This is a genomic window from Bacillus cereus group sp. Bc031 (assembly GCF_027716265.1).
GTDB lineage: Bacteria > Bacillota > Bacilli > Bacillales > Bacillaceae_G > Bacillus_A > Bacillus_A paranthracis.
In genome coordinates, this window is sequence record NZ_JAQFUL010000022.1 from 1 (window position 1) to 57671 (window position 57671).

Here is a 57671-nt window from a genome sequence, read left to right on the forward strand (position 1 = left end):
TCTAGCTAGCTTTTTAGAAAGAATAACGTTTTTTGTCACTTGGGGGTAGTGAAAATTCTTAAGTTGATGGGCATGGGTTCCACCCACCATTTGGAGCAAAACACACAGTGTCTAGAATGTTCACAAGGCATTGATAAATCTGTACAGTGACCTAAATCCATTTCAACACATTCATTTAAGGGAACTGGAGGAGAAACTGGCATATTGTTTATCTTTTCTCTTATTACGATATCTTCAAAATCTAATCCTTTTATACCATCTTTCGATAGTTTATAAATTTCTGTATCCACATAGAACCCGATATTTTGTTGATAATGATATTGTGCTTTTAATGTTGTATGTCCACCCAGTCTCGCAATTTCTATTGGTGATATACCTTGCAAAAGTAATGAAGTAAACGTAATGTGCCGAGTATCATTTAAATTTACTTTCTTTTCTACTGTTAATTTATATTTTTTGAACACTATATCTTCATAAAATCTTCCTACTAACGTAGATAAAGCTTGCCAATTAAAAATTTCATGGTATATTTTATTTTCTCTGCCTGTTAGTTTAAATTTTTTAGCAGCGAATACAATAGAAGGGTAAGAAATAAGTGTTTTGGTTTTTCCATAGCCTACTGTTAAATTGATATAATTATTAATTAGTTCGTACATTTCCTTATCTATTTCTAACGTATCAGTTACACCTAACGTCTTTTTTTCAAAATTAGGATTTCTTTTTCTACGAGGTAGTCGTAAAAAGAAGCGATTCCCATCACGATTGATACAATCTCTTTTTATATTACAAAACTCTATAGGCCGCATAGGTATAATATTTGTTATTTTCCACCACAACTTCACTGGAAGGAAAAACAAAAGCTCTTCTTTTGATAAATCCTCTTTAAAATATTTTTCTATACAATTAGCCAATTTAAAAACGTCTATTGCTCTAGGAAGTTCCCTGACTCTCGTTTCGGCGGAAAGACTGTTTTTTAAAGAAATAAATAGGTTCTTATATTTCTGTAACTGCTCTATTTCACAGAAGTCAAGAAAAAACAACCAACTTGTCACCTTACTTCTCTTAGTTTTAGAAACTTCAGCTAAATCACGAATTCTTTCTTCCACCACATCAGGTGAGTCTTTAAAATAATTTGTAATTTGTAAAAAAACCAAAATATTAGCATATATACCACGAATGTGTTTAATTGAAAATTGTCTACTCAAATTAAGAATCCAACACTTAACGATAAGTACAAAATCCTCTGAAATATGACTTTGAAATTTAATCATATTCTGTAATCTTTCAAAATTAAAGTGAGCTCTTGCAGCTCTTTCTTCCATCAACCAAATCCATTTCTCGCTTTCAAAATCCCCCTGTAAAACAATACCTTCTTCAACTAAACTTTCATAAATAATTATTGCTTCTTCTATACTTTTCTTCAAATCAAAACTTTCATCTGAGAAACTATCAAAGTCTATTTCATACTCAAAAAAATCAAATTCTATATCTTGCATATGTCTCACTTCCTTTTACTTGATAAGGTCATAAAACGAGAATCTATTTCTTTTGGATATGGTACTTGATTGACAAGTGCACGAAATTCTTCTGCGTTTGGTTTTATAAAATCATAAACTATTTCTTTTCCGAATTCTTTTATCGCTTCTGATAATAGCTTCAATTCCAAATGAATAAGATTCGATTTTTTTAATTTCATCCCTGTTCTTGTTTCATTCACATAATCCTTGATTCTTGCAACAATACTTTCCCCAAGTGAACTTAATGCATAAAAGGTTGGAATAGCATAAGGACAATGAAAGCAGTTTTCTAGATGAGTATTTTTACAACCAGATTTTCCAAACAAACAGTGCACATTCTCATTTCGACTTGGTAATTGTTCTGTATACAATAAATGTAATTCTCTCGTTGCTTCTTCTAATGTTTTCCCTCTAATATAATCGACTACTGATTTTTGCTTCTCATCAAACTCATTCATAAATCCTGCGGTTGATTCAATTTTAAATATGTCACCAAATTTTTGAGTTAATTCTATAATTTCATTTGTTCTTTTTTCTCTATTTGATGATTTCCCCAATACTTTCTCAAGAAAAAGATCAGGAATAAATCCGAATTCTCCTCTTTGAAACAGTTGTTTAGTTAAAAAATGAAATTCTTCTTTCGGAATATGAACATAATGTTTAATTGTTTCTACATCCTTATGTCTTCTCATTAATTTCACCAATGTTGCCGATTTTTCACCTTTCTCTTGTTGTGCAAGGAGAATATAAATAATTGTCATTAGTGTTTCATTCATTTTTCTTGATGAAAAAGAAAAATTATCTTTATGGTTAAAATTAGAAAAAAACACTTTATGATGTCGATCAGTAAACATATTATATTTCGTATTAAAGTTTATTAGAAAAGGATGATTAGAACCTTGTTGTTGATAATAAGATTCCAACAATAAAACAACTGTAGCAAATGCTTCTGCTAAATCGTCAGAACAAATAAAATATCCTTTTACTTGTGTCTTAGAAATAAGTAATTCTTGTTGTCGCACTCGATTTACAATTAAACGTGCCGTTTGGAAATCAACTCTATAATTAATCATGTCCTGGACGCTAGGAATATATATATTCGTCAAATCTATTCGTTTAAATGATGTGACGTCTCCATGCCTCCATGCGTTATTTAAATGAATGATTACATACAACCATGTTGAAGCATATGTACTATCATTTTCTTCAATCAACATACGAACACTTTTTTCCAAATGAATATCAAATTCATTTACATACTCTTTTAAATCCTTATATATATCGTATTTGTATATTTCTTGTTCCCCTTCACTCAAGGGGTCTTTTTTCTTTTGTTTTGGTATGTTGATTTTATTTATATTGAATGATTTTTTCGCATACCCATCTTCAACTACATCATAATTCACCTTTTCTAAAAACTTACACAAGATAGCTCTTCTTGGGGTCGAATCACTCATACTATGATTCATAAATAAATTAATATCATTCGAAGTAAGAGCATAAATTTCTGTCACTTCATTCTCCTTTAGGAGTTTAATAATAAGTTGCGTTACTTTTACGAAATTTTTAATTTTGCTATTCATTGTTTTTTCTGCGGCATGAGAGGAATGTAGTATTTCAAAAACATGTGTAAACCATTTTTCTTTTGTATATTTTGTTTGCTCCCCAAATGATATTTTTAACAGTTTCAGCCTATACTTAAAATTTTCATAGTGGCTTTCTAGCGAAGTATTTTCTAATTGCTGTTCTACTTGACGTTGTTCTCTTCGTTTCTCAACATCTTGTTTTAAAAAGGCATGTTCAATGGTTGATAACCCCTTATAACGAGCATATCTTGGAATTTTATGTCGCTCCAACGAACAGGGGGATTCTAAAGCACTCCTTGAACCAAGAATTTCTAAAGTTTCTGCATTAGTATAGTGTCTATTCCAAAATTCCTCTTGTTTTTGAACATAATACTGTACGTCTTTTTTTAAATAAAAAACAGCTCGATTAGTGGGGTTTATTGAATTAATACGGTATTCTTTTAACATTCTTCTAAATTGCGGTTCTGTCATATTCAACAACTGTAATGTTTTCTCTTTTGTTAAAGTAACTCTTGATCCAGATAATTTCTCTTCTTCCTGTTTTCTTATTATTTCTTCCTTTATTTGATTAAAATCTTCATTCCGATAGAAAAAAACCCTTCCATTAATCTGAATAGGAGTAATATTGCACCTTGCTTCAATATAAAGTAACGCACTCGTACTTATTTTAGGAAATTTTTTCATTAGCTCTAATCTTGTTTTGTGATGTTCTAAAAATTGATGAAGGATTTCTTTTCTTATAAATCTTCTGTGATTTCTAATAGAAGCAATTGTATAATTAATGGTCTTTATGGGTAATCCTAAATTACTAAAAATTGCATCTATTTTATCTCCTTTCGCACTTTTTATCCCTAGCAATTGGGTTGCTTCTTTAAGATTATAATGATTTTGAATAATGTCGTTTTCTTCCTCTATAAATGCTTCTAAACTATTTAATTCTATTTTTCTACCTTTATATTTCACTAAACCTTTTACAACTAAACTTCGAAGTTGATCTCTAGACTTTTTATTTTGAATATGCTTATATTTTGGATTCGTTAGCAATTCTTTTATTTTGATGTAGTCTCTCTCCATTATTCCACTCCTTTTCAATCCTCTACATAGATTTCAACTAGAGACAAATTATTGATTGCGTCTGATAGTTCCTCTTTGATTGTTAATTGATCTACATATGACATTACTGCATCTAATGTGCTATCACCACGGGCCGCAGCTACTTGAGTTGGAGACAATTTTGTTTTTGTAAATAATAAATTAGTAAATACTCCTCTACCTATATGTGTAGACCAACTGGAGTCTTTAAGTAATAGATAATCACCATATCGGCTAGGATTTTGTTTAAGTAATGCTATAAAATGTTTTTTAATGTCATTAAACCATTTTGAATACACTTCACCTGTCATTGGAGCTCCTTCTTTATTAATAAAGAGTGCCTTTTTATGTCTATTCTTTACTTTTAACAATTGTTTCATATGATCTTCAAATAGTAATTCAAATAAAGGATTATAAAATAGTGGTTGTTTACGTTCTTTCTTTACCTGTGAATGTGCAGTATTTACATTCCCAAATAATAAGTCTTGTCTATCAAACACATCCAGTGTCACCGATTTACTTTCTCGATGTACAGCATCAATCGTTAGATTAACTACTTCTCCCCTTCTCAAACCGCCAAACATTTGCATATAGATGCCTAATACCATAGATGGATACATTATTTTAGCTAATTGCAGGAACTCATTTATCAATCTATCATTTAAATGTGTTAAAGTATTACTTGGTTTTTTATTTTTTGGCGGATAAACAGTACTAAATGCAGGATGGCGGAAAGGTGACTCTAATGTTTGCTTATTTGAACCTTTTATGAGTTTTCTCTCTAATTCAAATTCAGGTTCAATTATGCCTTGCTTTATCAGATATTCATAAAAAGCAGTTAAAATAAGTTCTCTCTTTTCCACTGTCTCTCTTCTATTTTTTCTCTCTACAGAAAGACTGGTTATAAATCTACTTCCATGGATATATTTCAATCCATATAATCCCTTATCTCTTAAAGAAAGAAATGTTTTATCCTCCTCTTTTACTTTATCTCCTATAAAATTTAAAAATATACATATAGTAGTTGCTACATCCTTTTGATAGTTAAATGACTTCCCTCTATACTCATACATGGTTTTAATAAAATCTGTTACAGGACTAGGGTATTTTCTTCCTGTTTCTTTACTTTCTATCATTATAGTAATGACTCTTTCATATCCCCCTTCTCCATTAATAGAAGGTATATTATCTTCTTGAACCTTATATCTCATTTTTCTTCCTCCCCCATAAAACGAAAAAAAGCAACTCCTCTTCCATAGGGTTACTTGTTATATCACTAATTCTATTATTCTTTAGGAAATTACAAAACCCTTCATATATCAACAAATCCAGGCAATTAATCTATCAATTTTCTTAATTCCCAAAAAGCTATCCGCATAATCCATTGATGCTTGCACATCTTTCGGCGGATTAATATCGACAACTTCAACACGTTCAATGCGAACGCCCCATTTTTCTGTAGCTTCATCAAGTGCTAAGCGAATTTCTGTTGAAATTTTTTCACGACCAGATAACGTTTCATCCAGTTCCATTTTACCAATGATTTGACGCATTGTTGCTGAAGTAATGTTACGTACACCGTATTCATAGTTCGAAATACCATATGTCGCAAGTTCAGGCTCAACGACTTGATAGAAAATAATCGTATCAATTTCCACTTGTACATTATCTTTCGTAATTACCTTCTGCGGTGGTACATTCGTTTGTTGAATACGCAAGTCGTGATATACGCGAACGCGATCCACAATCGGAATTAATAAATTTAATCCCGGCTGCATAACCCGCTGAAACTTACCAAATCTTTCAACGACTCCAACTTTTTGCTGTGGAATAATTTTAATTGTTAATGCGATAAATGTAACAACAATTAGTGCAAAAATAATCGTTAACGTTAATGCTACCATATTTATTCACTCTCCTTTTTTACTTGTAATATAGTACTATGCCTCTTTATAACAATAACTTTTTCTCCGGCATCAATTGGATCATCTGCAATAGCTGTCCAAGTATCTCCATCCACTTTCACAATGCCGTTCGCCTCATTTGTAATCGCTTGCATAACAATCCCTTTTTTACCTGCAAGCATATCTACTGTATCAGTAAAACCTTTTGCTTCCCGAAAGTTTTTTGATATTCTTTTCGTAAAGAAAGTCAATGTTAAACTTACAATTGCACCAGCAACAACTTGTAACAGTAGTGCTTCAGGAACAAACAAAGCAATAAGACCTCCGACAACAGCTCCAATTCCAAGCCAAAGCATGTAAAATGTAATCGACAGCATTTCCGCAATAAATAAAATACCAGCTATTATAAACCAAATTACCCAAGCAGCCATTTGCAACCCTCACTTTCTTTCTCATTTTCTATATGTATATGAAGAAAAGAATGGTTTATCCGCCCTTTCTCATACGTGGGCGCTTACTACAAGCTATTGTACATTTTCACTGTTACAATGAGTATTATTAAAATACTATATTAATATATTCTTCATTATACATGAAAATCCCTTTCAAAAAGTGACAAAAAATTAAATTCTTTCGAAAATTTAATTTCCAAATTATAATTATTCTAACTACTGAAATATTACTTTTTTGGAAGGTGGTGTTCTTATTGCAACAACGTTCATTGACTTACTATTTAGGATCGAAAATATGCATTACTCTCGCTGACATCGTATACATAATGATTATTACAACTCATATGTATATCACAACGAAATCAGCTACATTAACTGCTCTTTTTCCATTATTACAAGTCATAACTAATCTTATAGCAAATACATCTGCACCACTTATAATGAATCGTTTTTCATCTTATTCATTACTTTTTACACTGCAATGGATAAAAACTGCTCTATTATTTTTATTCATGATATTATTCCCGGTCCTTTCCACAAGCATTGTAACACTATTCATTTTCATCTTTTTCATTTCATTGTGTAGCGGCTGGAGCGCTCCATTACTATACGGTATTCTTCCGCGCCTTACACCGAAAGAAAAATTAGTAAAAGTAAATAGTATTTTTTCCTTTTCCACACAAATTGCACAAGCCGCTGCTTATTCATTTACAAGTATTATTGTTCTTCTCGTCGGCGCTACTACTACACTTATGATGAATAACATATTGATGATTTTTGGATGTGTTGCATTACATATTTCCTTACGATCCATACATACTGAACGAGTAATAGAGCCTTCTTCTTCAAAAGGTGATACTTTATTGGAAGGTTGGAAGCTCTTATTTCAAAACCCTTCTCTCCGTACTGTTACATGTATGGACTTAATTGAAACTTTTGCAGGGACGATATGGATCGGTGCTATTACGATGGCTTATGTAACAACTGTCCTTCATAAAGGAGAAGAATGGTGGGGATTTATTAATACAAGTTATTATGTTGGGACATTAATTGGCGGTCTATTAGCGTGGAAAATGAGTACATACATTCAAAACAATTTAATACGCTCTATGGCGATAGGCTCTCTTCTGTTTAGTATTCTTACATTTTTATATGGTATAACAAGTAGCGGATTCATTGCGCTGTTCCTATGCATTCTAATGGGCCCATGTTACCAAATTAGAGATATTTCTCAAACAACTGTTTTACAATCCAGCGTCGCTCCATCTTTATTATCAAAGATGTATACAGCTCACGGCACTCTTCTCTCAACAGCTTCTGGCCTTTCTATGCTGAGTGTTGGCATTATTACCGATTTGTTCGGTGTTCGTACGATCTATATTCTCGCTTCAATCCTTATATTGTGCTCTGCTTGTTTATCATTTAACTTATTAAAATATGATAAGACAAAGCAAAAAAACATGTCACTTTAATGAACAAAATAAATAGGACAGGATTTCCTGCCCTATTTATTTATGATAAGTTAGGAGATTTCCGATGCTTTGTCGCTTGTTCAAAAGCGTATGGGAGTTTAATTAAAGTCCCCTCATGAAAAGCAGTGCTTGCAAGCGTAATTCCAAATGGTCTCCCGTTATCCATATATCCCGCAGGTATTGCTATAGACGGATAACCTGCTTTCGCACATATAGTGGAGCCTATATAAGAAGGAAACAGAATCGCATCAAGATTATATTTTTCCAGTGCAAAATCAATGCCTTGTTCTTGTGAAAAATATATATCTTCTAATCTTGCATTTAAATATTGTGGATTTCTTAACGTATTAGGAAAATCTTTTCTTCTTTCTAACTTAGTTTGTCCATATCTCAGAGCTCTTTCTGCTATGTTTTCATTAAACTCCATTAACTCTGAAATAGAATGCACTGGTATAGTAGAAGGCAATTTCGAAAGATAGTTATCTAAACTATGCTTTAATTCATAAAGCGATACACCCCAGCTCCATTCTCTATGAAAAGACGGAATATTAATATCCTCTACTACTGTCGCACCCTTACTACGTAATACTTCAATTGTTTCCTTAAACAAATTCTCATCATACTCACCAGATTTATAATAATCTTTTGGTGCGTTGTTATATACACCAATCTTTGTTCCATTTAAACCGTTAACATCCAAATACTTTGTATAATCATGTTCTGCTATCCCTTCACTTTTACGAGTAGCTACATCTTTCTCATCTATCCCTGTTAAACTCCCTAGCAAAATAGCAGCATCTGTTACTGTTCTAGCAAATGGCCCCGCTGTATCTTGCGAATACGTAAATGGAATAATACCTCTACGACTAATTAAACCAACAGTCGGTTTAATACCGACTACAGAGTTTTGAACAGCTGGACTCAAAATAGAACCATCCGTTTCTGTTCCAACCGATATTACTGTAAAGTTAGCATCAACTGCTATGGCAGATCCTGTACTTGAGCCACCAACAAACATATCATCCTCACCCGTACCGTAAGGGTTTATTGTTTGCCCACCTCTTGCACTATATCCAGCCCACATTTCAAATGACATTGCATTTGCTAATTCTGTCATATTTGTTTTCCCTATTATCACTGCTCCTGCTTCTCGCAGCTTCGTAACGAGAAATGCATCTTCACTACTTATATGTTGTTCTAGCGCAATTGTACCTGCACTTGTATGCATAGAGTCATTCGTTTCAATATTATCCTTAAGTAAAAGCGGTATACCGTGTAATGGACCTCTTTTACCTTTAATCTTTCTTTCATAATCTAACGCTTCAGCAATAAAGATGGCGTCTGGATTGATTTCTAAAATAGAATTGATTTTCGGTCCGTCTTGATCATACTTTGCGATTCTATGAAGGTAATACATAACTAATTCTTTTGAAGTTAATTGCCCAGCTTCCATCATTGCTTGTATATCATAAATTGTTAATTCTTTTTGTAATAGTGCATTGAACTGCATCTCCATTTTCATTCTCCTTCTATAAGTCCTTTTATTAATAACATGACTCTATTACTTTTTCATTTTCTCCGCCCCTTGCATATACAACTTCAATTCCTTTAATAGAATTCAACTCACTAATATAAAACCCTTTTATTTCCTGAAAAATAAAAAGAGTCTGAAACGAATGAATTTACGTTTCAGACTCTTTTATTACTGTGCGTATACTTCATCTAACAAATGTAAAAACTCACCTTGTTTCCCTGCTAATTCAGGGTATTTCGCAATATCAATCCATTCGTAGCAAAATACTAAGCCTTCATCTTCCTCACCGGCACTTACAATATGTTCCCAACGATCTTTTACATCTGTTAGTAATGTTACGTGAAAGAAATGGCGTTTTTCATATTCCTTTTTTTCTCTCACATGTATGATGTAATCAGCTAGGAATCGTTCTATGCATAAATGACGTAACCCAGACTCTTCTTGTACTTCACGTAAAATCGCTGCTTCTAGCGTTTCCCCTTCGTCAACTGTTCCCCCTGGCACTTGTATACCAGCTTCAGGTGTATCACGATGTTTAAAAACAAGCAGTTGCATAGCTCCTTCTTTTTCTCTTGTCACATATGCGTGTACTTTCTTCTTATATAACACCGTCATAATCCTTCTCTCCCCTCAATTGTTCACTGCGCTACTTCTTCAAGTGTCAGTTGATTTTCATATAAATATGTAGCTTGTGGATTTCCCACATACCTCACGTGCCATGGTTCAAATCGATAGCCCGTAATCGATTCTTTCTCTTTTGTATATCGAATGACAAAACCAAATTTATGGGCATTTTCAGAAAGCCACTGCCCTTCTTTCGTTTCACCAAAAATTGTCTCTAACTGAAACTTAGCAGATTGTGATGTGATATCCATAGCTAGTCCTGTTTGATGTTCACTCGTTCCAGGAACTGCACTCGACATTGCCGTTTTGGCTTCTCCATCTTGTTTTTTATACATTGTATTTAACGCTTTTTGCCGATCAAAAGATCTAAATCCAGAGACTGCAAATAAGAAAACACGCTCCTTATCCGCTTGCTGAAACATTTCCTCAAGCGCACCGGCCGCCTCTTTCCTCATTTTTTTCTTTTCTTGATCACCTTCACTAGAATAGCGCACTTTCGGAATAACTAAATCTGGCGGTCTATACCCGTCTGGTAAACGCCTACTTTTATTCACAAGCACAAGCATTGAATTCGGATTACTAATTACCGCAATATCTCCATCCATATTCGCAATCGTTTCTTTCGCTTTCGGAAATATGTTATTTACATTCACCTCGCGCGCTTGCTTATCCTTATACATTTTATAATTGATTCCCGCTACTCCAACAATGAGTATCGCCGCTACGATACCAAGTAGTATCCATCTTTTTTTCATATAACGACCTCTTATTTTAATAATTTGGCGATTTCATACTCATCGATGTTCTCTCCATCGATAATAAGAGCAGCTCTTTTGACACCTTCTTTCTCAAATCCAGCTTTTTTATATAGTGCCTGAGCTCTTGTATTGTGGGCCATTACCGTTAATTCTAAACGCCATACATCATGTAATCTTGCCCACTTCTCGACCTCTTTAAACAATCTAGTCCCAATACCTCCCCCGCTATACTCTTGCAAAATCCCAATTACAATACTTGCTACATGTCTCTTTCTTTGAATATGATTTCCATTCACTAAAATAAACCCTACTATTCTCTCTTCTTCAACTGCTACCAATATTGTTGCATATTTATTTTCTACAAAACGCTGAATCATTTGCTCTTGTTGCTCGGCTGTGAATTTCCTTTCTCCTGGTTCATACAACATAAATTTTGTTTCTTCATCTAATTGCTTACTTAATTGCAAAAATGATGCTGCATCTTCTACTTTGATTTCCCTAATCACTTCAATCACCCTACCAATTTCATAATAAAAAGCTTTCCTTGTAAAAAGATTTTCTCTACTTTCCCGAAAATCCCTTTGTAAATCTCCCAGTATAATTTGACAAATTTCGATCTTACTATAACATCGACAAATTATGTCTATTCTGTGACGCATCATTAATTACAAAAAACGCAAGCTTTACATTACACTCACGTTTTTTCAGACTCTCGCATTCATTTCTGTTTCACTTTATCCATTCACTTTTTCTGCCTGCCAGAAATATTCACCAAACGCTTTAGCTAGCGCATCAATCGATCGATTTAGTTCTTCCTCTGTATTATCTACGCCACCAACTTCAATTAATATCGCTTGTCCTGACAAATCTTGATTGTAGACACCATTTCCTGTTTGGAATCCTTTTTGAATGACACCACGACTAACGCCTGGATATTTCTTACTAATCGTCTCATGTAAAGCCGTTGCTAATTGCAAGTTTTTTTCATAGTTTTTGTTACCTTTCCCTACTACAAACGCAAGCTTCGCATATGATTTATCACCGATTATTTTTGTCGTGACATTTTTCCGAGCACTATCACGATGTAAATCAAAGAAGTATTGTAATTCTTTATTGCCGGCCATTGCTTCTTGTACAATTTCCCGTGACATTTTATATGAACTATTACTATTTAACCCTTTACTAATCAACTTTTGACCAACATCAGTCTTGTCGTTAGTTGCTCCGATTCCTTCATTTGCTAATTGTTCACGAAATCGGTCGCCGACTATTGAAATATTCGTTACGGAACTTGTGGCTTTATTCGGATTTGGATCATTTGTTAAATTCAATAATGGCAAATAAGATTCCCAGCTATGCGAATGATAAATAAATGCAACTTGTCGTTTTCCTGTCGTTTGAGCTGGTTGCTTTTTCTCTTTATTCGTATCCGGCTTTTGAGCCTGTCCACCTTCTCCAGTCCGTTCTTTTACTACTTCTTCAAGTGGAACGCTCGACTCTATAGGCAAGTTAGAATAATTTGTTCCTTCACCCGCAATAACAATTTCTGTATCGTACTTACCGAAACCAGGTAGCTCTTTGCCGACAAAACTGCGTACATCGTTAAAACGAATATTCGTAGCCATAGAAAAGAGAAACGAAGATATTGAAAAATCTTGATTTAAATTTCTATATTCCTGTGTAAAATAATGATTCTCTTTCCCAAGAACGTACATGTAACCATTCATTGATAACTCATTTAACCAATTATATAAATACGTTGACTTTGTCTCTTTCATAGAAGTTACCATCATACTAATAAGAAAAAAAGTCGCCAGTACTGTAGCAATAATAAATAATACTAACTTACGTACACTCGTGAATTTCACATAAAAAAAGCCTCGATTCATACTATCACCTCTCTATTTCAAGTTATGTACAAGCTCTAGAGAATAGACCGTCTAAATTCAGGCTATATTGTTAATGAGGTGAAATGAATTGAAACTACTAATAGGAACACTCCCCGTTGTACTATCATTTATTTTTTATTGGCTTGCTAAGCATCCTACCATCCGTGTTGTGTTACATATTTCAGCATATCTAGCACTTTATGTACTCGGTACAATCATTTCTATTCATATATATGATGTTTTAATACAAGACTTAGTTTTTATGACAAGTATTCATGGGATTTTACTAAATCCATTTTTTCTTATATCAGGAGCGTATATAGGGATATACACTTTGTACCTACTTTTGTCCTACATTATTACAAATATAGAAAATGGAGCGCAATGAAATGCAACCACCGTTCATCTGTCATACATGCAAAAAAAGAATTACGCGAAAGAAAGATCTTATTACTACCACATGGTACTTCCGCTTTTATGTATTTCATAGTGATTATTTTAAACGACAGCAAGTTTTTATCTCACGATTTATCCCTGTGAATACACTTATTAATTTCTTTCTTATTATATATGGGCTGATTGTTGGTAGCATTCTTATGACTGTAGAGCCATCTATCATTTGGCTTGATTTCTTACTTCCAATTTTATATCGGTTTCTTTCCTATTATTATGTTGAACGTTTTTTCTCTAAATGAAAGTTAGACTTTCCTCTAGGAATACTTAAACATTCCCACTCATTTTCTTTTAACATTTTACCAATGTAAATCATTTGTCCAATATGCAAAGCATAATGAGAAATTTGTCTTTCAATTGCTTGCATGACAGTATGTGCTTCACCGCGAATATATACCGTCTGCAATAAATGTTCTGACGTTAGTGCATTCATCGTTTTAAAAACATATTCCCAACCTTCATTCCATGCTGCGAATACCTCTTTCTTAGAAGAATAACCACCTTCAAATTCAGCATCTCGGTTACGATCTATTTTTTCACCGTCAGATGTTAAAAAATCCGTCCATCTAGAACGCATATTACCGTGCAGATGCTTAATTATAATTGCTATGCTATTTGTTACTTCATGAGAAGACCATTCAATCTGTTCATATGATAATTGTGAAAGCACCCGTTCCCCTTGTTTCTTTGTTGCTTCAAAATTCGAAATGGCACACTGTACGTATTCGCGTCCAATATCCATGTTCCCCCGCCTTTACATTAACTAATTTTTGTTCCATTTGGTAATTCCATATTAGGCTGCAGTAATACGACATCACCCGCTTCAGGTACTCCTCCTAAAACAAGTACTTCTGATTTAAATCCCGCTACACGCTTTGGCGGAAAATTTACAACAGCAACGATTTGCTGACCGATTAAATCTTCTGGGTTATATCTCTTCGTAATTTGAGCACTTGACTGCTTCATTCCAAGCTCTCCAAAATCAATTTCTAGTTTAATCGCTGGAACTCTCGCTTCTTTAAATTCCTCTGCATGTGTTACAGTCCCAATCCGTAAATCCAAAGTTAAAAAATCTTCAAAATTAGCCATTTTATCACTCCTTTCATTTATTACTTAGACAAAACAAAAAAATCCCCTTTAAAAAAAGAAAGGCGCCTAAGCACCTTTCTTTTGTAATTCACTTGATTCATTTGATTTATAGAAGAAGAAACCGAGGATCCCGCCAATACATGATGGGATTAACCATCCTATTCCTTCTTTATATAATGGTAACATTTGTAGTACGTTAGAAATCGCGTCAATTTTAATATTCGCACTTTCTAAACCGTTAAAGAAACTAATTAACAATGCACCTAAAATAGCTCCAATATAAATGGTATTACGCTTCCCAATCCATTTATGGAAGTAAGAAAGTACGATTAATACGATTGCAACTGGATAAATAATCATTAACACTGGTAAAGTAACTGCGATTAATTGTGTTAAACCTAGGTTAGATACAATTAAACTAAATACACATACCATTGTTACAATCGTTTTATGCGAAAGTTTTGGGAATAAGTTTGTAAAGAAGCCAGCACAGGCTGATGTTAATCCAACAGAAGTTGTTAAACAAGCAAGTACAATAACAAGTCCTAATAAAATTTTACCACTTGTTCCATATAACTCATTTACAACATTCGTTAAAATAAGTCCACCATTCTCTGATACCCCAAGTGATGTACTTGTTGAACCAAGATAAGCAAGTGATAAATAGATTAACGTTAAACCAAGTACAGCGATAATACCTGATACTACTGTTATTTTTGCAATTTGATTACTCTCTTTTATTCCTTTAGAGCGGATAACTTGTACAACTACAATTCCAAATACAAGCGCACTAATTGCGTCCATCGTTAAATATCCTTGAATAAATCCACCAAAGAAAGCATTTTCCTTGTATGCCTCTAGCGGTGCAGCTGGTTCTCCAATCGGATCAACAATTGCCTTTCCGACAATTACAGCAACAATTAATACTAACAATGGTGTAAGAAATTTCCCGAACCAATCCACTAATTTTGATGGATTTAAAGATAAATACCAAGTTATTCCGAAGAAAATTATAGTGAAAAGAAATAGCATGTACCATTCGGAAACTAATGCCTCTGATAAAAATGGCTTCATACCCATTTCAAATGAAACGGCTCCCGTACGCGGAATCGCGAAAAAAGGTCCAATCGCTAAATAACTAATTAATGGGAAAACAAACGCAAATATAGGGTGAACTCTAGAAGATAGCGCTTTCAAGTCCCCCTCTACAAACGCGACAGCTGTTACAGCTAATAGGGGTAATCCGACTCCCGTTACAAGGAATCCAATTGTAGCAACCCAAACATTCTCTCCAGCTTGTTGCCCTAAAACTGGTGGAAAAATTAAATTTCCTGCTCCTAAAAATAGTGCAAATAACATTAAACCAATTGCTACCGTATCACCTGGCCTTAAACGTCCCTTCATGCTTTTCATTTGCATAGCACTTTTTCATTGTTTATCTCTATTTTCACAATATGCTATGCATCCTCCTCTCTGTTCAAGCTGATAAAATATGCCCCTTACAAAGCAGTGTCTTTCTCCATAATTTCTCCAGTCCCCTTATTTTTACTCTAATTATTAATTTTTGATTTTTGATTTTTTTGAATTTTTAAATCATCAGAGTGGTATTGCGCGGAGTATAGTTGTCAGACCTCTTTGTTTTTATCACACATATAGTAACATATTTAGTTGAAAAATAAAAACATATTTTCAAATTGACTTTTTTGAAAATCAAAATTATCTACATTTTTTATTCTTTTGCACAAATATTGTTTCAAACTCACTTATTATCCTATCGTTATTTTCAAATAATTTTATACACGTAACATAACAAAAGCCATCCAACATAATTAGACGGCTTTTGCATATTATTCTATCGTTTCAACTTCACGTGGATTTTTCATCTCTTCCACATACACCACTCTAAATCCGTGATCTTCTAAATCTTTCAATAACGTCTCTAATTCACCATCGTTAAACTCTTCTCCTAATGTAAACATAATTCTACGAACTAATAAGGCGTCATTATCAAAAGTCATTAAACTTTGGATACCTGTATATTTTTTTAATACTGTCGATAATTTTTGAATAGCCCCATTATAATCTTGTGTCCCAATCATGACAGAATATTTACTAGAATGAACGCCCCAAGCATCTTCTAATAGCTCAAAAACTTTTTTATGCGTTAAAATCCCAAGAAAGACTCCTTTTTCATCAACTACTGATAAATAAGGTAATTTTTTTATTGTAAAAAATACTTTAAAGAACGAAGAATCTTCTCTGACATATCCTTCTTTATCGTTTAATAGTTTTAATACACTCTCTTCCAGTGAACCTTTATATTCTAAAATATCTACTTTATATATATTCCCTAAATATTTCTCTTTTTTTTCATCTAAAACTGGTACACAACGATAACCAGTTTTATTTAAATGCTCTAGCGCTTCCCCTACTGTAATTGAACTTGAGCAAAATAAAACTTCCCTTTTCGGCACATAATTCCCTTTAATCCTCATAAACAGCCTCCTTATGTTAAAGTACTTTCTGTGCCATAACTATATTATATTTTCAGAAAAAAATAAATAATTTATTTTATTTTTCTGAAAATTATTCATTTTCTTGTCATAATTTATTCACGTTTCATTCAATTCTATCCACTACAATACTAAACTTCTTTAAGAAAAATATATTGTAACTTACTCCGAAAAAAGCTAAAATAAGAATAAGAATTTTCTGAATATTCAAAGAGTAGGTGATTACATGTCTTTATTGCGCTCACATATATATAAATTTATCGTTGGTGTTCTCATTATATTTATCATTAGTCCTATTCCAACTTTATTCATTACACATAAATACTCATACATCACCGGCTTTATAAGCATTTTCCATAACTTCGCACAACTTTCTTCGATGACAATTCCAAAGATTGATTGGATGCACGAATCTATCTTTTTCTCAGCAAATGAGATGGTACATACTGCTAATCAATCAACACCGTTATTCCCTTACATGTGGGAAATATATTTTTTATCGATTGTTCGTTTTACCTTTACTCTTGCAATCGGATTCTTCATCAGCTTAGGGATTGGCCATTTATTTTTTAAAGCACCTCAATCGGTTAAAAAGTTCGCTTCTTTATTAAGATGGATTCCTTATTCTTTATGTACTGTATTATTACAATGCGCAGTCTTATTACTACTCCTATACATCACAAAATTTATAAAGATTCCTTACTACTCATCTTTTATCATCGTTTGTAGTACTTCCATGATTATCGTTATGCAAGCAATAAAAAAATGGATTCCTTTCTTAAGTTATACAAATGAATATGAAATAAAACAAGCTTCTTTCCTTGTAGATACATTGTTTTTAGCGCTTACTTCGAATCATAAATCTATTTTAGGTTCCATTATTCTTTCATTCGTTTTTATGGAATGCGTTTTTCACGCAAGTGGACTATTGCAATTTATCGTTCAATTCGGCGGAAATGCACCTATTATTGTTACAATTAGCTTATTACTTTTGTATATCCCGTATTGTATACTCTCATTCCTTCAAACGCTATGGACGACAAACCACTTTAAACAACAATCATACGCTTTAACGAGAAGTATTCCAAAACCTTAATTTAAAATAACCCTCTAGAATCTGAAAGTAGAGGGTTATTCCTTTTGTATAGCGGACAAAATAACAGCAAATTCAAAAACCATTGCAGAAACATACCAATATTTACCCTTTTTCTTTGACTATTCTTTTCATTTGGATTTATTATAAAAGTATAACATAATTGCAGGAGGTGACATCTTTATTCCAAACGACGGAATAGAGAATACACTTGGACATATTAAATATTTTTCTCATCTTTGTTCTTATCCTTATTTCCGGCTTTTTCGTTGCATCAGAATTTGCTGTTGTAAAAGTACGAAAAAGTCGAATTGACCAGCTTGCAAACGAAGGCAATAAACAAGCTTTAGCTGCAAGAAGTGTCATTTCTAATTTAGATGTTTATTTATCAGCTTGTCAGCTCGGGATTACAATTACTTCTTTAGGGCTTGGTTGGCTTGGTGAACCGACTGTGGAACATTTACTACGACCGCTCTTTGAAAAGATTAATATTACTGGAACAATGGCAAATACTTTATCATTTATTATTGCTTTTAGTGTGATTACATTTTTCCATGTTGTATTAGGTGAATTAGTTCCAAAGTCATTCGCAATTCAAAAAGCAGAGGCGATTACGCTTAAGTTTGCACGACCACTTATTTTATTTGATAAAATTATGTACCCATTCATTTGGTTACTTAATAGTACTGCTATCTTTTTCACAAAACTACTCGGTTTAGAACCTGCGAAAGAAAATGAACTTGCCCATTCTGAAGAGGAACTACGACTCATTTTAGGTGAAAGTTTCAAAAGCGGCGAAATAAATCAAACCGAATATAAATATGTAAATAATATTTTTGAATTTGACGACCGAGTTGCGAAAGAAATTATGGTCCCTCGTACAGAAATGATTTGCTTATCTACTGAAAATACGTTAGAAGAAAATATGGATATCGTCGCAACTGAAAAGTATACACGCTACCCTATCATCGAAAAAGATAAAGATGATATTATCGGTATGATCAATACGAAAGAAGTATTTCACGATCAAACGAAAGGCATTCATAAGCCACTTGAATCTTACATACATCCAGTACTAACTGTATTTGAAACTGTTCCAATTCGTAAAACACTAGTACATCTACAAAAGAATCGCGTTCAGATGGCAATCGTTATGGATGAATATGGTGGTACTGCTGGACTTTTAACAATGGAAGATATTCTTGAAGAAATCATTGGAGAAATTCAAGATGAGTTTGATGCAGATGAATCACCTATGATTGAAAAACGTACGCCTAAACTTACTGTTCTAGATGGAAAAGTACTTATTTCTGAAGTAAATGATATGTTTGGCTTACATATTGATGAGAGCGACTTAGATACAATTGGAGGCTGGCTATTATCGCAAGCGGTTGACGTAAATATTGAAGCTGGCTACTCCATCGAATATGCCGGTTTTCAATTTAAGGCATTAGAACTTGATGGACATCAAGTCAAAAAAATTGCTGTACATAAATTAGATATACAAAAGGAGTTATAAAGTGACTGTTTTCTTAACAATCTGTATCATTGCCTGTTTCATTATTTCATTTCTAGCTTTTATTTATCCTATTATCCCGGGCATCCTAGCTGTCTGGGCTGGATATTTCATTTACCATTTTGGTATAAATGGCGGAGAACTAACGATTTCTTTTTGGATTATTCAAGCTATTTTCACACTATTCATTTTCGTTGCTGATTTTATTGCAAATGGATATTTCTTGAAGAAATACGGTAGTTCTAAATGGGGCGAACGTGTCGGAATGATTTCGATCATTGCCGGATCTTTCTTCTTCCCACCATTCGGACTTATTATCATACCGTTCTTAGCGGTATTTATAACCGAATTAATGCATAAAAAAACGCCAAAAGACGCTTTTCTAGTAGGAGTTGCTACTGTAGTTGGTTTTTTAAGCAGTACAGTAGCGAAAGCCATTCTCCAAATCATTATGATTATCATATTTGTATGTTATATCGTCTTTTAACCATCCCAATTTCGGGATGGTTTTTTAATATGAAATACCTACTCGACTATTCTCATATTTGTTTTCACTACACAGATTCCATGTAAATTGCGCTGTATCACCAACTGTTATTTTTGCTCCTCCTTCTGGTAATACATCTTTTTCAGTTCGATATATACCTGTCACATCACCGTCAATTAAATGCGTCGGACAAACGACCGTCCAGCATAAATTACTACTACTAAGTATCTTATATGCAGCTAAATGATCTTCTGCTGCTGTTGTCGACTTTCTCTTTGATTCCGTTGATTGAAAACGATATAAATTTAGATTTGTTCTTGCTTGTAAAATACCGGCTGTTCCTATTGTAATGATTTTACGAACTCCTTCTTCTTCCATTTTCTTTATTATTTGTGGCATACTCTTCGCTAACGTCCCATTTTGATCCGTTCCAAGTGCACTAATTACTATATCGCTTCCTTTTATCGCTTTCTTTATATCATTTTCATTTAATACATTACCTTCTATAACTCGTAATCTTTCATGATTTATTTCTACCCTACTTGAATCACGCGCTAATGCAGTCACTTCTGCTGAATCTTTTAATGCTAATTTAATTATGTTTGAACCTACTCGCCCTGTTGCTCCCAATATACATACTTTCATTTGTTTTCCTCCTCTTTCATTCTTTCTCTATTTTTCAATAATCTCAATCAATTTACAACAAAAAAGCTTCCTCACATAAAAGAGGAAGCTCTATTATTACATTATTTCTTTTCTTTAGAATCCGTAGACTTCTCAGTTCCACTTGTTTCTTTATCCTTTTTATCCTCTTGTTGTGTTGTTGTATCGTCTTCTTTCTTCTTGTCCTCACCTTTACTACAACCTACCATTAATAAAGAACTTGCAAGTGCCATAGCAGTTAATGATTTAACCCATTTGTTCATTTGCGTTTCCTCCTTTTGATAGAATATGTACAATCCCATATTACTCTCTATTTTTAAAGGAAAGATTGAAAAATAGTAAATAAACGGTAAATGTTTGTAAATTTTCTGATAATAAATATGTACATATATTCATTTTTCTCTACGAAAAGTAAAAAACTAAGGCGCCTATCTTTCCGCCTTAGTCTCTTATGCAAATTTCTCATTTTCATATACATGTTTAATCTTATACTCTTTCTTCACGACATATTGCCATACACTATAGGCATAACGATTCATTTTCAGGAAGCAGTTTTCTAAAAACGAGCGAAATTCTGGATTTGCAACTTCAACTGCCACTTGAGCAAACTTTAACGCTAACCGTTTCAAATGCGAAATATAACAAGTTGCAATATACATATCACCTGTATATTTACTATCAGTTTCCTTTTCCATTTCATGAAAATGAAATGAAATTGGTTCACAAGTTATATGCTGTACATTCTCTCCTTCTTGAAAGTTCACTTGTTCATTATATGCTTGCAACATATATGGTAAATGATGCTGTAATAGCTCCTTTAATTCTTCGTCTCTTACCTGTCCTGTATACTCCCCAACCTTATATATAAGCATATAACTATACCTCATCAATTCTTTCATACAATCCATGAAAGTGCCTCCCTACTTTTTGTCTATATGCTATAAATATGATGCTATAACATTTGCTATTCTTGCTAAAAACCAATCCCATTTACTAATTTTCTCAAAATCTTCTTCCGAAAATCTTTTTGATTTATGGAAGTCTTCTTTTAGTCGATCCCATACGTCAGCAACAACTGTTTTATCATATACGACACAATTAGATTCACAATTTAAATAAAAACTTCTATTATCAAAATTCGCTGTACCTATATCAACAATTTCTCCATCAATGATTGTTACTTTCCCGTGAAAAAAACCATTCCGATATTGATAGATCTCCGCTCCAGCATGGTTCATCTCTCTCAAATACGGATAGGCAGCTTGTTTTAACAATACTGCATCACTTTTAAATGGTACGAGAATTTTCACATTGACACCGCGGTTTAATGCACCTTTTAACTCTTTCATCATTTCTTTACTTGGTACAAAATATGGTGTAGCAATAATTAAAGACTTTTTAGCCTGCTTTAAAAACGCTCCATATTTTTCCCATAACCCTTTTCCATCTGAAAATAAATATTGATATTTTACATTCCCAATTGCAGGTAGACTTTCATGTACAGGCATTTTTTCTCCCGTATCTTCTTTCCAGTCAGCAGCAAATTTTCTTTCCATATCCGTGGCACCATTCCCCTTAACCCGCACATGATAATCACGCCACTGGCCAAATTTCGGATCTTGTCCAAGGTATTCCTTTCCGATGTTAAAGCCGCCGATATATGATACTTTTCCGTCTATCGTAACAATTCGTCTATGATTTCGCTGATGCAACGAATAGAATAAATGTTTCAATTTAGGGTTTTTACTAAACGTAAACTGGACACCATTGCTTTGTAGTTGACGAATTACCTTTTTCTTCAGCTTATATCCACCTATTCGATCGACTGACAATTTCACTTCTACTCCGCTAGATGCCTTTTTCTCGAGCAACTGCAAAAACTCTTTGCTTATTTCATCTTTACCTACAATATAAAAATGGATATATATGTACTTCTCCGCATTACGTATATCCTCAAATAAATTCGTATATAACTCTTCACCGTTCGTATACAGTTGAAATTCACCTAATCTAACTTGTCCTACTTCATATTCACTAGCCATTTTTTTCCCCATTTCCACATCGATGTTCATCCAAATGAATACACCTATTACACAAAGGATTACAACGAAAAAGTGTTTCATGGATATTTTCCTTTCTCCACTTACTGTTATTTCTATATCTTCCCTTTTTTAATACAATATCATTCAAGAAAATATGTCATTGCATGATATATGTCCATATCAAACGATAGCTCATTTGCATATTGTATGTTGTATCTTAAAATAAAAGGAGGAAATAACAATGGGCTTCGCACATGGTAATGGATTCGCGTTATTAGTCGTATTATTTATCCTCTTAATCATCGTCGGTGCTGCTTGCTTCTGCTAAGTAGTTATTGTCACATGATATGCGGATAGAAAAACTATAAAAGCGGACACCTATTTTTAGGTGTCCGCTTTTCATATGAAGAACATTTCGCTCTGTTATAATACTTTTAACAACTAAATATTCAATTCAAAAAGTTAGTAATGTAGCTACTTTCTTACTCTCTGCCTTACGTATATGACGTTGTTCTGCACGTAACACTGCAATGCGATGTAATTCTTTCTCTTCTTCTGTTTCAGGGATTACTCGCGGCACAGGAACTGGATTATTTTCCTTACTCAGTGCAACAAAAGTAACAAAAGACGTTGCTGCGATACGCTTCTCACCTGAAATTAAATCTTCCGCTACTACCTTCACAAATACTTCCATAGACGTTCTACCCGTCCAAATTACAAAGGATTCATAACTAACACAATCTGAAGAGCGAACTGGATGTAAGAAATCAACCCAATCCATAGAGGCTGTTACACATTCTTTTCTTGCATGCCTCGTTGCTGAAATAGAAGCAACCATATCCATCTCGGCTAATATCTTTCCACCAAATAACGTGTTATGATCATTTAAATCTGTTGGAAATACTCGGCTCGTTTTGAACACCCTTGATTCATTGGCTGTTTTCCCCTTTACTTCTGTCATTGTTATCACCCCTTTAATGATGTATCCTTAATATCTCAATAATCGCTATACTAAATGAACTACACGTTTAATATTAACAACATTCAGAACTTTTAGTCCATAAAAAAGAACCGATGTTATCAATCGGCTCCTCTAAATACATATTGTTCTTTTGGCTGTTCAACTTTATTCCATTTCGTTACTTCTAAAACAGGAATGTTCGCATGGAACGGCTGATAAAATTCAGTAGAAATTTCTCCCTCTATTTGAATCCAATCATCGTTTTTCCATTCTACACCTTCTGGCTTTTTCACTAACATACCATATACACCAGAATCCGCTACACAATGTATAATACCGAAACGGAATAAGAAGTATTGTTCTTTTTTAGAAGAATCATCTTTGAAAACAAAACCTTTAAATGATAATTTTTTCCCAGTAAACTCACCAGGGTAATTGTAAATCGTCTCCATTCCTTTTAGGAAGTTTTCATCATTTAAAGTAACACTATCCTTTGTTACAAACTCTTTCTTCCCTTTCTCCATTACACCACGGTATCCTTCTTTTCCGTAATATATACTCGTATCAGGTCTTAAAAATTGCCTTCTCATAAATGGATCTGTACTTTCTGCTTGTGCAACAGGAAAATGAAACCCTTTTGCCTTAACAATATCTGAATCTAACGTTGCAATCGGGAAAAACAAACCTGAGACTATCGGAAAACAAAACAATGTGTACGAAAATGCTTTTTTCCACCAAGTATTTTCATCTTTCGAATGATCATGCCCGCAATGGCTATGATCACAACCACAATTATGCTGTTCTCTTTCTTTTTGATGTTCTTTTTGGAAAACGATTATAATTTGAACAACAGTTAAAAAACCTAATATAATAGCTGCTGTTTTTGATAAGTAGGCATACTTCATATTAATATACTTCGTAATATTACCTGAAATATGAAGCTGCGCGATTAAGATTGTAAAACCTAATAATATATATGCTCGAAACATAACCTACCACCCCATCGCATAAATGAGTAGTGAGCTTGCATAAACAACAACTGTAACTGTAACTGTAACGACAATTACAAATTTTGTTTTAAATGTCGCAAGCATCATAAACATATTTTTAATATCCACCATCGGTCCATATACGAGGAACGCGACAAGTGATGCTGTTGAAAATGTACTTTGGAATGACGAAGCAATAAATGCATCTGCTTCTGAACAAAGTGATAAAATGTAAGCAAGTCCCATCATAACAGCTGGTGAAGAGAACGGCCCTTGTCCTATAGCAAGAAGTGTTGAAGTTTGTACGAACGTTTGAACTGCAGCTGCAATTAATGCACCTAATACTAAATATTTTCCCATCGAGAAAAATTCCTCAACAGCATGCGTACATACATCCCACATTTTTTTACGTAATGGACGCTTATGATTCACTTCTGGGAAGTGATCATCTCGTAATTGATGTTCTTTAAACATAAATGATAATATAATTCCAACAATGATTGCTACGATAATCGCTACAATAGAACGATACCATACCATGTGCATACTACTTCCAAAGGCAACGTATGTTGCAAATAATACGACCGGATTAATAATTGGACCAGTTAACATAAATGCAATCCCGGCATATGGCGGAACCCCTTTTCCAATTAATCGCCTAACAATCGGAACGATTCCACATTCACAACCTGGAAACATCATCCCTAAAAAAGTAGCCATTAAAACAGACAGAAATCGGTTTTTCGGCATCCATTTTGCTACCATATCTTCTGTCACAAACATTTGAATGAATCCTGAAATAAATACACCAATGAGCACAAAAGGAAGTGCTTCGATCAATATGGAGATAAAGATTGTATTCATTTGCAGGAATGCTTTCGGTAATTGAAACAATTCCATGATGTATTTCCTCCAACTTTTCATTAACAATATGTAATTTTAACCCCATTTTATTGATTGGACAAGACTTATACGGAATTCATCCCTTTCATATACATTACATTTTATAAATTATATTCTATTCAAAATTTGGGATTTCATAGCAAAAAAGCTGCTCTAGCGCAGTTACACAACTATGCTAGAGCAGCTTTCTTATCGTTAAAAGTAACGTTTCTTCCAAAATACAAATGCTAAAGCGCAAGATAATGTTGCACATATTATGAGTACAATTACAAAACCTTGAGCCTCACCTTCAAATGGAACCTTTACGTTCATTCCGAAGAAACTAGAGACCATTGTTGGTAATGATAAAATGATTGTAATAGACGTTAACAGTTTCATAACACTGTTCAAATTATTCGATATAACAGAGCTAAAAGTATTCATCATTCCACTTAGAATATGACTATATATTTCCGCCATTTCAATAGCCTGTTTATTTTCAATTAATACATCTTCTAATAAATCTTGATCGTCTTCATACATTTTTAAAAATGTACTGTTACGCATTAATTTTTGAATTACAATTTTATTCGCCTTCAATGATGTTGTAAAGTAAACTAAACTTTTTTCAAGACCTAGCAATGTGAAAATCTCTTTATTTTTCATCGACTGATTTAATTGATGCTCTAAATCGATTGTCTTTCTGTTAATTTGCTTTAAGTATCTTAAATAGTAAGTAGAAATCGTATATAAGAGCTGAAGTGCAAAGCGTGTCTTTTTAAACGTATAAAATTCTTTAATACGTTGATTAATAAAACGTTCAAAAATTGGATTTTCTTCTAAACAAATTGTCACAAAGCAATCTGGCATTACAATCATACCTATTGGAATCGTGTCATAAATCGAATTTCCTTCTTCATCATGTCTAACTGTTGGAATATCCACGATTATTAAAGTATTATTGTCTTCCTTTTCAATACGAGAGCGTTCTTCATCATCTAAAGGGTCTTTAATGAAATCTAAGTCCACATTTAAAGTTTGTACTAGATATTGAATTTCTTCTTCCGTTGGATGAAGTACATTAATCCAGCAACCCTTTTGCATTTCCTCAACCTCTTGTAGTTTTCCGTTTCGGTCTGTTAAATAAATATTTAACATACTATCACCCCGATTCTTTTTACATGTAGGAATCTACCTCTCTTACATAACAGTTTTTGAACCGCCATTCTCAGCATATGAAACATACGTTTAAATTTCAATAGAAAAATTATTTTGAAAACGTTTTTATAAGAAAAATATTATAAAGTGAAACTTTAATCAGTGGGGGGCTTCATCCCCCCACTGATTTTCAGCCCTCACCAATCGGGCTTTTACGGGCAGCCCGCCCCCAACCAAACTTCTTTTCTTTCGCTGAATTTTGAGGTGAGGATCTTACTGCCCGTTAAAGCGGGATAAACAAAGAAAAAGACAGAGTGCTCTCTGCCTTAAAAAGCATATGTTGCCTTTATAACATATTTAGAAAGCATCCACAAGTTAAAGCCAACTGAAATCGTATAACCAGCGTATGTTGAAATAATAAAACTTACATAATCAAAATACGGAAGCAATACAATATTTAAAACTATCTTCACAATAATGCCAATCACTAACCCTAGCACTGTTTTCTGTTGTTGATTAATTCCTTGCAACATTGCAGCCGTTACTGTAAAAAGCGAAAATAGTATACAAGCAGGAGCGTAATACTGTAAAATAACGCTTCCCATCTCCGGATCATTTCCGGCACCAAATAAAAGAGTATACACTGGTTTTGCTAACACCATCATTCCAATTGCCGCGGGTACCGTAATACCTACTACTAATAGATTCGTCCTCGTAAAATGTTTGTACAGTAACTTCACATTTCCTGCTGTATAAGCTTTTGTCATCTCAGGTACGAGTGACATACTAAAAGCAGTCGCAACGGAAACTGGGATAAGTACAACCATCTGAACAAGTCCAATTATCGCATTAATCTTCTCCGCTTCTCCTTGCATATATCCTATTTGTATAAGTAATTTATTAATTGTAAATGTGTCAATCGTCTGATACAACGGAATTGCTAAACCAACCACAACAAATGGTATTGAATATGTAAAGAGCTCCTTATATAGTGAAAAAAAAGATTTCGTTGTTTGCGGTATACTTGCCATTTCTTTTTTCTTTAAGTGCTTTCTCCTCCTTATGTAATACGCACTTAAAACAGTTAGTCCACCTATCGCTCCCATAAAAGCACCGAACGTTGAAATACCAACAGCTAGTGAGATAGAAGCTTTTAAAACATATAAAACGACAAAGCTTCCTATCAAGATGGTTAAGACTCGAAAAAATTGCTCTACAACTACACTTAGAGCAGAAGGCCCCATCGATTGAAATCCTTGAAAAAAGCCCCTTAATAAACTCATTACTGGTACGAGTATTAACGCAAAACTTACAATTTGAATATTAGTAGTGACCGCCGCTACACTATTCCCCGTTTGATCATTTCCATCGATTACAAGTTTAGCCAAATGCGGAGCTAGCATATATAACGTAAAACACGAAATAACTCCCATTATAAACATAAAAACAATTCCACTTTTCAACACTCTCTTAACCGTATGATAATCATTTAATTGATCATATTTTGATACCATCTTTGAAACTGCAAGTGGTAGTCCCATCGTCGCAATGCTAAGCATAATTGTATATGGACGATAAGCATACGTGTATAAAACGTACCCACTCGTACCGACCATAGCTGTAAATGGTATAACATATATAAACCCTAACATTTTAGATATCATCGTTGCCATTGTTAAAAATATCGTTCCACGTATAAACGGTGACCCTTTCATCACATTCCTCCGCTACGCTTTATTATTACACATTATGGACAACTCCTTTTTTTTAGAACCAAAACAAATAAAAAAGCCAATGAAAAATCATTGACTTTAACGCGCTGCTTTTTTCTTTTTGAAATACTTTAAACCGAAGTATAGAGCAACAAAGAGAACCGCTCCTATAATTATGTAATGTGTGTAGTCAGATGCATACTCTTTAATATGTCGCCAATTTCCACCAAGCTTTTCACCTAAATATATAAATAGTATTGACCACGGAATAATCGCAACTACTGTATACAGTGTGAATAGTTTTAATGGCATCTTAGCTAATCCTGCTGGAATAGAAATTGCATGACGTACGACTGGGATAAAACGTGCCGAAAAGATTACTCCTGCTCCGTAACGCTTAAACCAATTTTCTGCTATGTCTAAATGGTGTTTATTAATAAGCAGATATTTCCCATATTTCTCTACAACTGGACGTCCACCATAGTATCCAAGCCAATATAAAAAGATTTGGGCTAAAGTACCACCGATTGTTCCAGCAATAACTGCACCGACAAAGCTAATTTTACCATCTGCGACTAAAAAGCCAGCATACGAAAGTACAATTTCACTTGGGATAATTTCAATCATTAAAGCTAGCGCTACTCCAAAGTAACCTAAACTTGCAAAAAATTGCAATAACTGATCTATTATGCTTGCTAACATCTTATTTTCTATCTCCTTTTTTCTTCACATACCATCTCATTATTACATAAAGGTTGCATTCTGCCAATATCTTCATGCCGACAATATCACAGGCATACGCATTATTAATCTATTACTATTTCTTTCTGAGGTTCTTTTATGTAGGCAAACATTTGTTTAATTTGCTCTTCTGTATTTCTAGCAATCGATAAATTAGGCAATTCATTTTCACCAAAAAACTCCACATCATCTGTTTCAATACTAGTTTTCTTTTCACCGCCAATAATTTTACAGCCAATAAAAATTTTATATACATGCGTTGCTGAAGGCGATGGTTGATGTTTTTCTTTATCAAATATAGCGAGTAACTTAAAATGATCTACCTCATAACCTGTCTCTTCGAAAACCTCTTTTGCTGCTACTTCTGTCGGCGTATAACCGATATCAGCCCATCCACCTGGCAATGCCCATTTCCCATCACTTTTTTCTTTCACAAATAATAACTTTTCATTTTGAAAAACGACTGCTCTTATATCGACTTTAGGTGTTTGATAGCCTGTCTCACTTGCAAATAACTTCTCTACAACTTCCCAATCTGTCTTTGTATAATGTGACATCATCGAAATGGAAATATCCCGTAATTGTTGGAAACGTTCTATATCATACACATCCTTAGAATACGTTAAACCCGCTTGAGCTATAGATTGTATTTGTTTTACCCAATCAATCCATTTTACCGTCATGTTTCCACATCTCCATCCTTTATTAAGTATATATTACGCCAATTCTACCAATACTTCTTTATTATACAAAAAAAGAGATTGATAATGTTCCAATCTCTTTCAAAATTAATCCAATTCATGTAAATGATCTTGTATATACTTTCTTCTTTTATTTATATATTCCTCAATCATATCAGCTTCTTGATCAAATATTTCTAATTTTTCTTTCATATATGGATCTTGTAGTAAATAAGGACGAATCGACTCACACAAACTTTCTACTTTCGGCATCATAAATGAAACGGTAAATTGTTCTTCTAATATTTCTTCCAAAATACCTCGGTATTGCTTTCTAAATACAGGTATATCTAACAATCTTGCACTTAACGTGTTATAACCTTGAATACGAATATATTCATGATTAAGTGGTCTCCCTTGTACATCTCGCCCCCAAGTCGCATCATAATCCCACGGTATTACTTCAAATAAATTTGTTTCATCATTATGATATAGTGCATAGTTATGAACGAAACCATCAAAGTTTTGTGTAAAAATAACGCCAGCTAACCATCGTAAATATTTATCAACATGCAAAAACTTCCCAATTTCTTTTTCATAAGATTCCCTCGACAAAGCGTTCGCTTGAAATACAAATTCACTCAGCTGTTCTTCACTATTTTCATTCGAGTATTTAAATTCATAACCCGCAAAGAGCTCGGTCTTAACATCTTTATCTCTCTCACTCATTAAAGAAAAATTCGCATCATCATCTATCGCATAATAAATAGAACCACTCGGTAATCCTCTATTTTTCAAAAAATTTTCATCCACTGATTCTAACTGTAAATATACACCTTGAATTTGACCATTAATTTTTATAAACACATGTTGTGATTTCGGTGAAAGTACACCAATATCATGAAAAAAGTCTAAAGATAATTTATTTCGTATGAGAGACGGATCCATAAACTCAGAATTTAAATGAATCTCTTTCGCACCTTGAAATTTTTTCGGTTTATAAAACATAACATGATAAGATTTCTTCTCAAATTCACGAATATGAGCACCACGGTATACGATATCAATATCATACTTCTTTTTTCCATAAGTTAATTTTGCTGGTACTGGACTGTCTGACCAAATGTCTTTTTTCAATTCCACTAAGTACATTGGATGAATAAAAAAATCATATGAAGGTAGCATGTTTTCTCATCCCTTCTCAGTTCTCTTCATTCAATGTATGCAACTCGCCTTGTCCATACATCCGCTATCATCTATTTATATAAAATTACACTCTTGTCCTGTTCAGAAAGATACCTACATACATATCCTGTTAAGGAAAAAGAATACCTTTTCAACTTAATACATGATAAGGAGGATTTCTATGAAACGTGATATTAGAAAAGCGGTTGAAGAAATCAAAAGTGCTGGGATGGAGGATTTCTTACACCAAGATCCAAGTACTTTTGAATGCGATGATGATAAATTCACTCATCATACTTGTACAACTGGATGTAAATGTACAACTGGGGGTAAATGTCCAAGAACAAGATGTACTCGCGTGAAACATTGTACGTTCGTTACAAAATGTACGCATGTGAAAAAATGGACATTTGTTACAAAATGTACTCGTGTACGCGTTCAAAAATGGACGTTCGTTACGAAAGTGACGCGTAGAAAAGAATGCGTTTTAGTTACAAAACGTACTCGCAGAAAACATTGTACATTCATTACAAAATGCATACGCTTTGAAAAGAAATTTTTCTGGACTAAACGAAGTTTCTGTAAAAAGTGCGAATTCTTCCCGCATAGACACGGCGGCTCTTGCGATGATTCATGCGATCATGGTAAAGACTGTCACGATGATGGACACAAATGGAATGATTGCAAAGGCGGACATAAATTCCCATCTTGCAAACACAAGAAATTTGATCACTTCTGGTATAAAAAACGTAATTGTTAGTTTTTATGCCTACAAAAAAAGGCCGTTTTGCGGCCTTTTTTACGTTTATCCCGCTTTATTGAAAATGACTTATATCTGCAAATTGCTTCACTTCACCTTTACCATCTTCAAATTCTATTATACTGAGACTAGCACTATGCATAAATGGATCATTCCACACATTTTCTATTTCAATACCTGCAAAATGTCCTACAAGTAATTTTGCTGCTGCCGCATGGGAGACAATTAATATACTTTCTCCTTTATGCTTTTCCAAAAGAAGCTGCATCCCCTCAATTACCCTTTTATGAACAGCCTCAAAATTTTCTCCTGATGTTGACTGAAAAAGATGTGGTTCATACCAAAATAACTGTATGTCGTCTGGGTATTGCCTTTCTATATCATCAATTGTCTGTCCTTCCCATATACCCATGCTAATTTCATAGAAATGCTCATCCGCGATTATCGGTATATCACGTTCTCCCTTTATTAACTCTGCAGTATGAAGGGTTCTTTCACTCGGACTACTATAGATTGCATGAATAGATAAATCTTTCATTCGCTCTCCTAATTGCTTAGCTTGCAGTATACCATTTTCAGTTAAAGCAGAATTTTTTCGTCCTTGCATTCGCTTCGCTACATTCCATTCCGTTTCACCATGCCTTGTTACATATACCGTTGTCTTCACTTCAATTCCCCCTTACCATGTTGGCCGCAATTCCCACGGTTCTACTCGTCCTACAATCCATTCATTACATTTACTTTCAATTCCTTTTATTACCCCATCCGATATTTCTTCATGAGTAAGCCATCTTGCGTATGTATCTTCTAATATAAAACCTAAAATTATTCTATGATAGCTACATCGCGTACCGCCTATTTTTTGTGAGGCTATTCTCGACGCTTTACTGCCTAAAATATGAAAAACTTCGTATGTTTCAGACGATAAGTCTAATTCTCTACAAATAAGTGATAACGCATCTTTTGCACTTGAGTGTATCCATGCGACAACTAATGTTATTGGGCCATTCCGCTCAATTGTGCTTTTAATAGCTACCTTTACATCGTCATCATTATGATAATCTAACGGAAGACATGTGATATTTTCTGGTATAGCACTCTCTCGTTTAACATTTTCTAATTTCACTTCATCTCTTCCAATAATAGAAACATGAAACTCTTGCTCACAAAGCCACATAGACACCCTCTTTAACATTCCTGTTCCACCAATTACTAGCGCATGCAACTTTCTTTGCCCCCTTAATAAAACGTCATATGAGGTTTATCTTCCCTATAATAATTAAGCCTGTCTTGCAATGTCCCTGAATGAAATTCAAACTTATGCCCGTCTGGGTCAACAAAATAGATAGATTCACAATCCCTTACATCACGTTCTCTTCCTTGTAAAATATGAACATCATTTTCTTCTAATCGCTGCAGTAGACGTTCAAAGTCTTTCTGTTCAACAGAAAACGCAATATGTGTATAAGATTGATGAATCTCATTTCTTGGAATATGTATTTCTTCATTAAGCGCTATCCATACTCCACATATATTAAAATATGCAATTTTTCTTCCTCTAACTAATAATTCTCCTTCCAATACTTTTTCGTAAAATGTAATAGAATCTTCTAAATTAGATACTGAAAAACAAAGATGATTGATTCCTTTTAACAACTCTAATTCCTCCTATACAAATAAAAGATGAGCGAAAATTCACTCATCTTTTATTATACTATTTTTTTGTAATATATGCCCATTTATAACTGAAGTCCCCACCAAACGTATGATTTGCAATACCTTTTACGTATGGTTTCTCTAAGTATGCGGTACTTTGTTGGTACGTAGGAGAAATGGCAGCATCTTGACCAATTAAGATTTTTTCCGCTTCTGCAAGTGCATTCCAGCGTGCTTTATCATCTTTTAATAGTTCTCCTTTTGATTTCGCTACTAACTCATCATACTTTGGATTAGAATAATCCATTTCATTAAATGAGCTTCCAGTAACAAACATATCAATATAAGTCATTGGATCTGGATAATCTGGACTCCATGCAGATAACGAAAATTCATATTCAAATTTCTTTTCTAAATCCAACTTCTGCTTATATGGCTGTTGTTTTAAATTCACTTTAATACCAGGTAAATTTTTCTCTAACTCTTCTTTAATAAAGTCTCCTACTTTTTTACGACTACCGTTATCATCATTTAGTAATTCTACTGTAATTGTATCTTGGCCAAGTTCTTTCTTCGCTTCTTCCCATATTTTTTTTGCTTTTGCTGCATTATCTTTACTGTCACGGAAATTTTTATTTACAGTACGGAAATCTTTCCCATCAGGTCCTGTCGTAAATTTTTCAGGTACTAAGAAATATGCTGGCAATGATCCGTCATTTAAAATAACATTTGCAATTCCTTTTTTATCATATGCTAGATCAATTGCTTCACGAACCTTTTGGTTTTTAAACGTTGCATTTTTTTGGTTAAATCGTAAGAAATACATACGCGGATCTAACTTCGTTTTAAATTCATCTGGCTTATTCTTTTTATATTTATCAACAAATTCAGAAGTTAAAATAACACGGTCCGCTTGATCACTATCATATAAATTTACTCCTGTGCTTGTTTCCTTCACAATATTCACATTAATTTCTTCTAACTTCACAGTATCTTTATCCCAATAATTAGGATTTTTCTTTAACTGATAACTCCTTTCATGTTTCCATTCACTCATCGTAAACGGTCCATTATATAATAATTTATCTGCTTCTAATCCGTATTTATCTCCTTGTTCTTTCACATATTTTTCATTTAAAGGGAAGAATGTTGGGAATGAAGTAAGCTCAAGAAAATATGGTGCTGGTTGTTCTAATTCTACTACTAACGTTTTATCATCCTTCGCTTTCACTCCTAATTGATCTAACGGTAACTCTCCTTTATTTACTTTCTGTGCATTTTTCACATCAAATAAAATAAATGCATACTCAGCTGCCGTTGCTTTATCTAATGTACGTTGCCATGCATATACAAAATCTTGCGCTCGAACTGGATCACCATTTGACCATTTTGCATCACGTAATTCAAATGTATATGTCTTTTTATCTTCACTAATTTTCACATCTTTTGCCATACCTGGAGTTGGTTTATTATCCTTATCTAAACGATATAATCCTTCCATTGCATTTACAAAGGCACGGAATGATACAGAGTCTGTTGATTTTGACGTATCCATTGAAGGAATTTCTGCTGTTTCTAGTAAGTTTAATACTTGCTTATCTGCTACCTCCTTACCTGCTTCTTTCTTCGTTGTAGATGCCTTCTCCCCATTTCCGCAACCTGCAACTAATATACTAGTCGATAATGCAACTGCAGCAATCGTTGTTACCTTTCTCTTCATTGTTCCTTCCCCCAATCTATATGTATAAATGAAAGCCAGTATAATACATATTATTATACAAAGGATTCAGATTATTTCAAATATTATTTTCGTATATACAAAAAAAGAAGCGGATAGAGAGCTCTACTATCCACTTCTTTTTCTTTTACTTGTAATCCATCCTCTATGTCAAATGGATTTTGAACTTTAAATATTTCGTCCATTATCTTTAAAAATTCTTCCTCATTTTTAGATTCGCCATTAATCATAAGTGAGTATGGCTCAATCTCACCCAATTTATAATCAACAACAAATTGGATCGTAACCTTTTTCTTCGACATATCCGGACTATCCCCTTGGAACTCTACCAATTCTAATCCTTCAGTGCCACGATAATATGCCCAACCCGGATTTCTAAAATAATTTTCAAACGATTCACCAATTGAAAGGAATGGATATTCATATAGCGAGCTTGTACGAACTTTTTGAATAATATCTCGATCAGTCGGGAAAAAGAAATGGCTGATAAAAATACTAGCAACCGCTAAAATCGTAACAATTGTTGCTCCCATTTTACTCGTTCCACCACTATCACGAATGAGGTACTTTTCAACCGATCCATCTTGAATTTCTCTTGCTTTTATTCGATATATACGCCTTTCTGCAAATTGATAATATAATCCATTCGCAAAAATCGCCATTCCAAATAAAATAAAAACGAGTAATAGAAACGTAAGAGGCACCATATTAATGATTGGCAATGCTACGTTGAAGCCCATATAATAAGAAAACGCATCACACGCTAATAATAACACTACAAATAAAGCTGCAGGTAAATAATACTTACGATATCCGAGCCAACCTACATTGAAAATAGCTGCCCAACCATTCCAGCTCCACCTAGCAATCCGCTTTTCCTCAAGCTCCCATTTCCTTTTGTAATACGGATATTGTCTCCCTACATATACTTCTAATTCCTTGTCTATTAGCGAGCTTCCTTCACTCTGTTCAGTATGCAAATTCCGCTGGCAACTTTCACAATTTAACTGATTCCCCTCGCAAAGTTGCCCACAATTTATACATTTCAAAACAATCCCTCTTCCCATCCATACGTCATTTCAAAATACCTTCGTGTTTTAATAACCACTCTTTCCTCCATAAACCACCCGCATACCCAACAAGTTTTCCGCTCTTCCCTATTACACGATGACACGGAACGATTATTGAAATGGGATTGCGACTATTTGCTCCTCCTATTGCTCGTACAGCTTTCGTATTTCCGACCTTCTCGGCAATATCTAAATATGAAGCACTTACGCCATAAGGAATCGTATAGAGCGCATCCCATACGTTTTTTTGAAATGATGTTCCCTCAGCAGACAGCGGAACTGTGAACTCTTTTCTCTTTCCCTTAAAATATTCATCTAATTCATTTATACATTGATCTATCATTTCATTTGTATGTTCTTCTTGTCTCTCATCAACAAATATAACAGACGTAATTCCTTTATCGTTCGCTGTAATTTCTAACAAGCCTAATTCACTTTCATAATAAGCCTGATACATATGCCATCCTCCAATTCAATTCATATTTGTTATTGTAACACGAATAGACAAAATTTTTCGTATAAGCGTTTTATTCGAGAAACAAAAACGAGAATGATACAATGTAAGAAAATTCAATCTAGGAGGCTATTGGATGAATTACAAACTTTTTTCACCTTATACAATTAAAGACGTTACATTAAAAAATCGGATTGTTATGTCACCTATGTGCATGTATTCATCGAAAAACGAGGATGGCCAAGTAACGAATTTCCATCTCATTCATTATGGAACAAGAGCTGCTGGTCAAGTTGGTTTAGTTATGATTGAAGCAACAGCCGTGTTACCTGAAGGTCGAATTTCAAATAAAGACTTAGGCATTTGGGATGACAGTCTAATTGAAGGCTTACATAAAGCGACAACTTTTATACACGATAATGGTGCAAAAGCTGCCATTCAACTCGCTCATGCTGGAAGAAAAGCAGAATTAGAAACAAATGCGTTAGCTCCTTCAGCCATTCCATTTAATGAAACAATGAAAATGCCAATAGAAATGAGCAAACACCAAATTAAAGATACTGTATTAGCTTTTCAGCAAGCTGCAGTACGATCCAAACAAGCTGGATTTGACGTTATTGAAATACACGGTGCTCACGGTTATCTTATTAATGAATTTCTTTCTCCACTTACCAATAAGCGGACTGATGAATATGGTGGTTCACCTGAAAATCGATATCGTTTCTTACGCGAAATCATTGAATCGATAAATGAAGTTTGGAACGGACCGCTATTTGTTCGTATTTCAGCAAATGATTATCATCCTGACGGGTTAACAGTTCAAGATTATGTACAATATACAAAATGGATGAAAGAACAAGGAGTAGATTTAATCGATTGTAGCTCTGGGGCTGTTGTACCTGCGCGCATCGATGTTTACCCTGGGTATCAAGTACAATATGCTAAACATATTAAAGAGCATGCTAACATTGCAACTGGTGCAGTTGGATTGATTACGACCGGGGCACAAGCAGAGCAAATTTTAAATAATAACGAAGCAGATTTAATTTTTATCGGACGTGAGTTACTTCGCAATCCTTACTTCCCAAGAATAGCCGCCAATGAACTTGGCTTTGAATTAGAAGAACCGTATCAATACGAGCGAGCGCCTGGGAAAATCAGTACAAATAAATAAAACCGAGAAGCTTTTCTTCTCGGTTTTATTTATTCTATCGTTGTAATTTCATTCGAATTATAAATGTGGATACCTGATTCTTCTCGCAATGCAGTTATATACATCCCTTTTGCCACATCTTTAGCGGAAATTGGTTTATACTTTTTGAAGGCTCCTTTAAATATAAAAGGAATCATACGAGATAATTTTTCCGCCATTCTTTCACCAAAGCGAAATTCTTGTCGATTTCCTACTAATAAAGATGGCCTAAAAATGTGAATACCACCGATTACTAACTTTTGCAATTCCTCTTCCATTCTTCCTTTCACTTGTGAATAAAAGAAAAACGATTTAGGATTCGCTCCCATTGAGGACACAACAAGGAAATTTTGCACCCCTTGTTTTTCAGCTAAACAAGCCGCTCGTAACGTATATTCATAATCTACCTTTTTGAAATTAGCTTTCGTTTTTGCTTTTTTGATTGTTGTTCCTAGACAACTAAATACGTCATCTACAGCAAAGAACTCTTTATATTCCTCTAATGCCAAATAATCTACTTGCTTTTGCTGTAACTTTTCATGTTGCCATTGCATTGGTTCTCTTACAAAAATAGTAACCGAATCGTAGTAATCTGATTCAAGTAATAGACGCGTTATCTCTTGCCCAACTAAACCACTTGCACCAAGTACTAACGCTGTTCGCTTATTCATATATGCATATACCTCTTATTTTACTTTTCTCTCCTTTAGTAACATACAACTTTTAGGAGTTTCCTTCTCTCATTTTACCACAAGTAAAGCACTATGCGTACGCATAGTGCTTTACTCACTCTTTTTTCTCATCTTTCTCTCGTAATTTTGTTACGGTTGATGCATCTCCTAAATTACTTATTAATCTTCTTAAAAAAATTAAGACTACGGCTAATGGTAATACTACCGCTAATATCAATAAAATAGCTTCCATTAAGTAACCCAAACACTCAGCCCCCTCTACACCCTCCTTTCATATATATGAACACAGCGTTGTCACATATGCATGTATTCGCAAAAATAACACACCTATATTTGACAACTTTATAACAAAATCAAATCGGAATGATTATTATTTATTGCAACTTTATAAAAGATGTATTATACTAAGTTCGCAAACTAAAACGTAATTATTCCGTTTTGTATTAAAATGATATTTTTCTTCTATAATTGGGGAAAATATATCCGTAAAAAAAGAAAAGAGGAGAACTTCATGCCTAAAAGATTGACTATATTTTCATTCTTACTTATTTTCACTTTAATTTTTACTGGCTGCTCAAATACAAAAGAAGGTAATGCCAAGAAAGATGGAAAGCTAACTGTTTATACAACTATTTTTCCTCTTGCTGATTTCGCCAAAAAAATTGGTGGCGACTATGTAACGGTTGAAGCAATTTATCCACCTGGTGCAGATTCTCATACATTTGAACCAAGTCAAAAACAAACAGTACAAGTTGCAAAAGCCGATTTATTCGTTTATAACGGGGCTGAATTAGAACCATTTGCTGAAAAAATGGAAAAAGCATTACAAAAAGAAAATGTTAAAATTGTAAATGCTTCAAAAGGTATTGAACTACGTACTTCTACTGAAGAAGAGCATCATGATCACGGAGACGGCCATAAAGAGGATGAACATCATCACGATAAAGACCCACACATTTGGTTAGACCCTACTCTAGCAATGAAACAAGCAGAAAAAATTAAAAATGCACTTGTAGCATTACAACCTGACCATAAACAAGAGTTCGAAAAAAACTTTGCAGCACTTCAAACAAAATTTACTGATTTAGATGATCAATTTAAAGCAGCAGTTGCGAATGCAAAAACGAAAGATATTTTAGTTTCTCATGCGGCTTATGGATACTGGGAACAACGCTATGGCCTGAAACAAATTGCTATCGCCGGTATTTCAGCTTCTGATGAACCATCTCAAAAACAACTTGCTGACATTACAAAAACAGTAAAAGAACATAATCTAAAATATATTTTATTTGAAACATTTTCTACTCCAAAAGTAGCATCCGTTATTCAAAAAGAAACAGGTACAAAGATTTTACGCTTAAATCACTTAGCTACTATTTCTGAAGACGATGCGAAAAATAATAAAGATTACTTCACTTTAATGGAAGAAAACGTAAACACATTGAAAGAAGCTACTAACTAACCAACTTTTGATAAGAAGCTGAATACGACATTCAGCTTCTTTTTTTATGTGTTTCTGCTTGACTTGACCAAAATAACAAGTAAAATTATCCATATTAGCTTTTAAGCTATATTAATTTAGAAGGTGAGTTGGAATTATGACTCTTCACATTTGTGAAGTAACAGAAAAAAATTGGCGTTCGGTAGCTGCTTTAAACGTCACAAAAGACCAGCAGCAATTTATTGAAAGCAATGCGTTTTCTTTAGCAGAATCATTATATGAGGGAAACGGAACGTCAGTAGGTTTATATGATGGAGAAACACTTGTAGGATATGCAATGTATGGATAGTATTGTGAAAAACGTAAAAGCGTATGGTTAGACCGCTTTATGATTGACCAACAATATCAAGGAAAAGGATACGCAAAACGTTTCCTTCGCTTGCTTATTCAATTCTTACAAAATAAATTTGAATGTAAAACAATTTATTTAAGTTTACACCCAGACAACAAACTTGCAATGGGATTATATGAGTCATTTGGCTTCCGTTTAAATGGCGATATTGATGATGAAGGCCCTGTTGTAGGTGTTGTAATGGAGTTACTTTTAGATGAACATACAAACCTGTGAAAACAGGTTTTTTTAGTCCTTCGTTTTTGGCAATCTAGTATTTTTCTACAAAACACTTAGTTAAGTCCAAAAAATAAGCCTGCAATAAACGCAGACTTATTTCACACACTCCTCGAAATGTGCTTGGAACCATTCTTTATTAATATCTTTTCCGATGAAAACAACTTCACTTACTCGATCTTCGCCCTCTTGCCACTCTCTATCATACGAAGCAGCAAATAACGTATGTACGCCTTGGAAAACGATACGTTTATCCACTCCATCAATCGATAAAATTCCTTTGTAGCGATATAAATATTCTCCTAGTTCTTGAACGACAGCTGACATCCACTCATTTAGTTTTTGTAAATCTAACGGACGCTCTTCGCGTAGTACAAACGATTTTACACCTTCTAAATGATTATGCTCTGTATGAGGATAAATTTGTAACGTATCTTTCGTTTTAAACGTTTGAATTTGTAGTAACGATGGAATATCCACATCACAATTAGTCGACTGAATTAACTTTGCAGTCGGGTTTATTCCTTGCAATTCATGTAAGAGATTTTCTTTTTCACTCTCTTCAATTAAATCTAACTTATTCACTAATACAACATCAGCAAATGCAATTTGTTCTTTTGCTTCTAGCCCTTTTTCAAAATGTTTATGTATATGATAACTATCTACTACTGTTACAACACCATTAATTTGGTATGCAGATTGAATAACAGGATCTAAAAAGAATGTTTGAATAATAGGACCTGGATTTGCAAGACCCGTCGTTTCAATTACTAATCCATCAAAGTCCATTTTCCCTTCTGCTTTTACGTCCAGTAATTGTTTTAACGCAACGAGTAAATCCTCACGTACAGTACAGCATAAACAGCCGTTTGTCATTTCCATAATTTCTTCTTCAACATTCATAATCAACTGATTATCAATACCAATTTGCCCGATTTCATTTACGATCACCGCCAATTTCTGACCGTGATTCTCTGATAAAATGCGATTTAATAATGTCGTTTTCCCTGATCCAAGAAAACCAGTTAATATTGTTACTGGAATCATTTTGTACCTCTCCTTATAGCTATATGTTTCTACATTATAGCATATAGAAAAAATCGTTTTTGTAGCAAAACATATTTATTGTATGTACGACACTGTAACTATATAATAATATGTAGCAAGAAAGCCTTTTCAAAATATTATTCATTCATCAAGGGGGCACTTATAATGGAACGAGTTCAAATGGCCGAAACACTCGAATTTTCTCGTATGATTCAAGGTTTTTGGCGTTTAGCAGAATGGAATATGACAAAACAAGAATTACTTTCTTTCATTGAAGATTGTATGGATATGGGAATTACTACTTTTGATCATGCTGATATTTATGGCGGTTATACGTGTGAAGGACTGTTCGGAGAGGCAATACAACTAAAGCCTTCCTTACGTGAAAACATGCAAATCATCACAAAATGTGGAATCGCTCCCCCATCACCGAAATTTCCAGAGCGTTATGTTGCTCACTACAACACTAGTGCAAAACATATTATTCAAAGTGCAGAAGCTTCACTTAAAAATTTACATACAGATTATATTGACGTATTACTTATCCATCGTCCTGATCCTTTCATGGATCCAAATGAAGTGGCAGAAGCGTTCTCACGCTTAAGACAAGAAGGAAAAGTTCGTCATTTCGGTGTATCTAACTTTTTACCTTCCCAATTCAATATGTTAAGTTCATACTTAGATTTCCCGCTTATTACGAACCAAATTGAAGTATCAGCTCTGCAGCTTGAGCATTTTGAAAAGGGAACAATTGATTTATGTCAGGAAAAACGAATCAATCCAATGATTTGGTCACCTCTTGCTGGCGGAGAAATCTTTACTGGTCAATCAGAACGTGCTGTACGTGTACGTGAAACTGTGCAAAAAGTTGCTACTGAGCTAGGTGTTTCTAGTATCGATACGGTTATGTATGCTTGGTTACTTGCACATCCAGCTAAAATGTTGCCAATCATCGGCTCTGGTAAATTAGATCGTGTTAAAACAGCCACTCTTGCTACAAAAGTTAACTTAGACCGTCAACAATGGTTTACAATTTTCGAAAGCTCTAACGGACATCCTGTACCATAATACACAAAAAGAAGAGCCGTTTCTCTACAGCTCTTCTTTTTCATATGTATTTCTAGTCATCGCAAATACACACATATCCCTTAAGCCATTTCCATCTACTGCAACACTCGCACTTTCTAAAACACCCTCTAATTTAAAACCTAATTTCTCAGGGATCGCTCTACTTTTCTTATTTAAAGAATCACAACGAATTTCTACGCGGTTTGCTTTCAGTTCAGAAAAAGCATAATCTGTTATCCCCTTTGCAGCCTCAACCATATAGCCCTTTCCACTAAACCTCGAATCAATCCAATACCCGATTTCAAATTGGGGTATATCCCAATTAATGCGATGCAATCCGCTAGATGCGATAAACTCGCCTGTTTCTTTCGAAAAAACTAGTAATCTTAAGTCCTCACGCTGTAAAAATTGAATATGTGATTTTCTAATACTCACTTCTACTTCTTCCTCTGTTTGCTCTTTTTGTGCAAAAACCATCCATGGTTTTAATTCTTTCATAGAAGCTTGAATGGCATCGTATACAGCTTTACCATCACCTGGTTTCGGCATTCGAATCAATAGCCTTTCAGTATAAAATTCAGAAGGAAAATCGAATAATAATGGATTCACTGTAAACACTCCCTATAATTCTTTTATATATAATAATATCCATCTCAAACTATACAGTAAAGAAATTTCTGAACTTTATACATTTAATTCATTTACATCTACCGCAACACGAACGCCAGATTCAATTGCCCCTTGTATCCATCCGTGATATAACGTTGTATGGTCTCCAGCAAAGAATATTCTTCCCTCTGGTTTGACAATCGCTGGTTGCAACTCTGATTCTTGACCTGCCTGAAATAGAGCAAACCCTCCAAGTGCATATGGATCCAACGTCCAACTTTTTGATATACCTGATAAGAATTCATCATATACTTGACCACCTAATATCGTTGCTAAGTTTTGTAATGTGTAATAAATACGGTCACCCTTTGATAAGCCATCCCATAACAACGCATCATAAGACCATGTATAGCTTCCTAGCATCATAGCTGGTCCCTTCTCTCCAATTCCATAGCTTGGATAATAGGCGTAACGAATTGGCAAATCTGTTATAATTCTGCCACCTAACTGTCCTTGTTCTTCCCAAAATCGACTTTTAAATTGAATTCCTATTTTTGTCGCTGGCATATAATGCAATTCACGAATTGCTTTCCATTTCTCATGAGATATAGAATCAAATGGATCTACTTCTACAAACCGCATTGTCGAAAACGGAATGGTAACAATAACTAAGTCCCCTGTAATACTACTATATTCAAACGTTTCTTCGTTTCGATAGAAAGCTGTCACACCATTATCATGCTGATGTAGCTTCATTAATTTTTGATTATATATAATATCTTCCTCTAATTGTGGTAAAAAAGATTTTGGCAATCTATCATTACCGCCTATTATTTCACAAAATCCGCTCTCCTCTTGCATAATGTATAAAAAACGTAATGTCTCAACGAATGACCTTTCTAAAAAACCTTCTAAATCCAACAAAACGCCAATCATCTCAATTGTTACTGGTGAAAAGTAAGTATTATATTGATAAGGGTGATACTTTAAAAATTGTCCTGTAGAGTATCTGCCAAAATCATTTACTACAACATCCCAATTTTTCTCTGGGTTCTTTTTAATAAAATTTATAATAGGCTGTACCGCTAACAATAATAGCTCCTCAGATGTTTTCCCAACTTCATTCATTTCCACAGGATACTTTAATATACTTGGCTCTTTTTCATATTGTTTTAATGTCGTTTTTCAGCCGTTTACGTAAATAATATCAGTCTCATTCCTATTAATAAAAGGGCCTACCTGTAGCCCAAATTTTCTTATATATGCCATCGTTAATGTATGCGAATACGGAATTCTCATCGCCCCTACATCCAAATATAAACCGGTATCTTCCATTCTAACTGTCTCTATGCGGCCACCTACCCGGTTGTTTGCCTCAAAAATCTTCACTTCATGTCCCGCAGCTTTTAATAAAGATGCCGAAACTAATCCAGCCATGCCAGCCCCTACTACAATAATTTGCTTCGGACTCGTCGTCTTCTTTAATCCTTTATTTATAATTTTTAACGTTTCATCCATCTCCGTGTTATACATTATATCTTTCTGCACAATTCCACCCCTTACTTCATCAAATGGGCATTAGTCGTTTAGTGCATTTTATTCATAAATTTCCATAAACATAACAACAGAGCAAGTTGAATATTCACTGAAAATACATAAGAGATCGCTCTCACATCTCTTCACGCTTCGTATAATATAGCAACAGCAAATAAGGAGTGGTTAAAAATGAAACCAACTTACGACTACAATGCTACAAAAAAGTATTTAGAAGAAAAGAAACAACAGCTATGCAACAAACTTAGTAATATGCATCTATCTAAAAAAGAGCGTGAACAAATAAAACTTGAGATTGATAACTACGAATATATTTTAAATGTAGTCGAAATGAATCATTATGAACGAGGATTTTTACATTAAAAGTGGATATATAATTTATCCACTTTTTATTTTGAGCATTTCATTACGCATTTTTCGTAAGTAAATATATAATAGGATGTACATTAAGATTGAGAGGTATATTCTATGATCAAATTAAGTGTATTAGACCAATCCCCTATTTCAGATGGTAGTACGGCAGCCCAAGCTTTTTCACATACAGTTACGCTTGCACAAGAAGTTGAAAAACTCGGATATACACGCTTTTGGGTATCAGAGCATCACAATTCTGTAAGCCTTGCTGGTTCAAGTCCAGAAATACTTATTTCTCATATTGCAGCAAAAACGGAGCGTATGAGAGTTGGTTCGGGTGGTGTTATGTTACCTCACTATAGCCCGTATAAAGTTGCTGAGAATTTCCGTGTTTTAGAAGCGCTTTATCCAAATCGTATTGACCTTGGTGTCGGCAGAGCACCTGGTGGTATGCCCATTGCAACTCGCGCACTTCAAGAAGGAAAAATGGTCTCACTTGATCAATATCCAGAGCAAATTGCAGATGTTGCAATGTACTTACATGATCAAGTACCAGAAAACCATCATTATGCAAATTTAAAGGCTACTCCTGTAATTCCCACATCTCCTGACATGTGGTTGCTTGGCTCTAGCGGAGAGAGTGCAAAGATTGCCGCACAACAAGGTGCTTCCTTTGCATTCGCACAGTTCATTAACGGATACGGTGGACCCGAGGTAATGGAGGCCTATCAAAAACAATTCCAGCCTTCCTATTTAGGAGATAAACCAAAATCAATCGTCGCTATTTTTGTTATTTGCGGAGAAACTAATGAAGAGGCAGAAAAAATTGCTTCTAGTTTAGATTTATCAATCTTATTACTAGAACAAGGAAAGCGTACAACTGGTACTCCTTCTATCGAAACTGCTCAAAATTATTCATATAGCACGTATGATTTATTCCGTATAAAAGAAAATCGTCAACGTATGATAGTAGGCGATCCGTCTTCTGTAAAAGAAAAAATCATAAACTTAAGCAAAGCGTACAATACTGAAGAATTTATGATTGTAACTATTACTCATCGATTTGAAGATAAATTGAATTCTTATCGCTTATTGGCAAATGCTTTTAATTTATAATTTTAAAAAGGAGATACATCACATATGATGCATCTCCTTTTCTTACTACTTATTGTTTTCATTCCCTATATATTCAATAGCTTCTTTCAATACCTCTTCAAAGTGAATAGGATAATCATGATTTAAGTTAGGTATAATTTTATACTTATGTTCTATATTCTTATCCCTTAATAATTGTACAAATTGCTGTGTGCCTTCGAAACAATCTTCATCTTGATCACCGCAGACTATATATCCCTTTATATGTTTATCCTGTAGTACTCCCAGCAACTCATTCCATTCTTCAACCTCTGGAAGCCACGGTGCCATAAAAATAAACCCATCCACAGCTATATCTTTTTGTAAAATTGTATATAGAGCTACTCTTGCTCCAGCAGAAAAACCGCCAATTATTACATGTTCTACTGTACGGTTCTCTATAAGCTTATCGTAATGCTCTTTTAATTCTTCTTTCCCTCTATGTAAATCATCCCATACAAACCCATCTGAAAACTGGATTTTCGAAGACTGTGGTAAAGCTAACGTATAATTTTGTGCCAAAACAGATTTCCAATATGGTTCTATTATTCCTATATTTTCTTGATCACCGTGCATTGCAATAAATAGTTTTTCTTTTTTCTTACTTTCTATATATTTCACATCTGCTCGTTCTGTTTTCTTTGCTAACTCTTCTCTTTCTTTACATAATTGAACCATTTGATGAAACCCTTCAAATCTATGTAGTGGTTTTAAATCATCGTCCGAAATTAAATACTCATATCCATACCAAAAACCTTTTTCTATAATAGCTTCCTTCATTAAATGCAACGCTTCTTCTTCAAGTCCTGCTGCACTCGCTAATGCATATTTAAAATTATATATTTGAGCCTCATTCCCTACTATACCTTTAGCATGCTCCATTATATAAGTGTACGCTTCTAAACTTCCTTTACTTGCATAGCAATGTAACGTTTCATTTAATAATTGAATGTAAGTCATACCATTTTTCATACATCTACTCCCCCGTAACCTGTTATAATATTTATGTCTCAAACCTTTATATCATTCTGTAATCGTTATATAACTCAAGCTAACAATAACTTTATTCTTAAAATGATACTCAATTATTACTCCTCTTTACCCAATAAATTTAGTATAAAGTTGAATAGACTGAAAAATAAATATTTTTACAACCAAAAAAAAGACAACAATATATTTATTGTTGTTCTCAATACATCTACCCACTCTTTTGTTTTTTTCTATCTGGTTTACTTGAAACTAAATAATGTTTTTCTGAAATATATAAGTCTCTTTTTAATATACGATCTAAGTAAGGTCCTAGTTTCATTCCGCATATGAGGCGATCTTCACTACCTTCTACAATTGGAAACATTTCTTTTTCTGTTACATACTGATCTACTGCCTTTTGTACAATATCAATTTCTTTCACTAGGTTTAAGTTTTCTTCTGTATGTTCAAATACCTCAAGCGTTTCCTTCGTAATAAGAAAATGGTTTGTTGGAAATGCAGGTAAATACGGCTTTAACAAATCATAATTCACTGTATAATCATCATTTACTAATACTGTATAAACGATATTAGCATTCTTTTCTAGAAACTTAGCCATCGCTTGTTCCAATTCATCTTTCGTAATTTCACGCTCTTCTTTTCCAGTTTTGAAAAAGCGAAACATCGCATCGCCTCCTTTTTACTATATTATAGCATAAAAGAAAACTGAAAAATCACAAAAAAGTCATTGAAAGAATTTTTCAATGACTTTTTTCTTTATATTCTTATATTTATCCCGCTTTAATGGGCAGTAAGCCCCCCACTGATTAAAGTTTCACTTTATTTTAAGAACGCACTTAGCATCCATACATGTTGTTCTAATGTTGTATGAATTGCTAACAACATGTCCGCTGATGTTTCATCTCCAGCTTCACCAGCAACTTCCATGCCTTCTTTTAGTTCTTGAATAAGTGCTGAGTAATCATTTACTAATGTTTGCACCATTTCTTCTGCAGATTCCTTGCTTGTCCCTTCATTCACACTAGATGTTGCAAGATATTCTTTCATTGTCGCTAACGGCTTACCTTCCAATGCTAAAATACGTTCTGCTAATTCATCAATATACGTTCCAGCTTCATTGTAAAACTCTTCAAATTTCTCATGTAATGTAAAGAAGTGTGGTCCTGTCACATACCAGTGATAATTATGTAATTTCACATATAACACATTCCAGTTTGCTACCTGCTTGTTTAATACTTCAACAACATTTGTTTTCGTACTCATACAATCCACTCCTCTTATCATTTTGTAATGATTATCTTTTCATAACCTAGTTACATGTTACCATACATTTCCTATCCTTTCGAACGATTAGCTTATATGTAACAAAGTTTTAACACCTTTAATATTTCCCTAATATGTATTAATTCATGTATGTTTTCAAACACTTCATACGTCTAATTGTCCAAGCTCATACATATGCATAATAGTAAATCAAGCTCATCGTAGTAGAAAGAGGGATAACATGGACAATCAACAATGGCAAGTAGCAAAGAAAGTCGCTGCTACTTATATTGGAACAGTCGTTGGAGCTGGATTTGCTACTGGACGAGAAATTGTTGAATTTTTTACAGTGAATGGCTTTTATGGAACAATTGGTATATGTATAAGTGGATTTTTTTTTATTTGGCTCGGTACAAAAATGATGTTACTCTCCTCACAAATCGGTGCATTTTCAGCGCAAGAATTTAACAAATATTTATTTGGGGATGTATTTGGAAATGTCGTAAACACATTATTATTGCTCGTATTATTTGGTGTAACGAGCGTTATGTTATCAGGAGCTGGAGCGGTATTTGAAGAGCAACTTCGTTTACCAAGACAACTCGGTATTTTCATTACAGTAATCGCCTGTCTCATTATAGGTAGTCGCGGATTACAAGGGGTTTTTGAAGTTAATACACTTGTCGTACCTATTATGATGATTTTCATTATCGGACTTGCTATTACAACGTTTTTTCACGGTACAACTCCTATTAGTAACACGATTCCTGCAGAAAGCTGGAATATGAAGTGGATAACTAGTCCTATTACATATGTCGCCTTAAATCTTTCTCTCGCCCAAAGCGTCCTCGTCCCGTTAGCCAGCGAAGTAAAAGATCGAAAGGCCATTTTATGGGGCGGTATTTTAGGTGGGGCAGGACTTTCTTTAATATTATTATGTAGCCATTTAGCTATCTTATCAGTCGACCAATTTTATCAATATAACATTCCAATGGCTGAAGTCATAAGAAAATTCAATGCCACTTTTCACTTTTTCTTTGTTCTTATCATTTTCGGTGAAGTATTCACAACTTTAGTTGGCAATGTGTTCGGAATGACAAAACAAATGCAATCCATCACTGGCTGGAAAAATAACAATATTATTTTCTTCATTTTACTAATAAGTTATTGCTTTAGTTACGTTGGTTACAGTGAATTACTCCATATTCTATATCCAGTAATCGGGTGGGTTAGCATCATTTTACTTCCGATTATTGCTTTTAAACAACTTCAAAAAACATAAAAAGCATCCATGTTATTGGATGCTTTATATATATATATATATATTTACTCACAATCATCACATACTTCCCAGTACGGCCCCATTTCGAGTGCCAAATATGGCTTTAATTGCAACCGAATCATTCGACTAGGCATACGTTCTAAAACGAATTGAATCCCTTCTTCCTCTTCGTCTAATTCAACTTTTGAAATCGCAATTCTTTGCATCGTCGAAATAGGCATTCCCTCTTTATATAAAGTGATTTTCACCTCATCATATTCATTAAAATACAATTCAACACTCATTTGATTTTTCAACATTTCATTAACAATTTCATATTTATCATTTCGTTCCTGGATTATATATTTCCAAGCGCCTCTACCTTCTTCTTTCGGAGCTGCTTGAAATAATGTCATCAAATCCTCGTATAGCATAAGATAACCCCTCTCTTACTAAAAAACGATGAGTATTTTATATACTCTTTATCTCTATCACTATCCATATGTATTGTACCATATATCAACGTTCTAACCGTATTCATTTGCTTCATAAGTATATAAAACACTTTATTCAGTCTTCATTATTATGTGGCTTACTTTATTACTTAATCCTCCTTAAATTTTAAACCTATTCCCAATCATTATTTGCTCACATCAAAAAAGGAGAGTGATTTACATCACTCTCCTTAAAAGAATTTCCCAGTAGCTGCTAACGCTAATACTAGTATTAGAATTGTAAATAATAATGATACTATAAAACTAAAAATAGGTAATGCTTTCTTTTCATTCTTCTTAAAGAGTAACTTTAAACTAAGAAAGATGTTTACTGGTACAAATATAAAATAAAAATATTTAACAATTTGCACTGAACTATTTGAAAGTGTTTTAAAAATAAACACTTCAATGAGAAAAACAATAAAAAATGAAATACTTAACCAAAATGAGACATAACTAAGCCAAGAATGTCTTTTTGTCCCCCAATACACTCCCATACGAATCTCCTTTTATTTGTATTCTATATGATTATAATTATACACAAAGTTAACAAATACCTTTATTTTTCGACAAATATTATACAAAATATATATTTAAACCTCATAAAAGTATTGTGTATTTCTATTTAATTTTACAAAAAAACAGACTACTCCAATAGCATACTGCTATCTTGGAGTAGTCTGTTCTCTATTAAACTTTAAATCTTTCAATTAATACTTGTAACTCTTCAGCCATTTGAGAAAGCGTACCAGCTGCAGAACCAATTTCCTCCATCGAAGCTAATTGTTCTTCCGCTGATGCTGCAACGTTTTGAGTACTCGTCGCATTATTCTGCGCTGTCATTGCAATTTGTCCTACCGAAATAGACACTTCATTTGCACCTTTTGACATCCCGTTAGCCGTTTCAACCATCGTTTTAATTTGATCGGCAATTTCGTTTGTAGATTGTAAAATCTCAGTAAAGTTTTGCTTCGTTTCATTCGCAATTACAAGTCCAGATTGAACTTCTTCATTTACATGCCCCATTGATTTTACCGTCTTACTCATGTCATCTTGTATTTCACTTATTAATTTACTAATTTCACTAGAAGATACGCTAGACTTCTCCGCCAATTTACGTACTTCATCTGCAACGATTGCAAATCCTCTTCCGTGCTCTCCTGCTCTTGCAGCTTCAATTGCCGCATTCAAAGCTAGAAGATTTGTTTGATCTGCAATATTTTGAATGACTTCCAGTATGTCACCAATTTGTTTTGATTTATTATTTAATAACTGTATAACTTCATCTGACTGTGAAACAGATTCTGCAATAGACTGCATTTGATTTACTGTTTTTCCTACTAGTTTTCCACCATCTTCTGCTTTTTCACGAGTATGCGCAGAAGCCGTACTAATTGATGATGAACTATTTGCTACATGTTGAATTCCTTCTGTTACATTAAATAGTAACATTGCACCATTTTCTACACTTGTTGTTTGTGTTGTTGCCCCGCTCGATATTTCATCCATTGCCATTGTAATTTGCTCAGTCGCTTCACTCGCTTGTCTTACACTTGCCGTTAGCTCTTCTGATGCTGCTGCAACATGTCCAGCCGAAGTATTAATTCTTCCGATTAATGTTCGCAATGCATCAGTCATCTCATTAAATCCTTTTGCAAGTTGACCAATTTCATCATTAGAATGAATTTCGATGGTTTGCGTTAGATCTCCCTCACTTATTTCTTTAGAAGTGACAACTAATCTTTTTAATGGCTTCGTTATATAAAGTGTCACAAAATAAATAAGTGCCCCTCCTATAACTAATGAAATGAACATAACAATTAACATATTATAAAATACAGGCTGCGCAGCTTCAATTACTTCATTTGAGTACATCGTCCCACTGATTTTCCAACCTGTTTTTACATTTGTAGCAAATACCATTTGTTTTTCGCTACCGTCATACATATATGAAAAAGCACCATGATTATCTTCATAAATTTTCTTCGCCCAAGAATCAGATGCTTTTTCTCCTGACTTCTCTTGAGGATGTGCAATTATTTTTTGTTTCCCATCTAAAATGAAAGCATATCCCTTTTTACCAATATTAATTAACTTCGTTGTTTTTAATAAATTATCTAAACTTAAATCTATCGCTACAACACCGTTTTTATCTTCTGCTTGTTTTGCAATCGTTACGACAATATGTCCATTTCCTTTTGCCTTATACGGCTCAGTAATTACAATACCACCTTGTTTTGCCACTGCATCTTTATACCAAGAACGTTCTGTTGGATCATAGTCCGCTGCCATTTGTATATTTGGTTCTTGCACAAATTTCTTATCATTTCCAGCAACGTATACTTGTTCAACATCTTTATTTAAATTAATATATTGAGATAACATATTCCTTAATTCATCTTGATTTTCCCCTTGATACATATTCCCTTGAATCACTCGCGCAAAATTATTTATATCATTAAATTTTGCCTCAATCATTTGATTGATTAAATTATCTAATATTTTTATATTGTCGTGAGCACTACTCGTAATTTGTGATTCAAAATTCTTTTTAGCTGTTTGATAAGACATGCCTCCGATAATAGAGACCGCCGCAATTAGAATGACGAAAAATGAAATTAGTAGTTTTTTTGCTACTTTCATATCACGAAACCAATTTAATAGTCTACCCATTACAAACCTCTTGCTTTTCAATTTTATAAGATAAATATTGTGAATTGTAAATATTTCCCATTACCTAATTATTATTTTCATAACCTATTATGATGAATACTTTGTAAAGTTTAAACAAATAAATTCTATTTGTCTATATATTTGAATAATATTATTATAAAATTTACAAATGTAAAAAACCAAAGGAATATACCTTTGGTTTTTTACATTTTTTTATGCTGTTTAGAAATCTTTTTCCACTTATCACGCTCTGCTCTTGCAAGAACAGCATCTTGTTTTCTCATAAAATAGGCTAGTTCTCTTTGTAATTTTTTATAGCTTTGCAATCGATTTATCGTAATCATTCCGTTATCAATTGCCTTATGCACTGCACACCCTGGCTCATTTTCATGCTTACAGTCCCTAAAACGGCATGTATTTGCTAGTTCTTCAATATCAGAAAATGTTGTTTGAATCGCATCGCTTCCTTCCCAAAGCTGCAGCTCCCTCATACCCGGAGTATCAATAACTAAACTACCACTCGGTAATCGGAACAATTCACGATGAGTTGTCGTATGCCTTCCTTTACTATCTTCCTCACGAATATCTCCCGTTTTTGCTACTTCAATTCCTATAAGTGCATTTAACAAAGTGGATTTTCCAACCCCTGATGACCCGACTAAAGCAATTGTTTTTCCTAAAGTAACGAATTGCTGCAACGATTCAATACCGGTATGCTCTACACTATCAACGACGAAGATTGGAACACCAATTGCCACAGCTTCCGTTTCAACAATTTTCTGCTCTATGTCCTCACATAAGCTACTCTTTGTTAAAACAATTACAGGCATTGCACCGCTTTCATACGCTAATAGTAAATAACGTTCCATTCTTCTTACATTAAAATCATGATTAAGTGCATTCACTAAAAATAGATAATCTACATTTGCTGCTATTACTTGTTCTTCCGTTCGAGTACCAGCCTCTTGTCTAGAAAAAGAGCTTCTTCTTGGAAAAATACGATGAATAATTGCTTTCTTTTCATTCTCTATTTTCTTTATATACACCCAATCACCAACTGCTGGATAATCTCCCTTCGTTACTGCTTCATGTCGAAACTTTCCAGACAACTCTGCCATATATTCACCATCATTACAAATAATTCGATATATATGCTTATGCTCAAGTAAAATTCGTCCTACTTCAAAGTTCTCAACAGCTTGTTCCTCAAAAAAAGAATCCCAGCCGAACGATTCTAAAATATTTTGATTCAAATTGATATCCTCCCTAGTTTAAGCTAAGCGGAAGGATCGTGCGCTCCCTTATATAGTCTCGCCCTTTCCATCCACCTTTGTATTTGGTTTATTATTCATATAAGTTATTTTCGCCATAATACATCACCCCGTTCTCATTTTAATTACTCTCATTATATGGAATATTCATTTAAAAAGCTACCTTATTTAACGTAATTTTCAAACATTTTATTTTTCATCATTCTAATTTGCCCACGTTGACTAATCTCATCTTCTAGCACGTGAAACCACAAATAGTACTGGTTATGAGCTACACCGTTAGGCCACTTTCTTTCTGACATAAGCCATTCATCACCTTGTTCACTCAAATACTTCAGTGATTCTTCTCGAACACTTTGTAGAAGCTGTACATAATACTTTATTTCATGACCACGAATCGTTTTCCTCGATTCTCCTAAATAGAGTGCGTCTTTCCATATTTCTAATTCTTCCTTTGTAAAGTCACGCTCTTGAAATGAAATAAGCTGATGTGCTTTTTCAATAGCTGCTATATGCTTTAGTAACGCTCCAATGGAATTCCCTCCACTCGGTATCATTAAATCTAATTGCTCAACCGATAGATCTCTTATTTCAAGGAATGTTACAGCCCTTGTATGCTCCAGCATGCTTACTAATTCCCCTATATTTTTTGTATAACCAGCCACACTTCTTATTCGGTAATCTATATTCATATCACGCACCCTTTTCTGTATTCATATTAAGGAATAACAGCTTCATATAATAGACTGAAATATATCAGATTTTTCTGTTATAATTAAATTGAATACGTAATACCCCCAAACAAACTTTCTCAATATGCTTCTATGAAATATTAAAAGGAATCAATATAAAATAATCGAATCTTATTCACTAAAAGGAGTGGATTCGATGGAAATGTATCAATGGCTAACCGCTATACTCGTTGGTGGCATTACCGGTTTCGTTTCCCATCTAATCAATAACCAAGGTAAGTTATTGCTTCCACGCCGTTTGAAGACTTTTTTTCACTTTGGGTTTTTGACTGATATTTTCACTGGTAGTCTAGCTGCACTTCTTGGACTCGTTTTATTTGATGTCACCTTAATAAAAGAAATTATTAAAGTATCCATTGTGACTGCTATTTCCGGTCAGACTTTTTTACTACATCAAGCTCTTGGTGGCGAACAGGCTAAAAATACGCAAATCGGGAAAGCTGATGAGAAGATTCAAGAAATTGACAAATTATTGCGACGTTAGTCTATACTTTTTTTGAAAATTATTGCTATAATAAACAATAAATATTTTCTATTGCGTCGTTTGTCAGAAGAAAGGGTGTTTCGTATGACAAAAAAGAAAATAGAAGATTTCTTAACAGACACTGAAAAAGAGGAACTGCTAGAAAACTATAAATGTTTACGAGAAGCCCGCACAAAAAGCGAAGCTAACTATTTTGGAGAAGCAGTAAACCATCTATTAAATAAAGCTAAACAACGAATTATTAAAGATGCAGGCATACATGATGAAAATGCAGCAACTGTTCAATCAAAGAGAAAAGCACTGTTTTAGTTCATTAGCTAAAACAGTGCTTTTTATTATGTTATTTTTCACATTACTTTCACATCTATTTCACAATTATAAGTAGTCCTATATGTTATACTCAGTATATCCTTTTCCAAGGAGCTATATGCCGATATATGAATCCCTATCTCTATAGGGATTTTTATTTTTGGGCTTTTTTTATTTGTAAAGACTTTATGACGCAATTCCTGTTTCACGATTCTCAGTTAGTCTTTCACTTTTTCTAAACAGAAATAAAGCTAAAATATATAATAACGCAGTAAAACTACCTACAAATATAAAATTGTGAGATGCTGCAAATAACATTCCTGCCATTGCCGCTCCAATCATTTGACCAATATACATAGAAGCATTAGCTAGAGCCGCTCCTGTTCCTCTTGCTACGATAGATATGTTTTGTAAGTGCCTCATCATTAATACAAACAAAATTCCTGTCACAAAAAACAAAACAAAAAATAATAACTCCACAATTATAATGTTGTTTACATGAGGAAGTAATGCATATAGAACTGCTGTAAATATAATTCCACCATAGAATGAAAGGTTATAACCAATTTTATTTACGATTCTAGGTCCAAAAATATTACCAGTTAAATTTCCTAATCCTAATACGAGCATAGCTGTTCCTATTTCATGAATTTGCAAGCCAAATTGAATAGACAGCCACACACCGAAGAATGAAAATGCAGCAAAATTACCAGTTTGAAAAACAAAATATGCAAAAAAAGAAAGTGAAACCTTAGAATCTGAAAGTAATTGTTTATAACGCCTTAAGATATTTGTTTTATTTCCATTTATATAACCCGGTTGTATTTCTGGTAATACTGCATAAATAAGAATAACAAGTAGTGCTGATAATATACCAATGATGAAGAATGGTGTTGTATAGTGTATCATTGCTAAATATGATCCAACTGGCAGTCCTAAAATTTGAGAGAGTGACAATCCTGCTGTTGCAATCCCAATTGCCTTTACAATTTGTTCCTTCTCTATAAGGAGCGGAATAGATGCCCACACTTGTGGAGATACAAAGGCTGCACTTACACCTGCTAAAAATCTCAATATTAACATCCATAGAAAACTCGGTGCAATTCCACATAAAAACGTACTTAACGCAAAAAAACTCATCCCTATTACCATCACTTTTTTTCTGTTTAAACTATCTGATATAGGACCAGCGATAAGTGCAAATGCAGCATATCCCAAAGCATATGAACTTACCATCCACCCTGACAACTCAGTTGAAATATGATACACCTGTTGTAATGTGGGTAAAAGTGGTGAAATTAAGAAAGTATCTGTACCGATCATAAACATGATTGTAAAGAATACAGCTAGTACTCTTTTCATTTAAATCTTCTCCTTTTATATAAAAAGAGGGAATTATCCCTCCTTTCAACTAATCTTCTAAAATAGATTCAATCTCTTTCATGACATTTTCATTCAATGAAACTTCCACCGCTCTTACACTTTCTCTTATTTGCTCCGCTCGTTTCCCACCAGGAATAACAGTATCAATTCCTTTTTGGTTTAATAACCACGCTAAAGCTACATGCGATAATTCGAGATCCTTTTCTTTAGCTATGTCTTTTAACTTTTCAACTTTCTTAAAGTTGCTCTTATATGTATTCTCTTCAAATAGATTTACACTTTGACGCCAATCTCCTTTATTCAATTCGAAATCTTCTGTATATTTACCACCTAGTATCCCAAAAGCAAGAGGCCCGTAAGGAATAAATGAAATACCTGATTCTATACAATATGGCAAAAGTT

The 57671-nt window shown here is 33.9% G+C and carries 61 protein-coding genes and 3 pseudogenes (1 of these 64 running past the window's edge); 17 read left to right on the top strand and 47 right to left on the bottom strand.

Annotated elements, in window-relative coordinates:
- Positions 1 to 35: 35 nt before the first annotated feature.
- The 5 genes and pseudogenes from PDQ33_RS11000 to PDQ33_RS11020 all read right to left on the bottom strand — a co-directional run bounded on the left by PDQ33_RS11000 (position 36) and on the right by PDQ33_RS11020 (position 6530).
- On the bottom strand, positions 36 to 1496 hold the full coding sequence (locus PDQ33_RS11000; protein WP_270755689.1) for a site-specific integrase: 1461 nt from the start codon (positions 1494 to 1496) through the stop codon (positions 36 to 38).
- Between the two features lie 5 nt (positions 1497 to 1501).
- On the bottom strand, positions 1502 to 4177 hold the full coding sequence (locus tag PDQ33_RS11005) for a hypothetical protein (RefSeq protein WP_076874196.1): 2676 nt from the start codon (positions 4175 to 4177) through the stop codon (positions 1502 to 1504).
- A 14-nt stretch (positions 4178 to 4191) separates the two neighbouring features.
- Entirely contained in the window at positions 4192 to 5406 is a 1215-nt protein-coding gene (locus tag PDQ33_RS11010; RefSeq protein ID WP_270755688.1) for a site-specific integrase, read from the bottom strand.
- A gap of 168 nt (positions 5407 to 5574) precedes the next feature.
- Positions 5575 to 6099: pseudogene (locus PDQ33_RS11015) on the bottom strand (SPFH domain-containing protein); the annotation flags it as partial.
- 2 nt (positions 6100 to 6101) lie between these two features.
- Positions 6102 to 6530 (bottom strand): NfeD family protein, encoded by a 429-nt coding sequence (locus PDQ33_RS11020; RefSeq protein ID WP_000741991.1) that lies wholly within the window; start codon positions 6528 to 6530, stop codon positions 6102 to 6104.
- Between the two features lie 275 nt (positions 6531 to 6805).
- Here PDQ33_RS11020 and PDQ33_RS11025 point away from each other — a divergent pair, with 275 nt between their 5' ends.
- Positions 6806 to 8023 (top strand): MFS transporter, encoded by a 1218-nt coding sequence (locus tag PDQ33_RS11025; RefSeq protein WP_061130917.1) that lies wholly within the window; start codon positions 6806 to 6808, stop codon positions 8021 to 8023.
- A gap of 40 nt (positions 8024 to 8063) precedes the next feature.
- Here PDQ33_RS11025 and PDQ33_RS11030 read toward each other — a convergent pair whose 3' ends face one another.
- From PDQ33_RS11030 to spoIIP, 5 genes are all read right to left on the bottom strand, one after another.
- Positions 8064 to 9539 (bottom strand): amidase family protein, encoded by a 1476-nt coding sequence (locus PDQ33_RS11030; protein ID WP_270755685.1) that lies wholly within the window; start codon positions 9537 to 9539, stop codon positions 8064 to 8066.
- Positions 9540 to 9725: 186 nt separating this feature from the next.
- The gene (locus tag PDQ33_RS11035) at positions 9726 to 10172 is read right to left on the bottom strand and encodes an NUDIX hydrolase (protein ID WP_061130919.1); all 447 of its coding nucleotides are present in this window, start codon (positions 10170 to 10172) and stop codon (positions 9726 to 9728) included.
- 23 nt (positions 10173 to 10195) lie between these two features.
- A complete protein-coding gene (locus PDQ33_RS11040) occupies positions 10196 to 10936 on the bottom strand; it encodes a M15 family metallopeptidase (protein WP_000747655.1) in 741 nt (246 codons plus the stop codon).
- A gap of 11 nt (positions 10937 to 10947) precedes the next feature.
- Positions 10948 to 11445 carry a GNAT family N-acetyltransferase gene (locus tag PDQ33_RS11045; RefSeq protein WP_270755683.1) on the bottom strand — a complete coding sequence of 166 codons (498 nt, stop codon included), beginning with the start codon at positions 11443 to 11445 and terminating at the stop codon, positions 10948 to 10950.
- Between the two features lie 228 nt (positions 11446 to 11673).
- Positions 11674 to 12828 carry a stage II sporulation protein SpoIIP gene (spoIIP, locus tag PDQ33_RS11050; RefSeq protein WP_001079296.1) on the bottom strand — a complete coding sequence of 385 codons (1155 nt, stop codon included), beginning with the start codon at positions 12826 to 12828 and terminating at the stop codon, positions 11674 to 11676.
- Positions 12829 to 12916: 88 nt separating this feature from the next.
- Between spoIIP and PDQ33_RS11055 the strand changes: the two genes are divergently transcribed.
- Positions 12917 to 13216, top strand: coding sequence for a hypothetical protein (locus PDQ33_RS11055; protein ID WP_000770753.1), 300 nt, complete (start codon positions 12917 to 12919; stop codon positions 13214 to 13216).
- A 1-nt stretch (position 13217) separates the two neighbouring features.
- Positions 13218 to 13523 carry a permease gene (locus tag PDQ33_RS11060; protein WP_270755679.1) on the top strand — a complete coding sequence of 102 codons (306 nt, stop codon included), beginning with the start codon at positions 13218 to 13220 and terminating at the stop codon, positions 13521 to 13523.
- On the opposite strand, the gene PDQ33_RS11065 is transcribed toward PDQ33_RS11060, so the two are convergent.
- The 4 genes from PDQ33_RS11065 to cbpA form a co-directional block, all read right to left on the bottom strand.
- Positions 13496 to 14023, bottom strand: coding sequence for a DUF1572 domain-containing protein (locus tag PDQ33_RS11065; RefSeq protein ID WP_061130920.1), 528 nt, complete (start codon positions 14021 to 14023; stop codon positions 13496 to 13498). The genes PDQ33_RS11060 and PDQ33_RS11065 overlap by 28 nt on opposite strands.
- Before the next feature lie 17 nt (positions 14024 to 14040).
- A complete protein-coding gene (gene csaA, locus PDQ33_RS11070; protein WP_001263033.1) occupies positions 14041 to 14370 on the bottom strand; it encodes a chaperone CsaA in 330 nt (109 codons plus the stop codon).
- A gap of 66 nt (positions 14371 to 14436) precedes the next feature.
- The gene (brnQ4, locus tag PDQ33_RS11075; RefSeq protein ID WP_014297788.1) at positions 14437 to 15774 is read right to left on the bottom strand and encodes a branched-chain amino acid transport system II carrier protein BrnQ4; all 1338 of its coding nucleotides are present in this window, start codon (positions 15772 to 15774) and stop codon (positions 14437 to 14439) included.
- A gap of 443 nt (positions 15775 to 16217) precedes the next feature.
- Positions 16218 to 16865, bottom strand: coding sequence for a cyclic di-AMP binding protein CbpA (gene cbpA, locus PDQ33_RS11080; protein ID WP_001220513.1), 648 nt, complete (start codon positions 16863 to 16865; stop codon positions 16218 to 16220).
- A 244-nt stretch (positions 16866 to 17109) separates the two neighbouring features.
- On the opposite strand from cbpA, the gene PDQ33_RS11085 reads away from it, so the two are divergent.
- From PDQ33_RS11085 to PDQ33_RS11095, 3 genes are all read left to right on the top strand, one after another.
- Positions 17110 to 17979 carry a hypothetical protein gene (locus PDQ33_RS11085; protein WP_270755676.1) on the top strand — a complete coding sequence of 290 codons (870 nt, stop codon included), beginning with the start codon at positions 17110 to 17112 and terminating at the stop codon, positions 17977 to 17979.
- Between the two features lie 208 nt (positions 17980 to 18187).
- On the top strand, positions 18188 to 19495 hold the full coding sequence (locus tag PDQ33_RS11090; protein WP_000353728.1) for a hemolysin family protein: 1308 nt from the start codon (positions 18188 to 18190) through the stop codon (positions 19493 to 19495).
- 1 nt (position 19496) lies between these two features.
- The gene (locus PDQ33_RS11095) at positions 19497 to 19979 is read left to right on the top strand and encodes a DUF456 domain-containing protein (RefSeq protein WP_061130921.1); all 483 of its coding nucleotides are present in this window, start codon (positions 19497 to 19499) and stop codon (positions 19977 to 19979) included.
- Between the two features lie 24 nt (positions 19980 to 20003).
- On the opposite strand, the gene PDQ33_RS11100 is transcribed toward PDQ33_RS11095, so the two are convergent.
- From PDQ33_RS11100 to cls, 4 genes are all read right to left on the bottom strand, one after another.
- Positions 20004 to 20624: an NAD(P)-dependent oxidoreductase gene (locus PDQ33_RS11100; RefSeq protein WP_000861632.1), complete on the bottom strand. Its 621-nt coding sequence runs from the start codon at positions 20622 to 20624 to the stop codon at positions 20004 to 20006.
- 101 nt (positions 20625 to 20725) lie between these two features.
- Positions 20726 to 20905 (bottom strand): hypothetical protein, encoded by a 180-nt coding sequence (locus PDQ33_RS11105; RefSeq protein ID WP_001045960.1) that lies wholly within the window; start codon positions 20903 to 20905, stop codon positions 20726 to 20728.
- 186 nt (positions 20906 to 21091) lie between these two features.
- Entirely contained in the window at positions 21092 to 21550 is a 459-nt protein-coding gene (locus tag PDQ33_RS11110; protein WP_000340560.1) for a spore coat protein, read from the bottom strand.
- A 30-nt stretch (positions 21551 to 21580) separates the two neighbouring features.
- Entirely contained in the window at positions 21581 to 22765 is a 1185-nt protein-coding gene (gene cls / locus PDQ33_RS11115; RefSeq protein WP_061130922.1) for a cardiolipin synthase, read from the bottom strand.
- 160 nt (positions 22766 to 22925) lie between these two features.
- On the opposite strand from cls, the gene PDQ33_RS11120 reads away from it, so the two are divergent.
- Positions 22926 to 23012, top strand: a complete 87-nt coding sequence (locus PDQ33_RS11120; RefSeq protein WP_000505094.1) for a YjcZ family sporulation protein — start codon at positions 22926 to 22928, stop codon at positions 23010 to 23012.
- Positions 23013 to 23138: 126 nt separating this feature from the next.
- On the opposite strand, the gene PDQ33_RS11125 is transcribed toward PDQ33_RS11120, so the two are convergent.
- From PDQ33_RS11125 to cotH, 8 genes are all read right to left on the bottom strand, one after another.
- Positions 23139 to 23645 carry an acyl-CoA thioesterase gene (locus tag PDQ33_RS11125; protein ID WP_000141167.1) on the bottom strand — a complete coding sequence of 169 codons (507 nt, stop codon included), beginning with the start codon at positions 23643 to 23645 and terminating at the stop codon, positions 23139 to 23141.
- A 119-nt stretch (positions 23646 to 23764) separates the two neighbouring features.
- Positions 23765 to 24634: a TIGR03943 family putative permease subunit gene (locus PDQ33_RS11130; protein WP_000488037.1), complete on the bottom strand. Its 870-nt coding sequence runs from the start codon at positions 24632 to 24634 to the stop codon at positions 23765 to 23767.
- 3 nt (positions 24635 to 24637) lie between these two features.
- Entirely contained in the window at positions 24638 to 25534 is an 897-nt protein-coding gene (locus PDQ33_RS11135; protein WP_000418725.1) for a permease, read from the bottom strand.
- 198 nt (positions 25535 to 25732) lie between these two features.
- Positions 25733 to 26674, bottom strand: coding sequence for a magnesium transporter CorA family protein (locus PDQ33_RS11140; RefSeq protein WP_000932396.1), 942 nt, complete (start codon positions 26672 to 26674; stop codon positions 25733 to 25735).
- Positions 26675 to 27000: 326 nt separating this feature from the next.
- Complete coding sequence (locus PDQ33_RS11145) at positions 27001 to 28389, bottom strand: putative polysaccharide biosynthesis protein (protein ID WP_270755674.1); 1389 nt, start codon at positions 28387 to 28389, stop codon at positions 27001 to 27003.
- Between the two features lie 96 nt (positions 28390 to 28485).
- A complete protein-coding gene (locus tag PDQ33_RS11150) occupies positions 28486 to 29088 on the bottom strand; it encodes a DedA family protein (protein WP_000881208.1) in 603 nt (200 codons plus the stop codon).
- 104 nt (positions 29089 to 29192) lie between these two features.
- The gene (locus tag PDQ33_RS11155) at positions 29193 to 29810 is read right to left on the bottom strand and encodes an NUDIX hydrolase N-terminal domain-containing protein (protein ID WP_000216914.1); all 618 of its coding nucleotides are present in this window, start codon (positions 29808 to 29810) and stop codon (positions 29193 to 29195) included.
- Positions 29811 to 29915: 105 nt separating this feature from the next.
- Positions 29916 to 30992 (bottom strand): spore coat protein CotH, encoded by a 1077-nt coding sequence (gene cotH, locus PDQ33_RS11160; protein ID WP_000937984.1) that lies wholly within the window; start codon positions 30990 to 30992, stop codon positions 29916 to 29918.
- 181 nt (positions 30993 to 31173) lie between these two features.
- On the opposite strand from cotH, the gene exsB reads away from it, so the two are divergent.
- Positions 31174 to 31752, top strand: coding sequence for an exosporium protein ExsB (gene exsB, locus PDQ33_RS11165; RefSeq protein ID WP_000817501.1), 579 nt, complete (start codon positions 31174 to 31176; stop codon positions 31750 to 31752).
- A gap of 55 nt (positions 31753 to 31807) precedes the next feature.
- On the opposite strand, the gene PDQ33_RS11170 is transcribed toward exsB, so the two are convergent.
- From PDQ33_RS11170 to PDQ33_RS11195, 6 genes are all read right to left on the bottom strand, one after another.
- Complete coding sequence (locus PDQ33_RS11170; RefSeq protein ID WP_000859181.1) at positions 31808 to 32419, bottom strand: phosphoserine phosphatase 1; 612 nt, start codon at positions 32417 to 32419, stop codon at positions 31808 to 31810.
- Positions 32420 to 32431: 12 nt separating this feature from the next.
- Positions 32432 to 32977 carry a short-chain dehydrogenase gene (locus tag PDQ33_RS11175; protein WP_000543149.1) on the bottom strand — a complete coding sequence of 182 codons (546 nt, stop codon included), beginning with the start codon at positions 32975 to 32977 and terminating at the stop codon, positions 32432 to 32434.
- A 14-nt stretch (positions 32978 to 32991) separates the two neighbouring features.
- Positions 32992 to 33408: a FosBx1 family fosfomycin resistance bacillithiol transferase gene (fosB, locus tag PDQ33_RS11180; RefSeq protein WP_061130923.1), complete on the bottom strand. Its 417-nt coding sequence runs from the start codon at positions 33406 to 33408 to the stop codon at positions 32992 to 32994.
- A gap of 58 nt (positions 33409 to 33466) precedes the next feature.
- Positions 33467 to 35128 carry a peptide ABC transporter substrate-binding protein gene (locus PDQ33_RS11185; RefSeq protein ID WP_061130924.1) on the bottom strand — a complete coding sequence of 554 codons (1662 nt, stop codon included), beginning with the start codon at positions 35126 to 35128 and terminating at the stop codon, positions 33467 to 33469.
- An 83-nt stretch (positions 35129 to 35211) separates the two neighbouring features.
- The gene (locus tag PDQ33_RS11190) at positions 35212 to 36195 is read right to left on the bottom strand and encodes a DUF2628 domain-containing protein (protein ID WP_002170269.1); all 984 of its coding nucleotides are present in this window, start codon (positions 36193 to 36195) and stop codon (positions 35212 to 35214) included.
- A 25-nt stretch (positions 36196 to 36220) separates the two neighbouring features.
- Entirely contained in the window at positions 36221 to 36673 is a 453-nt protein-coding gene (locus PDQ33_RS11195; RefSeq protein WP_000283892.1) for a methylated-DNA--[protein]-cysteine S-methyltransferase, read from the bottom strand.
- A gap of 133 nt (positions 36674 to 36806) precedes the next feature.
- Between PDQ33_RS11195 and namA the strand changes: the two genes are divergently transcribed.
- Positions 36807 to 37844, top strand: a complete 1038-nt coding sequence (gene namA, locus PDQ33_RS11200) for an NADPH dehydrogenase NamA (protein ID WP_001107026.1) — start codon at positions 36807 to 36809, stop codon at positions 37842 to 37844.
- Between the two features lie 29 nt (positions 37845 to 37873).
- On the opposite strand, the gene PDQ33_RS11205 is transcribed toward namA, so the two are convergent.
- Positions 37874 to 38533, bottom strand: a complete 660-nt coding sequence (locus tag PDQ33_RS11205; RefSeq protein ID WP_001042754.1) for an oxidoreductase — start codon at positions 38531 to 38533, stop codon at positions 37874 to 37876.
- 115 nt (positions 38534 to 38648) lie between these two features.
- Positions 38649 to 38798, bottom strand: a complete 150-nt coding sequence (locus tag PDQ33_RS11210; RefSeq protein ID WP_000540927.1) for a hypothetical protein — start codon at positions 38796 to 38798, stop codon at positions 38649 to 38651.
- A 267-nt stretch (positions 38799 to 39065) separates the two neighbouring features.
- On the opposite strand from PDQ33_RS11210, the gene PDQ33_RS11215 reads away from it, so the two are divergent.
- Both PDQ33_RS11215 and PDQ33_RS11220 read left to right on the top strand, forming a co-directional pair.
- Positions 39066 to 40016 carry a metal ABC transporter substrate-binding protein gene (locus PDQ33_RS11215; protein ID WP_061130925.1) on the top strand — a complete coding sequence of 317 codons (951 nt, stop codon included), beginning with the start codon at positions 39066 to 39068 and terminating at the stop codon, positions 40014 to 40016.
- 136 nt (positions 40017 to 40152) lie between these two features.
- A pseudogene (locus tag PDQ33_RS11220) lies at positions 40153 to 40623 on the top strand (GNAT family N-acetyltransferase).
- Positions 40624 to 40719: 96 nt separating this feature from the next.
- Here PDQ33_RS11220 and PDQ33_RS11225 read toward each other — a convergent pair.
- Positions 40720 to 41670, bottom strand: a complete 951-nt coding sequence (locus PDQ33_RS11225; protein WP_000613439.1) for a CobW family GTP-binding protein — start codon at positions 41668 to 41670, stop codon at positions 40720 to 40722.
- 165 nt (positions 41671 to 41835) lie between these two features.
- Here PDQ33_RS11225 and PDQ33_RS11230 point away from each other — a divergent pair, with 165 nt between their 5' ends.
- On the top strand, positions 41836 to 42738 hold the full coding sequence (locus tag PDQ33_RS11230) for an aldo/keto reductase (RefSeq protein WP_270755669.1): 903 nt from the start codon (positions 41836 to 41838) through the stop codon (positions 42736 to 42738).
- Between the two features lie 24 nt (positions 42739 to 42762).
- Here PDQ33_RS11230 and PDQ33_RS11235 read toward each other — a convergent pair whose 3' ends face one another.
- Together PDQ33_RS11235 and PDQ33_RS11240 are read right to left on the bottom strand one after the other, a co-directional pair.
- Positions 42763 to 43347 (bottom strand): GNAT family N-acetyltransferase, encoded by a 585-nt coding sequence (locus tag PDQ33_RS11235; RefSeq protein WP_001068763.1) that lies wholly within the window; start codon positions 43345 to 43347, stop codon positions 42763 to 42765.
- 75 nt (positions 43348 to 43422) lie between these two features.
- A pseudogene (locus tag PDQ33_RS11240) lies at positions 43423 to 44895 on the bottom strand (flavin monoamine oxidase family protein).
- Positions 44896 to 45072: 177 nt separating this feature from the next.
- Between PDQ33_RS11240 and PDQ33_RS11245 the strand changes: the two are divergent.
- Entirely contained in the window at positions 45073 to 45264 is a 192-nt protein-coding gene (locus tag PDQ33_RS11245; RefSeq protein ID WP_048556901.1) for a DUF3896 domain-containing protein, read from the top strand.
- A gap of 105 nt (positions 45265 to 45369) precedes the next feature.
- Positions 45370 to 46371, top strand: a complete 1002-nt coding sequence (locus PDQ33_RS11250; RefSeq protein WP_048556902.1) for an LLM class flavin-dependent oxidoreductase — start codon at positions 45370 to 45372, stop codon at positions 46369 to 46371.
- A gap of 45 nt (positions 46372 to 46416) precedes the next feature.
- Here the strand turns inward: PDQ33_RS11250 and PDQ33_RS11255 are convergent, their stop codons facing one another.
- The 3 genes from PDQ33_RS11255 to PDQ33_RS11265 all read right to left on the bottom strand — a co-directional run bounded on the left by PDQ33_RS11255 (position 46417) and on the right by PDQ33_RS11265 (position 48642).
- Complete coding sequence (locus PDQ33_RS11255) at positions 46417 to 47361, bottom strand: alpha/beta hydrolase (protein WP_061130927.1); 945 nt, start codon at positions 47359 to 47361, stop codon at positions 46417 to 46419.
- A gap of 226 nt (positions 47362 to 47587) precedes the next feature.
- Entirely contained in the window at positions 47588 to 48043 is a 456-nt protein-coding gene (locus PDQ33_RS11260; RefSeq protein WP_000488187.1) for a DUF3939 domain-containing protein, read from the bottom strand.
- 155 nt (positions 48044 to 48198) lie between these two features.
- A complete protein-coding gene (locus tag PDQ33_RS11265; protein ID WP_000105198.1) occupies positions 48199 to 48642 on the bottom strand; it encodes a Dps family protein in 444 nt (147 codons plus the stop codon).
- A gap of 241 nt (positions 48643 to 48883) precedes the next feature.
- On the opposite strand from PDQ33_RS11265, the gene PDQ33_RS11270 reads away from it, so the two are divergent.
- Entirely contained in the window at positions 48884 to 49924 is a 1041-nt protein-coding gene (locus PDQ33_RS11270) for a YkvI family membrane protein (protein WP_001990330.1), read from the top strand.
- 44 nt (positions 49925 to 49968) lie between these two features.
- Here the strand turns inward: PDQ33_RS11270 and PDQ33_RS11275 are convergent, their stop codons facing one another.
- The 5 genes from PDQ33_RS11275 to PDQ33_RS11295 form a co-directional block, all read right to left on the bottom strand.
- A complete protein-coding gene (locus PDQ33_RS11275; RefSeq protein WP_000965080.1) occupies positions 49969 to 50337 on the bottom strand; it encodes a DUF3979 family protein in 369 nt (122 codons plus the stop codon).
- A gap of 251 nt (positions 50338 to 50588) precedes the next feature.
- On the bottom strand, positions 50589 to 50894 hold the full coding sequence (locus PDQ33_RS11280) for a hypothetical protein (RefSeq protein ID WP_000539566.1): 306 nt from the start codon (positions 50892 to 50894) through the stop codon (positions 50589 to 50591).
- Positions 50895 to 51087: 193 nt separating this feature from the next.
- Complete coding sequence (locus PDQ33_RS11285; RefSeq protein ID WP_270755664.1) at positions 51088 to 53070, bottom strand: HAMP domain-containing methyl-accepting chemotaxis protein; 1983 nt, start codon at positions 53068 to 53070, stop codon at positions 51088 to 51090.
- 203 nt (positions 53071 to 53273) lie between these two features.
- Positions 53274 to 54323, bottom strand: a complete 1050-nt coding sequence (gene rsgA / locus PDQ33_RS11290; protein ID WP_061130928.1) for a ribosome small subunit-dependent GTPase A — start codon at positions 54321 to 54323, stop codon at positions 53274 to 53276.
- Between the two features lie 182 nt (positions 54324 to 54505).
- Positions 54506 to 55033 (bottom strand): DinB family protein, encoded by a 528-nt coding sequence (locus PDQ33_RS11295; RefSeq protein ID WP_061130929.1) that lies wholly within the window; start codon positions 55031 to 55033, stop codon positions 54506 to 54508.
- Between the two features lie 196 nt (positions 55034 to 55229).
- On the opposite strand from PDQ33_RS11295, the gene PDQ33_RS11300 reads away from it, so the two are divergent.
- Both PDQ33_RS11300 and PDQ33_RS11305 read left to right on the top strand, forming a co-directional pair.
- The gene (locus PDQ33_RS11300) at positions 55230 to 55577 is read left to right on the top strand and encodes a DUF4257 domain-containing protein (protein WP_000426313.1); all 348 of its coding nucleotides are present in this window, start codon (positions 55230 to 55232) and stop codon (positions 55575 to 55577) included.
- 84 nt (positions 55578 to 55661) lie between these two features.
- On the top strand, positions 55662 to 55886 hold the full coding sequence (locus PDQ33_RS11305; protein WP_000162601.1) for a hypothetical protein: 225 nt from the start codon (positions 55662 to 55664) through the stop codon (positions 55884 to 55886).
- A gap of 186 nt (positions 55887 to 56072) precedes the next feature.
- Here PDQ33_RS11305 and PDQ33_RS11310 read toward each other — a convergent pair whose 3' ends face one another.
- Together PDQ33_RS11310 and PDQ33_RS11315 are read right to left on the bottom strand one after the other, a co-directional pair.
- The gene (locus tag PDQ33_RS11310; protein WP_046197614.1) at positions 56073 to 57248 is read right to left on the bottom strand and encodes an MFS transporter; all 1176 of its coding nucleotides are present in this window, start codon (positions 57246 to 57248) and stop codon (positions 56073 to 56075) included.
- Between the two features lie 49 nt (positions 57249 to 57297).
- Positions 57298 to 57671, bottom strand: partial view of an aldo/keto reductase gene (locus PDQ33_RS11315; protein ID WP_270755661.1) — the end only. 562 nt of this gene lie beyond the right edge of the window; the window shows 374 of its 936 coding nt (coding positions 563–936); its start codon lies off the right edge, out of view; the stop codon is at positions 57298 to 57300.

Bases quoted from the DNA above. Each gene is read 5' to 3' on its own strand.
- PDQ33_RS11000 (WP_270755689.1), bottom strand. From the start codon at position 1,496: ATGCAAGATATAGAATTTGATTTTTTTGAGTATGAAATAGACTTTGAT.
- PDQ33_RS11005 (WP_076874196.1), bottom strand. From the start codon at position 4,177: ATGGAGAGAGACTACATCAAAATAAAAGAATTGCTAACGAATCCAAAA.
- PDQ33_RS11010 (WP_270755688.1), bottom strand. From the start codon at position 5,406: ATGAGATATAAGGTTCAAGAAGATAATATACCTTCTATTAATGGAGAA.
- PDQ33_RS11020 (WP_000741991.1), bottom strand. From the start codon at position 6,530: ATGGCTGCTTGGGTAATTTGGTTTATAATAGCTGGTATTTTATTTATT.
- PDQ33_RS11030 (WP_270755685.1), bottom strand. From the start codon at position 9,539: ATGGAGATGCAGTTCAATGCACTATTACAAAAAGAATTAACAATTTAT.
- PDQ33_RS11035 (WP_061130919.1), bottom strand. From the start codon at position 10,172: ATGACGGTGTTATATAAGAAGAAAGTACACGCATATGTGACAAGAGAA.
- PDQ33_RS11040 (WP_000747655.1), bottom strand. From the start codon at position 10,936: ATGAAAAAAAGATGGATACTACTTGGTATCGTAGCGGCGATACTCATT.
- spoIIP (WP_001079296.1), bottom strand. From the start codon at position 12,828: ATGAATCGAGGCTTTTTTTATGTGAAATTCACGAGTGTACGTAAGTTA.
- PDQ33_RS11060 (WP_270755679.1), top strand. From the start codon at position 13,218: ATGCAACCACCGTTCATCTGTCATACATGCAAAAAAAGAATTACGCGA.
- PDQ33_RS11065 (WP_061130920.1), bottom strand. From the start codon at position 14,023: ATGGATATTGGACGCGAATACGTACAGTGTGCCATTTCGAATTTTGAA.
- csaA (WP_001263033.1), bottom strand. From the start codon at position 14,370: ATGGCTAATTTTGAAGATTTTTTAACTTTGGATTTACGGATTGGGACT.
- brnQ4 (WP_014297788.1), bottom strand. From the start codon at position 15,774: ATGAAGGGACGTTTAAGGCCAGGTGATACGGTAGCAATTGGTTTAATG.
- cbpA (WP_001220513.1), bottom strand. From the start codon at position 16,865: ATGAGGATTAAAGGGAATTATGTGCCGAAAAGGGAAGTTTTATTTTGC.
- PDQ33_RS11085 (WP_270755676.1), top strand. From the start codon at position 17,110: ATGTCTTTATTGCGCTCACATATATATAAATTTATCGTTGGTGTTCTC.
- PDQ33_RS11100 (WP_000861632.1), bottom strand. From the start codon at position 20,624: ATGAAAGTATGTATATTGGGAGCAACAGGGCGAGTAGGTTCAAACATA.
- PDQ33_RS11105 (WP_001045960.1), bottom strand. From the start codon at position 20,905: ATGAACAAATGGGTTAAATCATTAACTGCTATGGCACTTGCAAGTTCT.
- PDQ33_RS11110 (WP_000340560.1), bottom strand. From the start codon at position 21,550: ATGGATTGTATGAAAGAATTGATGAGGTATAGTTATATGCTTATATAT.
- cls (WP_061130922.1), bottom strand. From the start codon at position 22,765: ATGAAACACTTTTTCGTTGTAATCCTTTGTGTAATAGGTGTATTCATT.
- PDQ33_RS11120 (WP_000505094.1), top strand. From the start codon at position 22,926: ATGGGCTTCGCACATGGTAATGGATTCGCGTTATTAGTCGTATTATTT.
- PDQ33_RS11125 (WP_000141167.1), bottom strand. From the start codon at position 23,645: ATGACAGAAGTAAAGGGGAAAACAGCCAATGAATCAAGGGTGTTCAAA.
- PDQ33_RS11130 (WP_000488037.1), bottom strand. From the start codon at position 24,634: ATGTTTCGAGCATATATATTATTAGGTTTTACAATCTTAATCGCGCAG.
- PDQ33_RS11135 (WP_000418725.1), bottom strand. From the start codon at position 25,534: ATGGAATTGTTTCAATTACCGAAAGCATTCCTGCAAATGAATACAATC.
- PDQ33_RS11140 (WP_000932396.1), bottom strand. From the start codon at position 26,674: ATGTTAAATATTTATTTAACAGACCGAAACGGAAAACTACAAGAGGTT.
- PDQ33_RS11145 (WP_270755674.1), bottom strand. From the start codon at position 28,389: ATGAAAGGGTCACCGTTTATACGTGGAACGATATTTTTAACAATGGCA.
- PDQ33_RS11150 (WP_000881208.1), bottom strand. From the start codon at position 29,088: ATGTTAGCAAGCATAATAGATCAGTTATTGCAATTTTTTGCAAGTTTA.
- PDQ33_RS11155 (WP_000216914.1), bottom strand. From the start codon at position 29,810: ATGACGGTAAAATGGATTGATTGGGTAAAACAAATACAATCTATAGCT.
- cotH (WP_000937984.1), bottom strand. From the start codon at position 30,992: ATGCTACCTTCATATGATTTTTTTATTCATCCAATGTACTTAGTGGAA.
- exsB (WP_000817501.1), top strand. From the start codon at position 31,174: ATGAAACGTGATATTAGAAAAGCGGTTGAAGAAATCAAAAGTGCTGGG.
- PDQ33_RS11185 (WP_061130924.1), bottom strand. From the start codon at position 35,128: ATGAAGAGAAAGGTAACAACGATTGCTGCAGTTGCATTATCGACTAGT.
- PDQ33_RS11195 (WP_000283892.1), bottom strand. From the start codon at position 36,673: ATGTATCAGGCTTATTATGAAAGTGAATTAGGCTTGTTAGAAATTACA.
- namA (WP_001107026.1), top strand. From the start codon at position 36,807: ATGAATTACAAACTTTTTTCACCTTATACAATTAAAGACGTTACATTA.
- PDQ33_RS11205 (WP_001042754.1), bottom strand. From the start codon at position 38,533: ATGAATAAGCGAACAGCGTTAGTACTTGGTGCAAGTGGTTTAGTTGGG.
- PDQ33_RS11215 (WP_061130925.1), top strand. From the start codon at position 39,066: ATGCCTAAAAGATTGACTATATTTTCATTCTTACTTATTTTCACTTTA.
- PDQ33_RS11225 (WP_000613439.1), bottom strand. From the start codon at position 41,670: ATGATTCCAGTAACAATATTAACTGGTTTTCTTGGATCAGGGAAAACG.
- PDQ33_RS11230 (WP_270755669.1), top strand. From the start codon at position 41,836: ATGGAACGAGTTCAAATGGCCGAAACACTCGAATTTTCTCGTATGATT.
- PDQ33_RS11245 (WP_048556901.1), top strand. From the start codon at position 45,073: ATGAAACCAACTTACGACTACAATGCTACAAAAAAGTATTTAGAAGAA.
- PDQ33_RS11250 (WP_048556902.1), top strand. From the start codon at position 45,370: ATGATCAAATTAAGTGTATTAGACCAATCCCCTATTTCAGATGGTAGT.
- PDQ33_RS11255 (WP_061130927.1), bottom strand. From the start codon at position 47,361: ATGAAAAATGGTATGACTTACATTCAATTATTAAATGAAACGTTACAT.
- PDQ33_RS11260 (WP_000488187.1), bottom strand. From the start codon at position 48,043: ATGTTTCGCTTTTTCAAAACTGGAAAAGAAGAGCGTGAAATTACGAAA.
- PDQ33_RS11265 (WP_000105198.1), bottom strand. From the start codon at position 48,642: ATGAGTACGAAAACAAATGTTGTTGAAGTATTAAACAAGCAGGTAGCA.
- PDQ33_RS11270 (WP_001990330.1), top strand. From the start codon at position 48,884: ATGGACAATCAACAATGGCAAGTAGCAAAGAAAGTCGCTGCTACTTAT.
- PDQ33_RS11275 (WP_000965080.1), bottom strand. From the start codon at position 50,337: ATGCTATACGAGGATTTGATGACATTATTTCAAGCAGCTCCGAAAGAA.
- PDQ33_RS11280 (WP_000539566.1), bottom strand. From the start codon at position 50,894: ATGGGAGTGTATTGGGGGACAAAAAGACATTCTTGGCTTAGTTATGTC.
- PDQ33_RS11285 (WP_270755664.1), bottom strand. From the start codon at position 53,070: ATGGGTAGACTATTAAATTGGTTTCGTGATATGAAAGTAGCAAAAAAA.
- PDQ33_RS11295 (WP_061130929.1), bottom strand. From the start codon at position 55,033: ATGAATATAGATTACCGAATAAGAAGTGTGGCTGGTTATACAAAAAAT.
- PDQ33_RS11300 (WP_000426313.1), top strand. From the start codon at position 55,230: ATGGAAATGTATCAATGGCTAACCGCTATACTCGTTGGTGGCATTACC.
- PDQ33_RS11305 (WP_000162601.1), top strand. From the start codon at position 55,662: ATGACAAAAAAGAAAATAGAAGATTTCTTAACAGACACTGAAAAAGAG.
- PDQ33_RS11310 (WP_046197614.1), bottom strand. From the start codon at position 57,248: ATGAAAAGAGTACTAGCTGTATTCTTTACAATCATGTTTATGATCGGT.